Source organism: endosymbiont 'TC1' of Trimyema compressum (genome assembly GCF_001584725.1).
Taxonomy (GTDB): domain Bacteria; phylum Bacillota; class TC1; order TC1; family TC1; genus TC1.
In genome coordinates this window covers 1,378,897-1,434,134 of sequence record NZ_CP014606.1, presented here as the reverse complement: position 1 = coordinate 1,434,134, position 55,238 = coordinate 1,378,897, and the positions used below count along the sequence as shown (strand labels likewise).

At 32.7% G+C, this 55,238-nt stretch carries 65 protein-coding genes, 3 tRNA genes, 10 pseudogenes and 1 riboswitch (2 of these 79 only partly in view); of the genes and pseudogenes, 51 read left to right on the top strand and 27 right to left on the bottom strand.

The genetic code is table 11. The features are described 5' to 3' along the window. From AZF37_RS08960 to AZF37_RS08935, 6 genes and pseudogenes are all read left to right on the top strand, one after another. Positions 1–198: pseudogene (locus tag AZF37_RS08960) on the top strand (ABC transporter ATP-binding protein); it begins 507 nt to the left of the window's first position. 42 nt (positions 199–240) lie between these two features. Next, positions 241–753, top strand: coding sequence for a hypothetical protein (locus AZF37_RS08955; RefSeq protein ID WP_088370475.1), 513 nt, complete (start codon positions 241–243; stop codon positions 751–753). A 1-nt stretch (position 754) separates the two neighbouring features. Then, positions 755–1,114: an ABC transporter permease family protein gene (locus AZF37_RS08950; RefSeq protein ID WP_162474044.1), complete on the top strand. Its 360-nt coding sequence runs from the start codon at positions 755–757 to the stop codon at positions 1,112–1,114. Next, complete coding sequence (locus tag AZF37_RS10755) at positions 1,045–1,476, top strand: FtsX-like permease family protein (protein WP_162474089.1); 432 nt, start codon at positions 1,045–1,047, stop codon at positions 1,474–1,476. Before AZF37_RS08950 ends, AZF37_RS10755 begins: the two co-directional genes overlap by 70 nt. Continuing rightward, positions 1,455–1,841 (top strand): hypothetical protein, encoded by a 387-nt coding sequence (locus tag AZF37_RS08940; protein ID WP_172793110.1) that lies wholly within the window; start codon positions 1,455–1,457, stop codon positions 1,839–1,841. The genes AZF37_RS10755 and AZF37_RS08940 overlap by 22 nt, the downstream gene beginning before the upstream one ends. Before the next feature lie 35 nt (positions 1,842–1,876). Further along, on the top strand, positions 1,877–2,377 hold the full coding sequence (locus AZF37_RS08935) for an FtsX-like permease family protein (protein ID WP_088370471.1): 501 nt from the start codon (positions 1,877–1,879) through the stop codon (positions 2,375–2,377). Between the two features lie 137 nt (positions 2,378–2,514). On the opposite strand, the gene AZF37_RS13515 is transcribed toward AZF37_RS08935, so the two are convergent. The 7 genes and pseudogenes from AZF37_RS13515 to AZF37_RS12925 form a co-directional block, all read right to left on the bottom strand. Continuing rightward, complete coding sequence (locus AZF37_RS13515) at positions 2,515–2,583, bottom strand: hypothetical protein (protein ID WP_425425470.1); 69 nt, start codon at positions 2,581–2,583, stop codon at positions 2,515–2,517. A gap of 29 nt (positions 2,584–2,612) precedes the next feature. Continuing rightward, a complete protein-coding gene (locus AZF37_RS08925; RefSeq protein WP_088370470.1) occupies positions 2,613–3,086 on the bottom strand; it encodes a hypothetical protein in 474 nt (157 codons plus the stop codon). A gap of 51 nt (positions 3,087–3,137) precedes the next feature. Continuing rightward, positions 3,138–3,272: pseudogene (locus AZF37_RS13510) on the bottom strand (HTH domain-containing protein); the annotation flags it as partial. A gap of 412 nt (positions 3,273–3,684) precedes the next feature. Continuing rightward, complete coding sequence (locus AZF37_RS08915) at positions 3,685–4,077, bottom strand: PH domain-containing protein (RefSeq protein WP_088370469.1); 393 nt, start codon at positions 4,075–4,077, stop codon at positions 3,685–3,687. A gap of 92 nt (positions 4,078–4,169) precedes the next feature. Then, positions 4,170–4,245, bottom strand: a tRNA-Met gene (locus tag AZF37_RS08910). A gap of 184 nt (positions 4,246–4,429) precedes the next feature. After that, positions 4,430–4,804: a hypothetical protein gene (locus AZF37_RS08905; protein WP_088370468.1), complete on the bottom strand. Its 375-nt coding sequence runs from the start codon at positions 4,802–4,804 to the stop codon at positions 4,430–4,432. Between the two features lie 150 nt (positions 4,805–4,954). Further along, complete coding sequence (locus tag AZF37_RS12925; RefSeq protein ID WP_088370467.1) at positions 4,955–5,506, bottom strand: cysteine-rich small domain-containing protein; 552 nt, start codon at positions 5,504–5,506, stop codon at positions 4,955–4,957. A 220-nt stretch (positions 5,507–5,726) separates the two neighbouring features. On the opposite strand from AZF37_RS12925, the gene AZF37_RS08895 reads away from it, so the two are divergent. The 16 genes and pseudogenes from AZF37_RS08895 to AZF37_RS08825 all read left to right on the top strand — a co-directional run bounded on the left by AZF37_RS08895 (position 5,727) and on the right by AZF37_RS08825 (position 19,520). Next, positions 5,727–5,888, top strand: coding sequence for a hypothetical protein (locus AZF37_RS08895; protein ID WP_162474043.1), 162 nt, complete (start codon positions 5,727–5,729; stop codon positions 5,886–5,888). 25 nt (positions 5,889–5,913) lie between these two features. Next, complete coding sequence (locus tag AZF37_RS08890; protein WP_088370465.1) at positions 5,914–6,267, top strand: hypothetical protein; 354 nt, start codon at positions 5,914–5,916, stop codon at positions 6,265–6,267. Next, entirely contained in the window at positions 6,264–6,674 is a 411-nt protein-coding gene (locus AZF37_RS08885; RefSeq protein ID WP_088370464.1) for a leucine-rich repeat domain-containing protein, read from the top strand. Before AZF37_RS08890 ends, AZF37_RS08885 begins: the two co-directional genes overlap by 4 nt. 553 nt (positions 6,675–7,227) lie before the next feature. Next, the gene (locus tag AZF37_RS12920) at positions 7,228–7,380 is read left to right on the top strand and encodes a tocopherol cyclase family protein (protein ID WP_342668655.1); all 153 of its coding nucleotides are present in this window, start codon (positions 7,228–7,230) and stop codon (positions 7,378–7,380) included. Then, positions 7,359–7,499, top strand: coding sequence for a hypothetical protein (locus tag AZF37_RS11930; RefSeq protein ID WP_245611953.1), 141 nt, complete (start codon positions 7,359–7,361; stop codon positions 7,497–7,499). Before AZF37_RS12920 ends, AZF37_RS11930 begins: the two co-directional genes overlap by 22 nt. A gap of 434 nt (positions 7,500–7,933) precedes the next feature. After that, a pseudogene (gene purE / locus AZF37_RS08875) lies at positions 7,934–8,430 on the top strand (5-(carboxyamino)imidazole ribonucleotide mutase). After that, positions 8,430–8,771, top strand: coding sequence for a hypothetical protein (locus AZF37_RS08870; RefSeq protein WP_088370463.1), 342 nt, complete (start codon positions 8,430–8,432; stop codon positions 8,769–8,771). Before purE ends, AZF37_RS08870 begins: the two are co-directional and overlap by 1 nt. After that, positions 8,726–9,076 carry an ATP-grasp domain-containing protein gene (locus tag AZF37_RS08865; protein WP_088370462.1) on the top strand — a complete coding sequence of 117 codons (351 nt, stop codon included), beginning with the start codon at positions 8,726–8,728 and terminating at the stop codon, positions 9,074–9,076. The genes AZF37_RS08870 and AZF37_RS08865 overlap by 46 nt, the downstream gene beginning before the upstream one ends. 70 nt (positions 9,077–9,146) lie before the next feature. Then, positions 9,147–9,539 carry an ATP-grasp domain-containing protein gene (locus AZF37_RS08860; RefSeq protein ID WP_088370461.1) on the top strand — a complete coding sequence of 131 codons (393 nt, stop codon included), beginning with the start codon at positions 9,147–9,149 and terminating at the stop codon, positions 9,537–9,539. 10 nt (positions 9,540–9,549) lie between these two features. Then, positions 9,550–10,842, top strand: a complete 1,293-nt coding sequence (purB, locus tag AZF37_RS08855; RefSeq protein ID WP_088370460.1) for an adenylosuccinate lyase — start codon at positions 9,550–9,552, stop codon at positions 10,840–10,842. A gap of 6 nt (positions 10,843–10,848) precedes the next feature. Next, a riboswitch (purine riboswitch) is annotated at positions 10,849–10,950 on the top strand. A 79-nt stretch (positions 10,951–11,029) separates the two neighbouring features. After that, positions 11,030–14,731, top strand: a pseudogene (locus AZF37_RS13505) (phosphoribosylformylglycinamidine synthase). A gap of 25 nt (positions 14,732–14,756) precedes the next feature. Beyond that, a pseudogene (locus tag AZF37_RS08845) lies at positions 14,757–15,165 on the top strand (phosphoribosylaminoimidazolesuccinocarboxamide synthase); the annotation flags it as partial. 80 nt (positions 15,166–15,245) lie between these two features. Continuing rightward, positions 15,246–16,395 (top strand): annotated as a pseudogene (locus AZF37_RS08840) (IS3 family transposase). Between the two features lie 79 nt (positions 16,396–16,474). Further along, positions 16,475–17,128: an RHS repeat domain-containing protein gene (locus tag AZF37_RS08835; RefSeq protein ID WP_088370459.1), complete on the top strand. Its 654-nt coding sequence runs from the start codon at positions 16,475–16,477 to the stop codon at positions 17,126–17,128. Between the two features lie 350 nt (positions 17,129–17,478). Next, positions 17,479–18,909 (top strand): RHS repeat domain-containing protein, encoded by a 1,431-nt coding sequence (locus tag AZF37_RS08830; protein ID WP_088370458.1) that lies wholly within the window; start codon positions 17,479–17,481, stop codon positions 18,907–18,909. Positions 18,910–19,232: 323 nt separating this feature from the next. Next, positions 19,233–19,520, top strand: coding sequence for a hypothetical protein (locus AZF37_RS08825; protein WP_162474041.1), 288 nt, complete (start codon positions 19,233–19,235; stop codon positions 19,518–19,520). An 882-nt stretch (positions 19,521–20,402) separates the two neighbouring features. Here AZF37_RS08825 and AZF37_RS08820 read toward each other — a convergent pair. The 8 genes from AZF37_RS08820 to rpsF form a co-directional block, all read right to left on the bottom strand. Further along, positions 20,403–20,478: transfer RNA gene (locus AZF37_RS08820), tRNA-Phe, on the bottom strand. Positions 20,479–20,486: 8 nt separating this feature from the next. After that, positions 20,487–20,562: transfer RNA gene (locus AZF37_RS08815), tRNA-Lys, on the bottom strand. Positions 20,563–20,706: 144 nt separating this feature from the next. Next, a complete protein-coding gene (locus tag AZF37_RS08810; RefSeq protein WP_088370456.1) occupies positions 20,707–21,999 on the bottom strand; it encodes an adenylosuccinate synthase in 1,293 nt (430 codons plus the stop codon). A gap of 30 nt (positions 22,000–22,029) precedes the next feature. After that, positions 22,030–23,358 carry a replicative DNA helicase gene (gene dnaB / locus AZF37_RS08805; RefSeq protein WP_088370455.1) on the bottom strand — a complete coding sequence of 443 codons (1,329 nt, stop codon included), beginning with the start codon at positions 23,356–23,358 and terminating at the stop codon, positions 22,030–22,032. Positions 23,359–23,370: 12 nt separating this feature from the next. Then, a complete protein-coding gene (gene rplI / locus AZF37_RS08800) occupies positions 23,371–23,817 on the bottom strand; it encodes a 50S ribosomal protein L9 (RefSeq protein WP_342668654.1) in 447 nt (148 codons plus the stop codon). Continuing rightward, positions 23,798–24,736: a DUF2232 domain-containing protein gene (locus AZF37_RS08795; protein WP_088370453.1), complete on the bottom strand. Its 939-nt coding sequence runs from the start codon at positions 24,734–24,736 to the stop codon at positions 23,798–23,800. Before AZF37_RS08795 ends, rplI begins: the two co-directional genes overlap by 20 nt. 49 nt (positions 24,737–24,785) lie before the next feature. Next, positions 24,786–25,013, bottom strand: coding sequence for a 30S ribosomal protein S18 (gene rpsR, locus AZF37_RS08790; RefSeq protein WP_088370452.1), 228 nt, complete (start codon positions 25,011–25,013; stop codon positions 24,786–24,788). A gap of 43 nt (positions 25,014–25,056) precedes the next feature. Then, a complete protein-coding gene (gene rpsF / locus AZF37_RS08785; RefSeq protein WP_088370451.1) occupies positions 25,057–25,515 on the bottom strand; it encodes a 30S ribosomal protein S6 in 459 nt (152 codons plus the stop codon). 256 nt (positions 25,516–25,771) lie between these two features. Between rpsF and AZF37_RS08780 the strand changes: the two genes are divergently transcribed. The 3 genes from AZF37_RS08780 to AZF37_RS08775 are packed head-to-tail and all read left to right on the top strand — an operon-like array spanning position 25,772 to position 26,464. After that, complete coding sequence (locus AZF37_RS08780; RefSeq protein ID WP_088370450.1) at positions 25,772–26,038, top strand: GntR family transcriptional regulator; 267 nt, start codon at positions 25,772–25,774, stop codon at positions 26,036–26,038. Beyond that, on the top strand, positions 26,019–26,189 hold the full coding sequence (locus tag AZF37_RS10750) for a hypothetical protein (protein ID WP_162474040.1): 171 nt from the start codon (positions 26,019–26,021) through the stop codon (positions 26,187–26,189). Before AZF37_RS08780 ends, AZF37_RS10750 begins: the two co-directional genes overlap by 20 nt. A gap of 2 nt (positions 26,190–26,191) precedes the next feature. After that, entirely contained in the window at positions 26,192–26,464 is a 273-nt protein-coding gene (locus tag AZF37_RS08775) for a hypothetical protein (protein WP_245612103.1), read from the top strand. 8 nt (positions 26,465–26,472) lie between these two features. On the opposite strand, the gene AZF37_RS08770 is transcribed toward AZF37_RS08775, so the two are convergent. The 3 genes from AZF37_RS08770 to AZF37_RS12530 form a co-directional block, all read right to left on the bottom strand. Then, positions 26,473–27,042, bottom strand: coding sequence for a flavodoxin family protein (locus tag AZF37_RS08770; protein ID WP_088370448.1), 570 nt, complete (start codon positions 27,040–27,042; stop codon positions 26,473–26,475). Between the two features lie 177 nt (positions 27,043–27,219). Further along, positions 27,220–28,059: an amidohydrolase family protein gene (locus AZF37_RS08765; RefSeq protein ID WP_088370447.1), complete on the bottom strand. Its 840-nt coding sequence runs from the start codon at positions 28,057–28,059 to the stop codon at positions 27,220–27,222. A 5-nt stretch (positions 28,060–28,064) separates the two neighbouring features. Next, positions 28,065–28,373: an amidohydrolase family protein gene (locus tag AZF37_RS12530; RefSeq protein WP_088370446.1), complete on the bottom strand. Its 309-nt coding sequence runs from the start codon at positions 28,371–28,373 to the stop codon at positions 28,065–28,067. A gap of 262 nt (positions 28,374–28,635) precedes the next feature. Between AZF37_RS12530 and AZF37_RS08755 the strand changes: the two genes are divergently transcribed. The 3 genes from AZF37_RS08755 (at position 28,636) to AZF37_RS08745 (ending at position 31,247) form a co-directional block, all read left to right on the top strand. Then, on the top strand, positions 28,636–29,208 hold the full coding sequence (locus AZF37_RS08755) for a xanthine phosphoribosyltransferase (RefSeq protein ID WP_088370445.1): 573 nt from the start codon (positions 28,636–28,638) through the stop codon (positions 29,206–29,208). Between the two features lie 17 nt (positions 29,209–29,225). Then, positions 29,226–30,623 (top strand): NAD(P)/FAD-dependent oxidoreductase, encoded by a 1,398-nt coding sequence (locus AZF37_RS08750; RefSeq protein WP_088370444.1) that lies wholly within the window; start codon positions 29,226–29,228, stop codon positions 30,621–30,623. Positions 30,624–30,956: 333 nt separating this feature from the next. Then, positions 30,957–31,247, top strand: coding sequence for a hypothetical protein (locus AZF37_RS08745; RefSeq protein WP_088370443.1), 291 nt, complete (start codon positions 30,957–30,959; stop codon positions 31,245–31,247). Between the two features lie 3 nt (positions 31,248–31,250). Here AZF37_RS08745 and AZF37_RS08740 read toward each other — a convergent pair whose 3' ends face one another. Further along, entirely contained in the window at positions 31,251–31,490 is a 240-nt protein-coding gene (locus tag AZF37_RS08740; RefSeq protein ID WP_088370442.1) for a hypothetical protein, read from the bottom strand. Positions 31,491–32,160: 670 nt separating this feature from the next. On the opposite strand from AZF37_RS08740, the gene AZF37_RS08735 reads away from it, so the two are divergent. Both AZF37_RS08735 and AZF37_RS08730 read left to right on the top strand, forming a co-directional pair. Beyond that, positions 32,161–32,370 (top strand): internalin N-terminal domain-containing protein, encoded by a 210-nt coding sequence (locus AZF37_RS08735; RefSeq protein WP_088370441.1) that lies wholly within the window; start codon positions 32,161–32,163, stop codon positions 32,368–32,370. 34 nt (positions 32,371–32,404) lie between these two features. Continuing rightward, positions 32,405–33,067: a leucine-rich repeat domain-containing protein gene (locus tag AZF37_RS08730; RefSeq protein ID WP_088370440.1), complete on the top strand. Its 663-nt coding sequence runs from the start codon at positions 32,405–32,407 to the stop codon at positions 33,065–33,067. Between the two features lie 61 nt (positions 33,068–33,128). Here the strand turns inward: AZF37_RS08730 and AZF37_RS08725 are convergent. From AZF37_RS08725 to AZF37_RS08715, 3 genes and pseudogenes are all read right to left on the bottom strand, one after another. Next, positions 33,129–33,860: pseudogene (locus AZF37_RS08725) on the bottom strand (ABC transporter permease). After that, positions 33,848–34,593, bottom strand: a pseudogene (locus AZF37_RS08720) (ABC transporter ATP-binding protein). Before AZF37_RS08720 ends, AZF37_RS08725 begins: the two co-directional pseudogenes overlap by 13 nt. Before the next feature lie 26 nt (positions 34,594–34,619). Beyond that, positions 34,620–34,823 (bottom strand): AbrB/MazE/SpoVT family DNA-binding domain-containing protein, encoded by a 204-nt coding sequence (locus AZF37_RS08715; protein WP_245611951.1) that lies wholly within the window; start codon positions 34,821–34,823, stop codon positions 34,620–34,622. 256 nt (positions 34,824–35,079) lie between these two features. Between AZF37_RS08715 and argC the strand changes: the two genes are divergently transcribed. The 13 genes and pseudogenes from argC (at position 35,080) to AZF37_RS08655 (ending at position 47,126) form a co-directional block, all read left to right on the top strand. Continuing rightward, a complete protein-coding gene (gene argC, locus AZF37_RS08710; RefSeq protein ID WP_245611950.1) occupies positions 35,080–36,135 on the top strand; it encodes an N-acetyl-gamma-glutamyl-phosphate reductase in 1,056 nt (351 codons plus the stop codon). A 22-nt stretch (positions 36,136–36,157) separates the two neighbouring features. Beyond that, entirely contained in the window at positions 36,158–37,384 is a 1,227-nt protein-coding gene (gene argJ, locus AZF37_RS08705; protein WP_088370439.1) for a bifunctional ornithine acetyltransferase/N-acetylglutamate synthase, read from the top strand. Between the two features lie 8 nt (positions 37,385–37,392). Further along, positions 37,393–38,295: an acetylglutamate kinase gene (gene argB, locus AZF37_RS08700; RefSeq protein ID WP_088370438.1), complete on the top strand. Its 903-nt coding sequence runs from the start codon at positions 37,393–37,395 to the stop codon at positions 38,293–38,295. A gap of 11 nt (positions 38,296–38,306) precedes the next feature. Further along, the gene (locus AZF37_RS08695; RefSeq protein ID WP_088370437.1) at positions 38,307–39,470 is read left to right on the top strand and encodes an aspartate aminotransferase family protein; all 1,164 of its coding nucleotides are present in this window, start codon (positions 38,307–38,309) and stop codon (positions 39,468–39,470) included. Beyond that, positions 39,471–40,421, top strand: coding sequence for an ornithine carbamoyltransferase (gene argF, locus AZF37_RS10990; protein ID WP_216634014.1), 951 nt, complete (start codon positions 39,471–39,473; stop codon positions 40,419–40,421). Positions 40,422–40,442: 21 nt separating this feature from the next. Further along, the gene (locus AZF37_RS10985) at positions 40,443–41,639 is read left to right on the top strand and encodes an argininosuccinate synthase (RefSeq protein WP_216634013.1); all 1,197 of its coding nucleotides are present in this window, start codon (positions 40,443–40,445) and stop codon (positions 41,637–41,639) included. A gap of 20 nt (positions 41,640–41,659) precedes the next feature. Next, the gene (locus tag AZF37_RS08685) at positions 41,660–42,535 is read left to right on the top strand and encodes a pyridoxamine kinase (protein WP_088370436.1); all 876 of its coding nucleotides are present in this window, start codon (positions 41,660–41,662) and stop codon (positions 42,533–42,535) included. A 9-nt stretch (positions 42,536–42,544) separates the two neighbouring features. After that, positions 42,545–43,465: pseudogene (locus tag AZF37_RS13495) on the top strand (substrate-binding domain-containing protein). Positions 43,466–43,618: 153 nt separating this feature from the next. Continuing rightward, positions 43,619–44,113 (top strand): nitrous oxide-stimulated promoter family protein, encoded by a 495-nt coding sequence (locus AZF37_RS13490; RefSeq protein WP_425425469.1) that lies wholly within the window; start codon positions 43,619–43,621, stop codon positions 44,111–44,113. After that, entirely contained in the window at positions 44,079–44,513 is a 435-nt protein-coding gene (gene rplM, locus AZF37_RS08670) for a 50S ribosomal protein L13 (RefSeq protein ID WP_088370434.1), read from the top strand. Before AZF37_RS13490 ends, rplM begins: the two co-directional genes overlap by 35 nt. A 14-nt stretch (positions 44,514–44,527) precedes the next feature. Then, positions 44,528–44,920 carry a 30S ribosomal protein S9 gene (rpsI, locus tag AZF37_RS08665; protein ID WP_088370692.1) on the top strand — a complete coding sequence of 131 codons (393 nt, stop codon included), beginning with the start codon at positions 44,528–44,530 and terminating at the stop codon, positions 44,918–44,920. A 60-nt stretch (positions 44,921–44,980) separates the two neighbouring features. Then, positions 44,981–45,640: a CPBP family intramembrane glutamic endopeptidase gene (locus AZF37_RS08660; RefSeq protein WP_088370433.1), complete on the top strand. Its 660-nt coding sequence runs from the start codon at positions 44,981–44,983 to the stop codon at positions 45,638–45,640. Between the two features lie 181 nt (positions 45,641–45,821). Beyond that, complete coding sequence (locus AZF37_RS08655; RefSeq protein ID WP_088370432.1) at positions 45,822–47,126, top strand: nucleobase:cation symporter-2 family protein; 1,305 nt, start codon at positions 45,822–45,824, stop codon at positions 47,124–47,126. Positions 47,127–47,178: 52 nt separating this feature from the next. Here the strand turns inward: AZF37_RS08655 and AZF37_RS08650 are convergent, their stop codons facing one another. The 4 genes and pseudogenes from AZF37_RS08650 to fba all read right to left on the bottom strand — a co-directional run bounded on the left by AZF37_RS08650 (position 47,179) and on the right by fba (position 49,342). Continuing rightward, positions 47,179–47,691, bottom strand: a complete 513-nt coding sequence (locus AZF37_RS08650) for an NUDIX hydrolase (RefSeq protein ID WP_088370431.1) — start codon at positions 47,689–47,691, stop codon at positions 47,179–47,181. Then, positions 47,691–47,927: pseudogene (locus tag AZF37_RS08645) on the bottom strand (HAD family hydrolase); the annotation flags it as partial. The pseudogene AZF37_RS08645 and the gene AZF37_RS08650, both read right to left, overlap by 1 nt. 72 nt (positions 47,928–47,999) lie before the next feature. Then, on the bottom strand, positions 48,000–48,431 hold the full coding sequence (locus tag AZF37_RS08640; protein ID WP_088370429.1) for an HAD family hydrolase: 432 nt from the start codon (positions 48,429–48,431) through the stop codon (positions 48,000–48,002). Continuing rightward, positions 48,413–49,342 (bottom strand): class II fructose-1,6-bisphosphate aldolase, encoded by a 930-nt coding sequence (gene fba, locus AZF37_RS08635; protein WP_088370691.1) that lies wholly within the window; start codon positions 49,340–49,342, stop codon positions 48,413–48,415. Before fba ends, AZF37_RS08640 begins: the two co-directional genes overlap by 19 nt. A gap of 696 nt (positions 49,343–50,038) precedes the next feature. Here fba and AZF37_RS08630 point away from each other — a divergent pair. From AZF37_RS08630 to AZF37_RS08600, 8 genes are all read left to right on the top strand, one after another. Beyond that, positions 50,039–51,775: a hypothetical protein gene (locus AZF37_RS08630; RefSeq protein ID WP_088370428.1), complete on the top strand. Its 1,737-nt coding sequence runs from the start codon at positions 50,039–50,041 to the stop codon at positions 51,773–51,775. A 7-nt stretch (positions 51,776–51,782) separates the two neighbouring features. Further along, positions 51,783–52,754 carry a molybdopterin-binding protein gene (locus AZF37_RS08625; RefSeq protein WP_162474038.1) on the top strand — a complete coding sequence of 324 codons (972 nt, stop codon included), beginning with the start codon at positions 51,783–51,785 and terminating at the stop codon, positions 52,752–52,754. A gap of 135 nt (positions 52,755–52,889) precedes the next feature. Then, positions 52,890–53,072 (top strand): hypothetical protein, encoded by a 183-nt coding sequence (locus AZF37_RS08620; RefSeq protein WP_088370426.1) that lies wholly within the window; start codon positions 52,890–52,892, stop codon positions 53,070–53,072. A 43-nt stretch (positions 53,073–53,115) separates the two neighbouring features. Continuing rightward, complete coding sequence (locus AZF37_RS08615; RefSeq protein WP_162474037.1) at positions 53,116–53,445, top strand: hypothetical protein; 330 nt, start codon at positions 53,116–53,118, stop codon at positions 53,443–53,445. Beyond that, the gene (locus tag AZF37_RS13485; RefSeq protein ID WP_088370424.1) at positions 53,406–53,549 is read left to right on the top strand and encodes a Fic family protein; all 144 of its coding nucleotides are present in this window, start codon (positions 53,406–53,408) and stop codon (positions 53,547–53,549) included. The genes AZF37_RS08615 and AZF37_RS13485 overlap by 40 nt, the downstream gene beginning before the upstream one ends. Before the next feature lie 231 nt (positions 53,550–53,780). Continuing rightward, positions 53,781–54,134 (top strand): DUF134 domain-containing protein, encoded by a 354-nt coding sequence (locus AZF37_RS08605; protein WP_088370423.1) that lies wholly within the window; start codon positions 53,781–53,783, stop codon positions 54,132–54,134. Between the two features lie 20 nt (positions 54,135–54,154). Beyond that, the gene (locus tag AZF37_RS12525) at positions 54,155–54,277 is read left to right on the top strand and encodes a NifB/NifX family molybdenum-iron cluster-binding protein (RefSeq protein ID WP_281178866.1); all 123 of its coding nucleotides are present in this window, start codon (positions 54,155–54,157) and stop codon (positions 54,275–54,277) included. Next, positions 54,237–54,461: a NifB/NifX family molybdenum-iron cluster-binding protein gene (locus AZF37_RS08600; protein WP_162474036.1), complete on the top strand. Its 225-nt coding sequence runs from the start codon at positions 54,237–54,239 to the stop codon at positions 54,459–54,461. Before AZF37_RS12525 ends, AZF37_RS08600 begins: the two co-directional genes overlap by 41 nt. Before the next feature lie 291 nt (positions 54,462–54,752). On the opposite strand, the gene AZF37_RS08595 is transcribed toward AZF37_RS08600, so the two are convergent. Next, positions 54,753–55,238, bottom strand: the 3' portion of a protein-coding gene (locus AZF37_RS08595) for a hypothetical protein (RefSeq protein WP_088370421.1). The gene runs 255 nt beyond the window's last position; 486 of the gene's 741 nt are visible here — the last part of the coding sequence; its start codon lies off the right edge, out of view — the gene reads right to left on this strand; its stop codon occupies positions 54,753–54,755.

Sequence of the window (55,238 nt, the reverse complement as noted above, 5' to 3'; positions counted from 1 at the left end):
TTAGATAGTGAAACGGGTAAAACTGTATTGAAGACAATTTGGGAGATGAGTAAAAAAGGTGGACAAACTACTATTATTGTTACTCATAATGCTGCCATAACTGAAGCAGCTGATAGAGTCATTCATTTAAAAGATGGTAAAATTATTAAAAATGAAATTCAGAGTAATCCTTTATCTTTAGATGCGGTGAAGTGGTAATGCTATTAATAAAAAATGTTTAGAGATATTTGGAAGAACAAAATGCAGTTTTTGACTATATTTTTAATGATTACATTAAGTGTTTTAGTTTTTTCAGGTATTGATAGTGTTAGATTAGGATTGAAAAATAATAGTGACGTTCTTTATGAAGAAACTAATATTGGTAATTTATGGTTTATTGCTAAAGGCATTACTGAAGAACAGTCTAAAGCTATTAAGGATACTGAGGGTGTCCTTAGTGGAGAACGACGTTTTAGAAATAAAATTGCTCTTATGGATGACCAGCAACTAGAGTTAATCAGCCCAGAAGAAAATCTGGTTTCTAAGCCCTTTGTTTTAGACGGTTCAGTTTACAGTAATAAAGGAGAGGGTATTTGGTTAAATCGAGAATTTGCAAAGGCTAATGATTATGTTGTAGGTGACTTTATTAAAATTGCCAATCAGAAAGTAGAAATTAAAGGCATTATTCTAAGTAGCGAGAAAATAAATGGTTCCAGTGCAGATGCTTATGTAGTTGATCATAAAAAATGGCTATGGGTACCTTTTCTCCCCTGAGATGAGTAAAAGTTTGTTCGGTCAGTATATTGGCAATGAACTGGTTTTAATAGTGGAAGATGATGTAGATCAAAAAAACATTATTGAAAAAGCAGAATTAACTTTAGGCACTGCTTATTTAATGTCATTTTATTCAACTTCACAATTCAGCATTCATCAGGTTACAGAAAAAGTAAATCAATTGACTAAATTCACTTATATTTTCCCAACATTATTTTTTGTATTAGCTATTTTGACAATGTTGACAACAATGACTCGATTAGTCAATAATCAAAGAGTGCAGATAGGAACATTAATGTCACACTTGGCTATAGTGACTTTAAAATTAGGATTCATTATTTATTCTATGGTTTTTGGCTAGGTGTTTTTGGAGGGGTTTTAGGTATTGTTCTTGGTTACTTCATAATACCGCCTGTATTAATTCCTATTCTCAGCAGTGTATTTAGTCTCCAGTCATGGAGCCATTCCATAACTTCAGGTAGTTTTATTGCTGTGCTAGTGATTGTCTTAACTTGTTGTCTGGCTATTTTGTTTTCTGTTGGTAAGAAAATAAGGAGAATGCCAGCGCAAATATTGAAAGGGGATTTACTGAAGAAAAGCAAGCATAGTATTTTTGAGAAATTAAAGCCTCTTTGGAAAAACTATCTTTTGAAAATAAAAGTATTATTAGGAATGTTGGCAGAAATAAAATCAGGTCAATTATGGGCATTATTGGTGTCCTAGGCTGTATGATGTTAATTTTAGCTGGCCTTGGCATGAAGAATTCCATGAGTTATACTATTAATGGTACATATTCAGATTTTTATCAATATGAAAATAAAATTCTTTTAAATGAAGGTCCTAGAAGCAGTTTAGAGATTGAGGATCCTTATAGAGAGAAAATAGAAGAGGGTACACTGGAGATTAAAAATAAGGATGAGTCAAAAATTCTAAAGTATACTGTAGAAGAGCAAAGTCAGTATTTGTTACTTAAAGATGTGAAGGGTAATGCTCTTGAATTACCATCTGATGGATTTGTAATATCAGATGAAATTGCTTCTAAGCTAAACTTAAAAGTGGGGGGGATACACTGGACTATGCAAAGCTAGGAGATGAATGGCAACATGGAAAAGTAGGCGCTATTATGCGGGTGACTTTACCAAGTAATATAATTGTAAGTAAAGCTTATTGGGAAAAACAGGGTCATTCATTTAATGTTAATAGTTTGCTTTTAGGGATTGAAAGTAACAAGAATCAGTATACTACTTTAGACGATTTTAAAGAGCTTATTTCTAAGAATTCACAAATAGAGGCTATGAAGGATACTTTTGCTAGTGCTGATGCCGTTGTTTATATTCTTATTTTAGGGGCTATTGTATTAGGCACAACAGTAATTTATAATTTAGGACTTTTAAATTATTCTGAAATGATGAGGGATTATGCCACCTTAAAAGTACTGGGCTTTTATCCAGGAGAAATCCGTTTGCTATCCTTTAAAGAAAACAGTTTTCTTTATGTAATCGGTTGGCTTCTAGTTATTCCAGCTGGGCAAGGATTTTTAAAAATTTATATGGGTGTTTTATCAAATGATTCTATGATTTTTTTCCTAAACTTAAACCTTCAAGCTATCTTATTGCTTCAGTAATAACCTTAGTAACGGCTATAGGAGTTAACTTAATATTAAGTTTGAAAATAAATAAAATTGATATGGTAACTTCCCTAAAGTCAGGGGAATAAATAAGGAAGGAAAACTATTATGTTTTCCTTCCTTATTTATATATTTTATTTTTTAAGGGGCTGACAAGCAGGGCAATAATAGACATTACCACCTAAATAAGCTTTTCGCTCAATGATACCACCACAAACAGGACAAGGATTTTTTAGGGTTTTTTAGAAAGGATAGTTTGGTAACCGCCTGTTTCGCCAAATAGATCTTTCTCAGTATCCCTGCCACCTTCACCAGTCATTTCAAATAGTGTTTTCTTAATACTGAAAAATAGTGCTTGTATGTCCTTTTTACTTATAAACTTTAGCTTTGTTTGAGGATGGGTTCTAGCATTAAAAAGGATATCCTGTAAAACACCATTACCTAAACCGGGTATTCTTTGTTCAGTGACTAATAAAGCTTTTACACTGATGGTGTTTTTAGCTTCAGCTAAGATTTTATTAAAATAAGCTTCATTAAAAGCATCTGTTAAGGGATTGGGTTTTTCTTTTGCTACTAAATAGTAAAAATTAGTATTTTCATTTTCTTTAAAGAGGAGCATACAACCATACATTTGAATGGTACAGACTATTGCTGTGCCATCATCAAATTGAATATAGAGTTGGTGTTGTTCTTCTTCAGTTAACATGGCTTTATTTAGAATATAGTCCTGATCTAAAAATATGCCTCCATCTGCTCCTTGTTTAGTATAAATAGGGATGCCTGCATAGCTTAAGATATTAATATCCCTAATTATTGTTCGGATTGAAACTTCAAACTCTTCTGCTAAATATTTGGCGGTTGCTTTTTTATTATTTAGTAGAAAATAGGTTATTTTAAATAGTCTATCAATTTGCGTTTGGCACCTCCTTTTGTATAGTATAGCAGTTTTAAGTTAAGAGGGATACATTAGAAACAGTGAGTTAGCACTCGCTAATTAATAATAAATATGATATAACTATTATAAATATGGAATGATTTCATTTTATAATACAGTAATAAGGGGTGAATTGTTTATTTATGCTATTTGAAGTTATGAACTTAGCCCATTGGGCAGCTATAGCAATTTTTATTTTTACTTTAACATTATTATTAATAACTGGTTTTGCTTTAGGCAGACCATTCAATAAAATAAAATAAAATTGAATAACAGAAAAAAGAGGCTTTAGCCTCTTTTTTTATAGTTAATTTTACAAATTTTGATGCAGGGTTATCCTTATAGTATTGCTATAATATTTGCTTAAAATTTAGAGCATTGCTTTAATTGTCTTGTATAATTCAAAACCTGCTTCAGTTTCATTTTTATGAACTTTAATAGAAATAGGTGCAGAATAAGATGTATGTTCCGTTACAACGGTATTTCCATTTAGGCCGATTTTTATGTCGAAATCACGATCAAAGATTCCGGCAGTTTCCATGGATATATAGTGTAGTGCTTTGACAAGGAAAAACTTGTATTCTATTCTTTTTCCCGTTAATCCCTGAGCATCAATATTGTAAATTCCTCTTGTTGTAATAACAATTTCATCTCTCATAAACTTAAATACATTGATTAAGATTTCGTCATCACAAAATAAGCGTTCTACATCATATGCTGAAGTACTAGATATTGAAGCTTTTCCCATAAGTTTATCTAACATATTTTCTCCTATCTTTTTTATATTTTATTAAATGAGTTTGACTAAAATAAAAAAGAGCTTAAAAATCAACTGATTTCCAAGCTCTTTTAACATGGTTGCGGGAGCAGGATTTGAACCTGCGACCTTCGGGTTATGAGCCCGACGAGCTGCCAGCTGCTCCATCCCGCGATACCACATAATAATAACCTAAATAGGATACTTTGTCAATAACTTTCAGAAAAGTATTTGGAAATATATTAGTCACTAAAGCTTTTTATAGACAATAGGGGTTTAAATATAGTTGATCTTCTAAGTAAGTGAAGCAAAAAAACGAAAGATTCACCAACCTTTATTTCTCCAATATTATGTTCAGCTAAAAGGAATTAGAAAGAAATGCTTGAAATGACTTATGGTCTGAACCTTCATCAGTTTGTATTCCTTCGATATAGATTGCTTCTGGTGTACCACGCACTATTTTAACTTCACCTTTTATTTTATATACATGAAGAATGCCTTTTGAGACATCGTCATATATTTGATTTAGGCTAGGTTTTGTTCCTAGAATAGTTTCTTCAGCTAATGAAATCATTTCTTTCTCGAAAGGGCTATCTGCATATTCTTCGTATTTCATTTTATAGAGACCATTTTCATCCTTTTCCAAATATCGACCTTCAGAAATTGATTTAGCAGTATCAATACCAATAAAAATACAGACAATTAAAACGATGATTGAAATAATGATTCCCATTAAAATAAGTATATTCCCTCTAGACGTTTTCTTTTTTTGCTAACAATAGGAGACAGGTTATGAGTGTAAATAAACTGAGGACTGCTATAATCAGCAAAATTATAGCAGTTGTTATCCATGTAGAAACCATATTTTTCATCTCTTCTATTTTTAAGTATTTAAAGATAATTTTTTCATAATATAATCATAATTTTTTTCTGCATGAGGCAGAGTGCATTTGATACAATTTTTAACATCATTTTCCAGGAGCGAATAATTACCGCCACAATTTTCTAGACGATAGAGAGGGCAATAACAAAAAAGACAACTGAATTTATTTTCATTCTTTACTTTATGACAGGGAAAATACTTACATCCTTTATTTTGACAAAATTTATAGCTGTATTCCCATTCCTCAAAATAGATGTTTTCTGATATTAAATGAGCCACTTGTTCAAGAGCTTTTCTTTCATATTCAGTAAAGGCAATTTCTTTACCAATGGTCCACTCACCAATTTTTTTTACAAGAAAAGTTAGACTATCAACTTCCAGTTGTTTTTTTCTTTCAAATGAAACAGCCTTAATTATTTCATTTTGTCTTTTAAAAAAGAAATTTGATTCAACTAGATTTGGAAATTCTTTTGTTAATACTTTATTAATTCTAATAAGGGTTTCTAAATAGTGCTTTTTTTCTTCTAGTATTGTGAAAATTGTTTTTAGCATGAGAGTACCTCCCCTTCTTTAGCCTTATTCTATATTAATTTTCCAAATAGATAAATGGTTTTAGCTAAAATGATTGACATTAATTATGATTCAAGCATATAATATGATTAACTATAATAATTTAATGTATTAAATAATAGCTAATGGTGTGTGGAGTAATGGAGTTTAAAAGCTATGTTATGGCGTTTTGCTTTATAAAAGGTATGCTTTTATAGTTTATGTGGCAGTGACATTAATTGAAAATATTAATAAATTTGTAAACTATGAAGTGATTGCTGGTTATCGGTTTAGTGCTCATTTTGCTTATTTATTTAGTATTTTCTTTTGTAATGAAAAAATGGGCAGGTGGTACCCTTTGCATACTTTTGAAATAATGAAATGAGAAGTTTTAGCGAAGGATAGAAGATATGAAAAAAGTGGAAAATGCTTTTCTTAAGTTATATTATAATTTTGTTTATTTTTTTATTGGTTCTGTTTCTGTTCAGGGCGCGGAAGTTGGTAAAACATATTCTGAATTATTTGAGGATCAAAATTTAGGGAAAATTGTAGCAGCTATCAGCAACAAAGGTTTAGGAGATAATCCAACTGAAGAGGAGCTTAGTAAAATTACTAAGCTTGTTATTCTTGAGGGTAAAAGCAATAGTGATTTTCAGATTGTTTCTCTTAAAGGACTTGCTAATCTTAAAAATTTAAAACATTTAGAGATTACCAATAATTTAATTAAGGAGATACCAAGGGAAATAGGGAGTTTAAAAAAATGACTTTCTTAAATTTAAATTATAATGAAATTACTGTTTTACCAGACGAAATAGGTGATGTTCATCATTTAAATGAAATTCATTTAAATAATAATAAGATTAGTAAATTACCGGGAGGTATGGGTAATTTATTTAGTTTGCATTTATTAAAATTGAGTCATAATGCTATTGAGGATATTTCTGATGATTTTTTTAATATGCGTTATTTGAAGAAGTTTAATATTGATAATAAATTGGGAAATTTGAGTACGGCTGGATTTTTAAGGCTCCCTCACATTGAGGAGTTTATCTCCAATGATAATAGTATTGTAGTGGATATAAAGGCTTTTATACTAAATCATTTTAAAAACAATGCTTTGTATAAGAAAATTATGGATTGTATTTTTATGAATTGGCCAAAAAAAATATAAGGAATGGGATTGCCCATTCCTTTTTTATGTTTAAGAGTTTAGATAAATAATATAGTATATACAGTTATTAGGATATTGAAGGGTTGGGTATACAAATGAAGTTAACAACAGATATATTCTACCATGGTAATAAGAAGAAAAGGAGTTTTTTGAAGGTTGGTACTTGAAACACCAAGTTGGCAAGTATGTGTGTGCTTTTATTCCAGGCATTTCTATTGAAAAAGATGGTTCGCGAAAATCATTTATTCAGATAATAAATGATTATAACTCTCATGTTCTTTTTTTAAGCCAGAAGAGTTTAGTGCAAGAAAGGACTGTTTTCATGTTGACATAGGCAATAATGTTTTCAGTGAAAAAGGAATTGAAATTAATATTGATGATAAGGAAGAAGCGTTAAGGGTAAAAGGTAAAATAAATTATGGGTCTTTTAAGCCTCTGGAGAAGAGTTGCTATGCACCTAGTATTATGGGTCCTTTTTCCTATCTAAATTTTTTAGAATGCTATCATGGTGTGCTAAGCTTAGAACATGAATTAGAAGGCAATTTAGAATGGGATGGGAGAGAGACAGACTTTTCTGGTGGTAAAGGCTATATTGGAAAAAGATTGGGGAAGGTCTTTTCCCAGCGCTTATATTTGGATTCAGTGTAATGTGTTTCCTACGGAAAATGTGAGCTTCTTTTTGCATTGGCCAATATACCTTTATTAGGAGGTAGCTTTTTAGGCTTAATTTCTATTCTTTCAGTTAGGGAAAAAGAATATCATTTTTCAACTTATGATGGCGGTAAGGTAGAGTCTATTGTTCGCAAAAATGGAAAACTAACTTAACTATAGTAGTTAGGCAGAAAGAATATAATTTAAAGGTTGAGGTAAAAGGTGAGTAAGGAAAAGAGTTTCTGGTTCCAATAGAAGGTCATATGGAGGCTAGAATTCGAGAAAATGCTAGTGCTCTGCAGCAATTGTTACATTAAAGAAAAATAAAAAAGTTATCTTTAAAGGGGATGGCTATTTTGCTGGCTTTGAATCTGTTGGAGAAGTAATGGGATTTAGCTATTAAATAGAGGGCGTTCCAGTTGAAAAATGAAAGAAATCATGTTATCATTACCTAGTAGGTCGCTTTCTAGAACTTGTGAAGTTATTGAATGTGGAGGACAGACATGATTTGGAAAATGAAGCTTAAAAATAATAGGATAAAAATGAACCACTCGTAGAATCTTTTGCGGGTGGTTTTTATGTTATTTCAAAGTTAAAGGAGAGATGAAATGGTAAAAGTAGGGATTATCATGGGCAGCAAATCAGATTTAGAAACCATGAAAGAAGCAGCTCAAGTATTAGAATCATTTAAGGTGCCCTATGAAGTAAAAGTGGTATCAGCTCATCGCACCCCAGATTTAATGGTTGAATACAGTAAAAATGCTAAGAAAAGAGGACTTAAAGTTATTATTGTTGGCGCAGGTGGGGCTGCTCATTTACCTGGTATGGTAGAAAGCTATGACGACCTTGCCTGTTATTAGGGTACCTGTACAATCTAAAGCATTAAGTGGATTAGATTCCCTTTTATCGATAGCCCAAATGCCTGGCGGTGTTCCTGTAGCCACCGTTGGCTATTGGTAAAACTGGAGCAAAAAATGCAGGTTTATTAGCTGTTCAGATTTTAGGAACAACAGATGATACACTGGATTTTGCATTAGATGCCTATAGAGAAGTTATGAGAGAAACTATTTTAGCATCTGAGATTAGCAGTGGGGACTTAGAATAATGCAGGTTATTTTACCTGGTAGTAACATTGGAATTGTTGGTGGCGGACAGCTAGGGAAAATGATGACATTAGCGGCTAAAGCTATGGGTTACTCTGTTATTATCTTAGATGAACAAGAATCAGGACCGGCAATTGAAGTAGCAGATAGTCATATAGTAGCTTCCTTTAAAGACGAGACAGGTTATAAAGCATTAGAAAATAAAGTAGATGTTTTAACTTATGAGTTTGAAAATATTGATAATTTAGCTATTCTAAAGGATATGGATTATTTGTATATTCCCCAAGGTAATGAAACATTGAGAATAACTCAAGATCGCTTGGTGAAAAAAATGCTATTTTAAAAGCAGGTGGTAAAGTTGCCCCCTATAAACAGGTGAATAGTTTTTCCGACTTAGAAGAGGCTGTCAAAGAGATTGGTTTTCCCTGCGTTTTAAAAACACGACAAGATGGTTATGATGGTAAAGGACAAATTGTACTTAAAGGTAAGAGACAGCTTAAAAGCTGTGTTGCTCTTTTAAAAGTACCTTGCATATTAGAAGCATTTATCTCTTTTGATTATGAAGCCTCTGTTGTAGGAACTCGGGGTACAACAGGAGAAGTTAAGCTATTTCCAATAGGCTATAATATTCATAAAATAATATTTTAGCTGAAACAAAAGTGCCTGGACCTATTAGTACAAAGGCAAGGAAAGCTATTGAGAAAAAGCTTTAGAACTTATTAAAGCTTTAGGATTTTATGGTACTTTAGCTATTGAGTTTTTCATTAAAGGCAAAGAGATTTATATTAATGAAATGGCGCCTCGACCTCATAACTCAGGACACTATACAATAGAGGGTTGTTTTACCAGTCAGTTTGAACGGCATATTAGAGTCATTTGTGGATTGCCTTTAGGTATAACAGATTTAATTGCTGAAACCTATATGTATAATTTACTAGGACAGCATATGGATAAATGTTTAACTTGGCTTAAAGAAATGCCTGCAACAAGTCATGTTCATCTCTATGGTAAAAAAGAAAGTAGAGAAAATAGGAAGATGGGCCATGTTACTTTTGTTAAAAGTACTGAAGAAGATAGAAATATATTCAAAGAAAAGGTTCTTAAAAATTAGGAGGATATAAATGATTACTCGTTATAGTAGACCCGCAATGAGAAAAATTTGGGAGGATGATAACCGTTTTAAAGCTTGGTTAGAGGTAGAGATTCTAGCGACTGAAGCTTTTAGTGAGCTTGGCGATATTCCCAAAGAAGATGTAAAAAAAATTAGAGATAATGCAAGTTTTTCTATTGAGAGAATTTTAGAAATAGAGGCTGAGACTCGTCATGATGTAGTTGCTTTTACAAGAGCCGTTGGTGAGACCTTAGGATCAGAAAGAAAATGGATTCATTATGGTTTAACTTCTACAGATGTTGTTGATACAGCCTATGGTTATTTATTTAAGCAAGCCAATGATATTCTAGAACAAGATATTGAAAAATTAATGGCAGTTTTAAGAAAACAGGCTATTAAATATAAAGAAACCATTATGATGGGAAGAACCCATGGCATTCAAGCTGAGCCAACAACTTTTGGCTTAAAATTCCTATTATGGCTTGATGAAATGGAGCGTAATTTAGAGCGTTTTAAGTTAGGTCGAAAAGGTGTTGAAACAGGTAAAATGTCTGGTGCTGTTGGCACTTTTGCCAATATACCTCCTTTTGTGGAAGAATATGTCTGTGAAAAACTAGGTATTAGTCATGCGTTAGTGTCTACACAAGCTCTTTCAAGAGATAACCATAGTTTCTATATGGCTACTTTAGCTTCTATTGCTACAACTATTGATAAAATGGCAATTGAAGTCCGTCACTTACAGCGTTCAGAAGTAAGGGAGGCTGAGGAGTTTTTCTCCAAAGGTCAAAAGGGATCAAGTGCTATGCCTCATAAGAGAAACCCAATAGGTTCTGAAAATATGTGTGGCTGTGCAAGGGTAATTAGAGGCTACATGGTAACAGCTTATGAAAATGTGGCTTTGTGGCATGAAAGAGATATTTCTCATTCATCTGCTGAAAGAATTATTGTACCAGATAGTACTATGCTTCTTGACTATATGCTGAATCGCTTTACAAATATTTTAGATCAACTAATGGTTTATCCTGAGAATATGCTTAAGAATATTGATAGAACATTAGGCTTAACATTTTCACAACAAGTTATGTTAGCACTAGTTAATAAAGGCTGGACTAGAGAAAAAGCTTATGATACGGTTCAACCTCTGGCAATGAAAGCTTGGGAAAATAAAATTCCTTATAGACCGTTAGTTGAAGACTCTAAGGGAATTGGCGAGGTTTTAACTAAAGACGAAATTGCTGGATGTTTTAATCCTAAATATCATTTAAAAAATATTGATGCAATTTATAAGAGAAAAGGACTATAGGTAGTTATTTAAATTAAATAATAAGTATGTATATCATTGATAATAAGGTTTGATAGTTTCTAGCTGCTAACCGTAAACAAGCAGGCTACATAATTTAGTAGAGATACACCAGCATCTCTGTTAAGTTATGAGAGACTTTACTAAAGTCTCTTTTTATTTTAAGGAGGTATTATGACCACAAGGATTTATATTGAAAAAAGAGAGTTTTCAAACAGAAAGCCTTAGTCTTAAAAAATATTTCATAGAAACACTTAATATAAGTGGCTTGGAAAATATTCGTTTAATTCAAGTTTATGATGTTTTTAATATAGAAGCATCTATTTTAGAAAAAGCAGAAAAACTGTTTTTGCTGAGGAGATGACAGATAGGGTTCTCAAGGAATTGTCTTTAGAAGGATTAACCTACATAGCTAGAGAGCCATTACCAGGCCAGTTTGACCAAAGAGCAGATTCAGCTGTGAAGTCTATTCAATTAATAGGAGGTGGAAAAGAGCTTCAAGTTTTCTGGAGTGAGCTTTTAATATTAGAAGGTCAACTAGCTGAAACTGCTGTAGAAAAAATTAGAAAATATCATATTAATACTGTGGAATATAGAGTTAAAGATATGGAAGCCACTTTATTTTTAAATGAAATGAAAAAGGTTTCAAAAATACGGATTTTTGATTATTTTTGATTATTTTATTGAAATGAATTTACTAGAACTTAAAGATTTTCACGGGGAAATGGGTTTGGCTATGTCTCTTGATGAACTTGTCTTTATCCAAAACTATTTTAGAGAAACTGAAAAAGAAATCCAGCTGAAACAGAAATTAAAGTGTTGGATACATACTGGTCAGACCATTGTAGACACACGACCTTTGAAACTTATTTAGAGAATATAACTTTTAAAGGCAATGATTTTAAAAAGGAATTACAAGAAGCCTTTACTGACTATATCAACTTGAGAGTATCTTTAGGAAGAGGGGGGAAGCCTGTTACTTTAATGGACTTAGCAACTATTGTGGGTCGTTCTTTTTATCAAAATGGAAAATTAAGTGATCAGGAAATTAGTGAAGAAATAAATGCCTGTAGCATTCATATTGATGTTATTGTAGATGGAAAAAAAGAGCCTTGGCTTTTAATGTTTAAAAATGAGACACATAATCATCCGACTGAAATTGAGCCTATTGGAGGTGCGGCAACTTGTTTAGGTGGTGCTATTAGAGACCCATTATCAGGTCGTTCATATGTTTATCAAGGGATGCGGATTAGTGGCTCAGGAAATATTAAATAAAAGGTAGCTGATACTATAGAAGGAAAACTTCCCCAATCTACAATTTCAAAAGGGGCATCTTTAGGGTTTAGTTCTTATGGCAACCAGATTGGGATGGCTACAACTTTTGTGAAAGAAATTTATCATGAAGGCTATAAAGCAAAACATATGGAAGTAGGAGCTGTTGTAGGAGCTGTTCCTAGAGACTATGTGCGACGTGAAGAGCCTAAAGCAGGTGATGTTATCCTCTTGTTAGGTGGAAGAACAGGGCGAGATGGTATTGGTGGGGTGCTACAGGTTCATCAAAAAGCCATCAGAAAACATCACTAGAAACTGCTGGTAGCGAAGTTAAAAAGGGCAATCCACCAGAAGAAAGAAAAATACAAAGACTTTTTAGAAATGAGCATTGTACTCGTTTAATTAAAAAGTGTAATGATTTTGGTGCTGGTGGTGTTTGTGTTGCTATTGGTGAGCTAGCTGAAAGTATTGAAATAGATTTAGATAAAATACCTTTAAAATATGCAGGTTTAAATGGCACTGAAATTGCTATTTCAGAATCTCAGGAACGAATAGCTGTTGTCATTAGTAAAGAAGACCATGGCCTATTTACATTATTAGCAGCAGCAGAAAATTTAGAAGTAACTCATGTTGCAACTATTAAAGACCATGGTTACTTAAAGATGAGGTGGCAAAATAAAATAATTGTAAATATTAAACGTTCATTTTTAGATACTAATGGCGTTAGCCAAAAAAATGATGTTGAAGTTGTTTCCGGTGGTTTTCCTAATCCTTTTAAGGATAATAAGCAGAAGATAAATAAAGAAACATGGTTAAATGTAATATATAATATTAATTGTGCTAGTCAAAAAGGATTAGTAGAACAGTTTGATAGTTCCATTGGGGTTTCAACAGTATTAATGCCTTTTGGAGGGAAATATCAAGAAACTCCAGTAGAAGCTTCTGTCCAAAAATACCTGTTATAGATGGTGTTTCAGAAACAGCTAGTTTTTTAGCCTATGGTTTTAATCCTAAAATATTAGAATGGTCTCCTTTTACGGGAGCCCAGTATTCAATTATAGAAAGTATTAGTCGTTTAGTTGCCAGCGGTGCTACTTGGTCCAAAATTCGTTTTTCATTTCAAGAATATTTTGAAAAGCTTGGGACTGCAAGAGAAAAATGGGGTAAGCCTTTTGCAGCATTATTAGGTGCTGTTAGAGGACAATTAGCATTTGGTTTACCAGCTATTGGTGGCAAAGACAGTATGAGTGGTACTTTTCATAATATTCATGTGCCACCAACTTTAATTGCTTTTGGTGTATCTACAGGTTCTGTTAATAATGTTCTTTCGCCTGAATTTAAAAAAAGAGGGACAGTATGTATATTTCCTAAAAAATCAGCATAATTTGGGGTCTATAAATTATGAAGGCTTAATAAAGAATTTTAACTTGCTGGAAAGTCTTAATAGAAAGGGTATTGTTAAGAGTGCTATTTCTTTAAAAGAGGGAGGCTTAATAGAAGGTCTTTCCTTAATGACAATAGGTAATGGCATCGGGTTTGAAGGGGGGAGTCAATTTTCCTTATGACCTAATAGAATCATTTGACTATGGTTCTTTCATTAATGCTACAGAGGAACCGATTTCAGAAGGCATTTTTTTAGGAAAAACAAAAGGTTCGGAAATTGTTATTGGTAGTACGATTATCTCAATTGAGGCTGATTTAGAAGCTTATAAGTTGCCTTTAAAGGAAATTTATCCAGAAAAGACGGATTCTGAAAAAGGCTTGTTAGAATCTTTTGAAATGCTAAATAAGAAAGTCCGTTTTAGGAATTCTATGGCAGCAAAACCAAAAGTCTATATTCCAGTATTTCCAGGTACCAATTGCGAGTATGATACAGGAAAGGCTTTTAGAAAAGCTGGAGGAGAAACTATTATATTACCATTTTTAAATGGTTCAGAAACAATTATTGAAAAAAAGCCATTGAGGCTATGGTTAAAAGCCTTAATAATGCTCAAATATTGATGTTAAGCGGTGGTTTTTCATTAGGTGATGAACCGGAGGATGGCAGTGGTAAGTTTATTGTTAATGTATTATTAAATGAAACAGTTAAAACTTCAGTTAATGAATTTTTAGAGAGATGGCTTGATTTTAGGTATTTGCAATGGTTTCCAAGCATTGGTGAAATCAGGTTTATTACCATTTGGTCGTTTAGGTGATATTGGAGAAAATCATAGTACTTTGTTTAAAAACACTATTAATAGGCATATTTCTAAAATGGTTAATACTAAAATTACTTCTATACAATCTCCATGGTTGATGAATGTAGATTTAGGAGATATATACAATACCTGTCTCCCATGGTGAAGGTAGATTCATAGCATCAACTGAAACCATTGAGGTGCTGAAAGATAACAATCAAATTGTAACACAGTATGTAGATTTTGAAGGATGTCCAACAATGGATAGTGCTTTCAATCCTAATGGCTCCGATGGAAGCTATTGAAGTATGAGTCCTAATGGGAGGATTTTAGGGAAAATGGGTCATACAAGAGCGCTATGAAGAGGGCTTGTTTCAGAATATTATATTATAGGTTATAAAGAACAAGCATTATTTACAGGTGGCATAGACTATTTTAAATAAAGAAGGAGAATTGTAATTGTAATGGATAAAAAATTTTTTATATGAGGATAAAGCAAAAACAATTTATCAGAGTGACAAGTAAAATGAGGTTATTATTTATTATAAAGATGATGCTACTGCATTAAATGGGAAAATGAAGTCTACTATTGATAACAAAGGTATATATAACAATGAAATCACAGCTGCTATTTTTGAATATTTAAAAGAAAAAAGGTATTCCCGCTCACTATCTTAAACAGTTAAGTGATAGAGAACAACTTTGTAAAAAAGCAAGTATTTTACCATTGGAAGTTATTCTCAGAAATGTTGTTGCAGGCTCTATGGCAAAACGCTTAGGGTTAGAAGAAGGCTTAGTATTAGAAGAACCTGTTATGGAGCTTTGCTATAAGGAAGATGCTTTAGATGATCCTTTAATTAATGATGACCACGCTATTTTTGGACATATACTAAAAAAGTAGACAGGAAAAAGTGAAACATGTTTTAAATAAGTAGACACATAAGAAAGGATAAAATTATGAATAATTACAAGAAATACGATGAAGAATTTAAAAAAAGTATTGTTAATTTACACCAAAACGGTAAAACTCAATCCCAACTTTCTAAAGAATATGGTGTCTCCATGTCTGCTTTACACAAGTGGATTAAACTTTATTCTCAGGTTAGAATTGATGATGATACTATTCTAACCGCTAAGCAGATTAAGGATCTTCAAAAGCGTAATGCTCGACTCTAGGAGGAAAATATCATTTTAAAAAAAGCAATTGCCATATTCACGCCTCACTCAGACAAAGATTAATGGCTGTTCATACCCTTCGTTTTCAGCACGCTATCTCTTTTCTTTGTCATGTCCTTAAAGTGAACCGCAGCTCCTATTACAAATACTTTTCGGAAAAACTTTCTCCTAGAACTATTGAGAATTAAAAACTCCGTCAGCTTATTCTCGGAGATTTGTCATCTTACTAAGAGACGTATTGGCCCATCTAAGATTAAGGCTCTTCTTTCCTATGACTATGGCATCAACATCAGTATTGGTAGAGCGAGCCGCCTGATGACTGACATGAATCTTCCTAAAATGCCTACTATCAAACTTCGGTTTATTCATCCGAGGTCTATTCCCAATTTTGATTGCCCTAACTACCTAAATCAAAATTTTAATGTTCCTCAGCCCAATCAAGTCTGGGCTAGTGACATTACCTATATTAATTTAAATGCCTCTTTTGCTTATCTCTGTGTTATTATGGATTTATTTTCTCGTAAAATTATTGCTTGGAAGCTCTCTCTTAAAATTGATACTTCTCTTGTTAAGGATACTTTTATCAAAGCCTTTTATTCTCAAAAACCTTCTACTTCTCTTATTTTTCATTCTGACAGAGGTTCCTAATATACTTCTTTTATCTTTAGAAAGCTCCTTGATTCTTTTGGTATCATTCAATCTTTTTCTAAGCTTTCTCATCCTTGGGACAATGCTGTCGTTGAGTCCTTTTTAAATATATGAAAAAAGAAGAAATTCTTCGTAGGTCTTTTTCTTCCTTTGCTCAAATTAAGCTTTCCTGCTTTGAACACATTGAGGGCTTCTACAACCCCCTATACGTCCCCACTCTGCTAATAACATTCTTTCTCCTAATTCCAAAGAAGACTATTTTTTCACTTCTATTAAAACTTAATTTCACTTTTTCTATCTACTCTATTGACATTCTTCCAAAACCTATAGTACCAAAAGCAGATTATCATAAAGTTACTGTAATGGTACGTTATACAGATAATGGAGAGGCTGCATACTTTTCTGATATACAGCTGTATAAAGAAGAATTTGGACAGAGTTATACTTATGATGATAAGGGCAATGTTGTTAGTGTAAAAGATCAAAGTGAGAAAAATAGGAAATTTGATTATGATGCTAATAATAACCTTATAGGGATTACGCCACCAACTGGAGGGAAATTCACTTACGAATACTCTAAAGATGGGAAAAACAACTTAACTAAATCAACAAATGAAATGGGCGTGGAGTCTACATATGACTATACAAAGACAGGCAGACCATCAAAAATTATTAACAAAAAGGATGAATTGAAAAACAGCGAAGAAATTTCATATGAAAATAACGATAATTTTACTAAATCAATTCGTAATGCCAGTGGCTATGAGACAATTAATATATGGTATTTTAATAGTGGTTTATTAAAAGAAGTTAATGATAACACAGGAGGTAAGAGAACTTATGAGTATAATTCATTAAACCGAAGTAATGTGAAGTTAAAAACAAAAATAAATGAAACTAAAGAAAGCATTAAAGAGTCAATATATAATAAAGATAAGTTAAGTAGTATCATTCAAAATGGATATAAATATAATTTTAGCTATGATGATTGGGGCAACAAAAAACTGTTAGCGTAGAAGGCTAAAATCTTATTACATATAATTATGACTCTATTGAAGGGATTATTCAATCAAGTACGCTTTCAAATGGGGCTAAAGCTGAATTTAAGTATGATAATAAGAGTCGACTAACCCAACAATTAAATGATGATAAATTAACATTTGAGCTTAAGTATGATTCAATAGGAAATATAGTCAAAGAAATAGATTATAAAACAGAGGAGTTAAAATACTATGATTACTCTTTATCAAACCAAATTGGATCTATCGTAAATTCCGATGGAGACTTTTTAAAGTTTAAATATGATGATACAAATAATATAGTTGAGATTATAAGTAAACAAGGTAATTTTAATAATTTAAATAATATGCTTTATGATAAAGATAATAAACTTAAAGAAAGAACGCTTAAAGATATTGATAAAAATAAGGTGGTTTTTAAGGAGTCATTTACATATGATTCTTTAGAACGATTAAAAGAGGAAAATATTCTTAATGATGTTAAAAGTATTTTAAAATATTCATATAAATATGGAAAAAATGAGAAAACAGGAGATTCAATTAATCATATTAATAAAGTTAGAATAAATGATTCAGAATATAACTATATTTATGATTTAAAAGGTAATATCGCAGAAGTAAATTCTGAAGCAGGAAAAAACATATATAAATATGATTTAATGGGACAATTAATAAAGGAAGAAAATCTAGGAAGGAATTCAGTAGCTGAGTTTAAATATGATACAGGTGGTAATATATTAAATAAGAATATTGTTACGGAATCAGGAGAAAAGGATATAGTATACTTGTATGATGATATATGGAAGGATAAATTAGTTTCATATGATGGAAAAAAGATTGAATATGATCAAATAGGTAATCCTTTATCTTTCGATGGTGCTACTTTTACTTGGGAATCTGGAAGAAATCTAACAAAATATATTAAAGATGATTTATCAGTAGAATACAAGTATAATAAAGATGGTATTAGGTATAGTGAAAATGTGAACGGAATTGAGACTAGATATAGTTTAAATAGCAATAAAGAAGTTTCCGGAATGAACTTCAATGATAAAAATATAATTTTTGATAGGGATAGTAAGGGAAGACTAGTTAGTTTGAGAACAGAGGATGAAATATTTTATTACAAATTAAACTTATTTAGTGATGTTGAGGCTCTTTTAGATAGTGAAGGAAACGAAGTAATCAAATGCACATATGATTCTTGGGGTAAGATAATTAGTATTGAAGGTAGTGAAAAAGAAAAACTAGAAAAATTAAATCCATTTAAATACAGATCTTACTTCTTTGATAATGAAACGGGTTTTTATTATTTGCAAAGCAGGTATTACAATCCTGAAATTAATCGTTTTATTAATATGGATGATAGACTAATTGAAAATGGAAATGTTTATTCATACTGTAACAACAATCCAATCGTTATGGTTGATTATGATGGTCATCTTGGTCATTATATGTGTGGCTGGGCATATCCTACACGTCCAAGCGAAGTAGCATTAGTAGAGAGACGGTGGAAACAATATGTAAGTGCAGATGCAGTAAATAAATATGGAACTAAGCTGGTTAATATGTATAGAAATGATTTTAGTAAACCAAGAACTTATTATTTTTCTACTGGAAGCATAACTGTTAGAGGAGTTTTCACTGAGACTATTCCGCAGTATAAAATTGAAATATCGCCCATACCAATAACTTTAGGCGCCATTCTAAATGTTCCATTTAGTCCTATTATTGATTTAATTACAGGAGTAGGCTTAGGTGCTGCAATGAAAAATTGAGGTATTAAAAAATCCAGCATTATCAGGATTATATTTATTTATATCGTCAATTACTGCTTTTGAGCAAAGCTTAGTAAACACTCATTGTGATGAAATTGAAAAAATACTTAATAATGGAGCTACAGGTGTATTTGTATTAGAATTTGACTATAGGACGGATACTTTTATGCCAAATTCACGTGAAATTCATACATTTTAAAAATAATTGAAAGAAGGAGTTATTTATGAAAAAATACTGTTTTCTATATTTATGGATTTAAGAAGATATATTCTTGAAATCTACTTATTTTTCTTTATATTTTTGCTACTTCCGAGAGATAAAATTGATCTGTATTTATCTGGCTGTTTGGTGTTATTTGGATGTTTTATTTTTTTTAGATTATGCAATCATACTTGATTACTTAAGAAAAAAGCTTGTCACAGAAATAAAAAGTAAGTATATGATAATTATTGAGATGCTATTTTTTGTTTATTTGTGTCTGATGATAGCCATACTTGGATTAAATATTGAAAAGATTAATATTATAATTGGGCCTATGTTTGTTGGTTCTACTCTCATATTATCAGCGGCTGAATACAGAGAAAAAATTAAGAAAGGGAATGACTTATAATTGATATTAAAGTCAGTTTTGATTGGGGTATTATTGCGAAGGTGGCTTATACTCTGTTGAATACTATAAGTTAAATAAAAGTAATTAAATTTCTTTTGTGTAAACTAGCCTTTTAATTATTATGTAAAATCTGTCTTTTTTGACTTTCTAATGCCTGATGGAGTAGTATGCTGGGGCTTGAAATCATATATGAAGGTGCTTTGATTAATCAAGATTAATTTTTGATGATAGAAGAGCATTAAAAATATATGAAATATTCCTAGCTGAAATGGGTTTTGAAAATGATATATGTCAGAGTATGTTACTTCTATAAAAGAGAATATTCAATATTCCTTTCGTTTCAAAGAACAGGTAGGAATTATATTTGATTTACAGTTAGCAATTATTACCTGAATGGTGTTGAGCAAATAATTTACATACAAAAGAAATTAAGAACAAACAACATATCGAAAGCTGACTCCTTTTTTAACACCTTATCGGAATGGAGTGTCAATAGAAAAGTGGACACAATAGTTAAGATAATTAGGTGGACACCTCAAATTGAGAAGGGGTTAAGTATGCCAAACTTGAATGCATCCGCTTTTTATTATAGTGATCCTCAAGATATTCATGTGTATCTACGATTGCATGACTCTTGCTTTATTAGCATTACCTCTCCCTTGAATGATTTGTAAAATGATTCCATGTTAGGATGATTTAAGGAATTCTACTATATATTAAAAATAGTTTGTGTAATTTAATAAACCGTAGTTAGAAAAACTAATTTCTAGATATGGTTTTTTAGTTTATAACAGATACTGCATGAACATATTACTTAAGTATGCATTCATCGATTTGATTTTAAATAAAAAGCCTACAACACTAATGGTTATAGGCTTTCGTTGGTGCCCCCGGGCGGAATCGAACCACCGACACGAGGATTTTCAGTCCTCTGCTCTACCGACTGAGCTACAGGGGCGTTTATGTTGGTGATCCATCCGCGACTCGAACGCGGGACACCCTGATTAAAAGTCAGGTGCTCTGCCGACTGAGCTAATGGATCATTTACTAATAAACAAACAACGCAAGAGTAATTATACAAAAAATAAAAGGAGATGTCAATGATTTTTAGGAGAATATAGTAAAATAATTTAGAGAAAAAATAATGAAGGCACCATAGGTTATGGTGCCTTCTGGTAAGTGTATATTAAAATAGTTTTTCTAATTCAATTGCTTCATCTCTTTTTGGACCAACAGCTACAAGGGCTATTTTTACGGAAAGAAATTCTTCGATTCTTTTGAGATATTTTTTAGCATTTTCTGGTAACTCATTAAAGGTCTTAATGCCCTTAGTTGATGTTTGCCAACCTGGGAGTTCTTCATAGATTGGTTTTGCTTTTGAAAGTCTTTCGAGGTCAGGTGGGAATGTTGTTGTTTTAACACCGTCAATTTCATAAGCAGTACAAATCTTAATAGTTGGGAGTTGGTCTAAGACATCTAGTTTAGTAATAGTTAAATGAGTCATGCCATTAATGTTAGTAGCATAGTTCATAAGAACCCCATCAAACCAACCACAGCGACGAGGGCGACCTGTTGTAGTGCCTACCTCATTGCCTACGGCGCTTAAAAGTTTTCCCGTTGCATCAAAGAGTTCTGTTGGGAAAGGGCCTTCGCCAACACGGGTTAAATAGGCTTTTGTAATACCTAAAACACAGTTGATTTTTGTTGGACCTACACCTGTTCCTACAGGGGCATAACCTGCAGTAGGGTTGGAGCTGGTTACAAAAGGGTAGGTACCGTGATCAATATCTAGTAGCGTTCCTTGGGCACCTTCGAAAAGAACTTTTTTGTTATCTCTAAGAGCATCATTTAGAATGTAAGATACATCATCGATAAATGGTAGTAAATGCTCTCCATAGGCCATAAATTCATTGTAAATGGCTTCTAAATCAAGTAGTTCCTTTTGATTATATAGTTTTTCGAGAATTTCATTTTTTGCTTGAACATTTTGTGTTAATATTTTTCTAAAAGATACTTTGTTTTGAAGATCGCAGAAACGCAAGCCTGTTCTTGCAATTTTATCTACATAACAAGGACCAATCCCTCTTTTAGTAGTACCAATTTTCGCAGCGCCTCTTTTTTCTTCCTCTAGACCATCTAATATTTTATGATATGGCATAATCATATGAGCATGAAGACTGAGTTTTAAATTGTCGGGTGTTACATGGATACCTTTTTCTTTAAGATATTCCATTTCTTCCAAAAGAACACCTGGGTCAACAACAACTCCATTACCAATCATACATTTTGTTCCAGGGTAGATAATACCAGATGGAATTAAGTGAAGTTTATATTCTTCTTCACCAACAATAACAGTATGACCTGCATTGTTGCCTCCTTGGTAGCGAACAACGTATTCAGCCTCTTCAGCTAAATAGTCAGTGATTTTACCTTTGCCTTCATCTCCCCATTGGGAGCCTATTAAAACGACAGATGACATATCTTACCTCCTAAGTGTTTCCTTTGTATTTTAATTTTCAAGATCTACAAATTTTGTAAATTCATTTAAGAATACCAAAGTTGCTTTGCCTATTGGACCATGACGATGTTTAGCAACAATTATTTCTGCTGTTTTGTCATTAGCCAAATCCTCATCATCATTTTCATAATAGGATGGCCGATAGATAAAAAGAACGACGTCACTGTCTTGTTCAAGAGAACCAGATTCTCTTAAGTGACTAAGATTCGGTTTTTTATCTGGTGTTTGTTCAACCGCACGGCTGAGCTGAGACAAGGCTAAAACAGGGACATCAAGTTCCCTTGCTAATAACTTTAAGTTTCTTGAAATATCTGAAATTTCTTGTTGTCTATTTTCAGTTCTTTTACCACTGCCACTAGATTGCATTAACTGAATATAGTCAATAATAATAAGGCCTAAGCCATGCTCTGCTTTTAAACGTCTAGCTTTGCCTCTAATTTCCATGGCGTTAATACCAACTGTATCATCAATGAAAATAGGTGCATTAATCAGTTGAGCAGCAGCAGCAGAAAGGGCTTCAAATTCTTCTTGATTGACAGTTCCTTGACGAAGACGGGTTTGGTCCACCATACCCTGAGCGGATAAAAGACGGGTAACCAGTTGTTCTTTACTCATCTCAAGTGAAAAAATAGCAACTGGTGTATTGTCTCGGGTTGCTGCATTTTGAGCAATATTTAAACAAAAGGATGTTTTGCCCATACCAGGTCTAGCAGCACAGATAATCATATCACTTTTTTGAAAACCATGTAGCAATTCATCTAAAGCAATAAAGGTTGGGATACCTGTTGATTGGTGTCCTTGTTCCCTTAAAATTTCTAAACGATCAAAAGCCATATGGATGACTTCTCCAATATGACTGAAGCTAGTATTACTTTTTTTATTGGCAATATCTAAGATTGTCTGTTCAGAATAGTCGAGAATGTTTTCTACATCTTTTTCACCTTTGTAGACTTCTTCAGACATATTTTTAGCAGCAGAAAGAAGATGCCTTAACACTGCTTTTTCAGCAACAATTTTGGCATAGTATTCGCTGTGGGCTGCTGTAGGCACTTCTCCAGTTAAAGATAGAAGATAGGCCATACCCCCAACTTTATCTAAAAGATGCTTTGTGTCTAAGAAAGAGCTAACTGTAACAGCATCAAATGGTTCGTTTTTTCTATTTAATTCTAAAATTACCTCATATATTTTCTTGTGCTTTTCATTATAGAAGTCATCAACTGAAATAACTTCATAAACTTTATCAATAGATTCACGGTCCTGAAGCAGACAGCTTAACACTGCTTTTTCAGCTTGGGTATCATGGGGTGGGATTCTATCCACATTCTTTCACCTCTATTCAGTAACTACCACAGTAATTTCTACAGCTACATTCGGGTAGAGTTTAAGTTTAACAGGACAGGAACCTAATTGTTTGATAGGCTCTTTAAGATCTATTTTCTTTTTATCTAATGTAAGGGAAAGTTGTTCTTTTAAAGCATTGCTAATTTCTTTATTGGTAACAGCACCAAAAAGTCGACCATTAGCCCCTACTGTTGTAGTCATAGTTATTGATTTCCCTTTTAAATCTTCAGCTAATTGTATAGCTTCGGCTAATTCTTTAGCTTTGTTCTCAGCTATTTTTTCTTGCTGAACTGTGGTTTCTTTGATATTGCCATCTGTAGCGAATACGGCTAGTTTTTTAGGGATTAAAAAATTTCTAGCGTACCCATCTGATACATTAACAATTTCCCCTTTTTTACCAATGGATTTAACATCGGCGTTAAGTATGACTTTCATCATTAAAACCTCCTATAATATTTTTCTTTGTAAAACAGTTTATAAATCCTAGAAGCAGTAGCAGTAAAAGTGTTTGAGGAGCTAAAAACAAGAGTAGTCCAGCTAACACTAAAACCCAGAAAGACAAATTTTTAATACTATCTAAAAAGGCGGCTAGTCCTAGGATAAACAAGAGGACTCCATAGACAATCAATATATTAATGCCTATAAATGTAACCTCTAAGTTATTGAATAAAAGTCCGAAATTCAGGCTAAGTAAGCCTGTAATAAGGCCCCAAATTAAAATGTAATTGCCTTTCCATTTAGTGAAAGGAATGCGCTTTTCTTTAGGGGTGCCTAAATGCCATATAAAAGCAATGCCGACTATTTCAAAGGCTACTAAAATACCTATTAAGAGTTTACTCATATAAAATGCAAATGTCTCAATTTTATCAATTAAATTGCCTTCGCCTAAATACATTTTTAAGAACTCTGATTGTTCTGTAATGGTGTCTCTTAAAAGTTGTTGAGTTTGGAATAAAAAATAGCTTGGATGAAAGAGCCCTAAAATAACAGTTAAATAGAAGAGGACAGCCAGTAAGGTAGCTGCACCTAATATTACGCCTACAACTAACTCTTTGCCCATGGTGTTTTTTTTAGAAAATAAGCGACACCAAAGCATTCCTGTAGTAGCAACTACATAAGGAATTAATAGTAAAGTGCCTTGAAAGTCTTCAAATAAAAATGTTCTTATAATTAACATAGCAATTAAAGCGAAGACTGTAAAGAAGAAGCGAGACTTATCAGTTCCTTTTAAAAGAGGAATAGGCCAGAATATGCCAATAAAGGTAAGCCAAATCGGGGCGATTGATATCGTCCCTAATCCAAATAATATTAAACAGCTCCAAAAAACACTCTTTACATATGGACTTATAAACTTCATGGAAACCCCTAAATTCTAAAAAAAACAAAAAAGGAGCTATAAGCTCCTTTTAGTCATTTGTTGTGTAAGGTAATAGCGCAATTTGACGTGCTCTTTTAATAGCAATTGTCAAATCTCTTTGATGGCATGCGCAACAACCAGTAACTCTTCTTGGTAAAATTTTACCTCTTTCAGTTACATAACGTTTTAAACGATTTGCATCTTTATAATCAATCATAGTTTTATCAGCACAAAAAGAACAAACTTTTCTTCTTGGTCTTCTGCTTTCATGTTTCATAAGGATGCCTCCTTTCTTAATTTAGTATCGAATACTAAAAAGACTACTCAGCAGCTTCTGCTGTATTTACTTCAGATGCCACTTTTTCTTCAACTTTAGGTGCCGAAGGAGTTGCTGGTGCAGCTGGCGCTTCTCTTCTAGGACCTCTGTGATCTCTGTTGAATTCTCTTGGCTTTCTCGGTGGCTTCTTAGGTGCGTTTGCTAATTTTTCAATTTTCTTTTCATCAACAACGGTTACTAAGAATTTGATTACTTTTTCATCTAAGCGTAGTTGTCGCTCTAATTCAGCGACGAAATCAGGTTCGGATCTAAATGTGATTAAGCTATAGTAGCCATCCCATTTCTTGTTTACTTCGTAAGCAAGTTTTCTTCTGCCCCAGTTATTAACTTCAGATTCTTTAGCATTGTCTTTAGCTAGGTTTTCAAACTTAGTTGTAACCTCGCTAATCACATCATTGTCGAAAGTACCATCGATAACGTATAGACATTCGTATTTTTTCATGTGTTTCACCTCCCTTGGAATTTGCCTGCCTTCGCGACAAGCGGGACTGTATCATTATAGCATAAAGAATATAGACTGTCTATGAAAAGAATGGTTCATATTTAGGAAGGTATATAAGGTTGGAATTTGAAAAAATATTTTATATAGGGGAAAATAAATAAAAGATTTAGATAATGAAAGGAATATTATGAATATAAGGATATCAAAGAAGAATCTATCAACTCAAGTGAAAGAAATTTTATTAAAAAAATTATAGATGGACATTTTTTCAAAAGGAACACCATTACTAACAGAAGAACAATTGGGAAAGCAATTAGGGGTTAGCAGAGTTACTGTCCGAGATGCTATGATTAGTTTAGAGCAAGATGGATACTTAATGAGAGCAGCAGGTCGAGGGACTTTTGTTAATGAGGCAACTAGAAAGTTAAAAAGTAGAATTTCCAATTCTTATAATTTATCTAATCTAATCAATCTTAATGGTTTCAGTGTAACGGAGCAAATTCTTGAAGAAAAAGAAGATTAAGAGTGAATCCTTTATTAATAAAGGATTTGAGGAAGCTTCATTAAAGGATGTGTATGTTTTAAAATCTCTTTTATTAGGTGATAGTAAGCCAGCTATTTTTGTGAAAATTACTTTAGAGCTGATTATTTTACAGAATCTGTTTTTGATGTAAAAATAAACGAGATGCCTTTTTATGAGTTTTTGGAAGCTGAATATGATTTTGTTCAAGATCCTTATGATATTGTTTCTATTTTTCCGGTTGTTGTTGACTACTTAGGTGGCATTTTTGAGAAAGAAAATGGAGCTCCATTGTTGTTGATAGAATCGGTTATTTACAATAGGAAGGAAGTTCCATTAGTTTACAGTAGAGAGTATTATAATACGGAAATGATTCATTTTAAAGAAATTATAGTAGATAAACATTTAACCAATGTATTAAAAAAGTAGGCAATTGCCTACTTTTTTAATACCCATTTATAGCTATTAATTTTTTCAAGTAGTTCCAGATTGTTTTGAAAGTCAGAGTAATCTGAGGATTTAACATAAAAACTCTGATCAAAATTTGCATTAATATGATCAAAAACAATATGACTAATTCCATTGGGAATTAATTCCATATTAAGCCATTGAGCACCACAGGCCATACAAAGAATCCCTTTTTTTCTTTTGAGGATTGTATTAGGTTCTTCTTTTCTAATATTCAGAGCCGACCAATAGGTCTGCAGTCTACTAAAAACATTCATAATTGGTGCAGAAAATGTGCCAAAGTGCATAGGGGAAGCTAAGATAACATTGTCCGCTTCTTCAAGCCCACTGTATATTTTCCCCATATCATCATTTTTTATGGAGCATCCCTTTTCTTTGAAGCAATATCGACAGTCGACACAGGGCTTAATTGTCATTTTGTAAGTGTCAAAATAAGTAATATTATTTGTATCAACATCTATGAGTAACTTTTCTACAAGCTTTTTTGTAATACTGTTTTTATTTGGTGAACCTAGGAGAACTAGGGTTTTTTTAGACATTTAAACCAGTCCTTTCTTGTGTTTTTTGATTGACTTCCTCAACTTTTTTAATAATTTCAGTTTCATTAAAATGTAAAAATTTAATAATAATTTGTCCCCCTATAATTACATCTCTAATACTTTTGGTCTCAGTAGCATAAACTATGGCAGCAGCAGGATTGTTACAAGGTGCAGAAGCTAATAAATCAGCTTTTTGCCTACTTTAATGGAACCGATTTCATTTTCTTTTCCTAAAACTTTAGCGCCATCAATGGTAGCCATTTTAATAATTTCCCATTGATTCAAAACTTTTGGATTTTGATGAACACTTTTATGAATCAAAGAGGTGATTTTTAAGACTTCAAGCATATTTTGGCAGTCATTACTAGCTGCTCCATCTGTTGCAATTCCTACTACAACACCTTTTTCTTTCATAGTCACTACAGGTGAAAAGTTGTAGCCAATAATTAAATTTGAAATAGAATTGTGGGAAACCTTTACGTTATGTTTTGCTAAAATATCAATATCTTCTGAATTCATATCAACACAGTGAATGGCTATGAAATCTGGTCCTAGTAGTCCTAACTTTTCTAGATAGGGAATAGCTCTCATATTATGATTTGAAAGTGAGTAGGCATTATCTTCAGGAGATTCAACTAAGTGTAGTGTAATAGGGATACTGTATCTATTGGCGTATTCCCTACATTTTAATAGTCCTTCTTCTGATAAATCCCAGATTATACCAGGGGCAATTGCTAACGTTACTCTAGGAGTATTTTTAGTTAATGTAGCCAGTTCATCAATTGCATTGAAAAAATCAGTTTCTGTTTCATTATAATTACAAGCCAAATCAGCTGGGAATTGTGTTGAGTCACTATAGCCTCTTCTAAGGATTCCTCTTATACCTGTTTTTTTAAAAGCATCAATAACTGCTTTATCTAGATTTTCTTTAACTCCATGACAATACATATAGTCCAGTATTGTTATTACACCACTTCTTATGTTTTCAAGAAGACCAGCTGTTGCTCCAGTATAAATAGCATTTAATCCATAACTCTGATACCTTTCCTAACACCAGCATTTAACCATTTTAAAGGGGGGAGACCTTTACCAATTCCTTTAAACATATTTTGAAATAGGTGAGCATGGGTATTGACGAATCCAGGTAATACATATTGGCGGGATGCATCAATTGTTGTAGTGCTAATATATTCTTTTTCCGCTAATTTAGCTGGTTTAATAAAAATAATTTCATCTTTGTGAATCCCAATTGAGTGGTTTTGTAAAATCTCTCTGTCATTTTCCATTGTAATGAGATGACCATTTTTAATAATTAAGTCTATTTTAGTCATAAAAGAACCTCCTTGCAAATAAAATAAATTAAATATCATACAATATGATATTTAATTTATTTTATTCTAACTGCAGATGGAAAGAATGTCAATATACAAAATTTTGACTATTTTAGGGGTGCAGAAAATAAAGAAAGTAATTGTAATTTCTAATAGATAAAGAAAAACCCTATATTCTTTTAAGCTTAAGGCTATTTAATCTAGAAAGATGATGAGAAAAAAGGTATACTTAGAAGTGAATTAATAATTTTAGGAGGGGCTTATGGATTTACTGAGAGAAAGAATTTTAAAAGATGGCAAAGTAGCAGGCGATGGAATTTTAAAGGTGGATACTTTTTTAAACCATCAAATTGATGTGTTTTTGCTTGATGAAATAGGTAAAGAATTTTACAACTATTTTAAGGATAAACCTATTACTAAAGTTTTAACTGTTGAAGCGTCAGGCATTGCAATTGGAGCAGCCGCGGCAAAGCAGTTTAATGTGCCTTTAGTTTTTGCAAAAAAAACCATGTCTAAAAATATTGATGGGGAAGTGTACACTGCAACAGTAAAATCCTATACTAAAGGGTTAACTTATTTAATTTGTGTTGCTAAGAAGTTTTTAGGTGAAGAAGACAATGTGCTTTTAGTAGATGATTTTTTAGCAAATGGTAGTGCCCTACTCGGGTTGGCTGAAATTGTTAATCAATCTGGCGCTACACTTTCAGGTGCTGGTATCGTTATAGAAAAAAGTTTTCAACCGGGAATTGGAAGAGCAACAGAGGCAGGGATCGATGTATACAGCTTAGCTGAAATTACTTCAATTGCAGATGGCAAAGTAACATTTAAAGATTAAAATATTAAGGAGTCATGATGAAAAATAAGTATGATCTTATTATTGTAGGGGCTGGACCAGCCGGAATATTTACAGCTTTAGAATACAAAAAGTTAGCCCCAGAGAAGAAAATAATCTTGCTGGAAAAAGGTCGATCAATTAAAAAAAGAGTTTGTCCTAAAAGAAAAACTGGTGTCTGCGTGAACTGTAAACCATGTAATATTACTACAGGGTTTGCAGGGGCTGGTGCATATAGTGATGGCAAGTTATCTCTATCTCCAGAAGTTGGTGGTGAATTACCAGATTATATTGGATACAGTGAGACTAAGGAAATGATTGATTATGTAGATAAAAACTATTTGTCCTATGGTGCTGATAGCACTATTTACGGACTGGACAATCCTGAAAAAATTCAGGATATTCGCACAAAGGCTATTCGTAGTAATCTTAAGCTAATAGAATGTCCAATTAGACACTTAGGAACTGAAGAAGGCTATAATATTTATACAAAAATTCAAGATCATTTAGAATCATTAGGTGTTGAGTTATCCTTTAATAATCCTGTTCAAGACTTTATTTTAGATGAAGATGGTGCTGTTGTTGGTGTTAATGTAGACCGTCCATATTATGGTGAAAATATTGTAGTAGCTGTTGGTAGAGATGGTGCTGACTGGTTAGACAATATGTGTTATCAATATAAAATTGATAGAGAAGTTGGTATTGTAGATGTTGGGGTTCGTGTTGAATGTCGTGACGAAGTTATGAAAACTTTAAATGAAAGTATGTATGAATCAAAACTAATCTACTATACAAAAACATTTGATGATAAAGTTCGGGTATTCTGTTCAAACCCTTCTGGTGAAGTAGCTACAGAAATTTATGATGATAACTTAGCTGTTGTTAATGGTCATAGCTATAAAGGTGATGAATATAAGACTGCCAATACAAACTTTGCATTATTAGTTTCATTGAAGTTTACAGAACCATTTAGTGAGCCAATTGAATATGGAAAACACATTGCTCGTTTAGGTAATATGTTAGCAGGAAATAAAATATTGGTTCAACGTTTTGGCGATTTTAAAAGAGGTAGAAGAACAAATGAAAGTCGTCTAGGTAGAAATAATATTGAACCAACGCTTAAAGATGCAGTGCCAGGTGACTTATCTCTAGTTTTACCTTATAGAATTATGCTGGATATTAAAGAAATGATTGAAGCATTAGATCATATTTCAAAAGGTTTAGCCAGTGACGAGACACTTCTTTACGGTGTTGAAGTTAAATTTTATTCAAATAAAGTTAAAGTTAATAATGATTTTTTAAGTAACTTAAAAAATCTATATACTATTGGCGATGGGGCTGGTATTACTAGGGGCTTAATGCAAGCATCTTGTAATGGTGTTGTGCTTGCTAGAAAGCTATTAAATAAACCTTTATAGTGCTTGTAAAAAGATAAATATTTAAACTCACTTTATGGATAACATAAAGTGAGTTTTTTAGTTAAGAATGAATTGACATCAGCTTATCCTATGATATAATGACAATAACCTATTTGTTTCATGTCTTACACATATTGCGAAACAATGTTCCTAAATGTATGAAAAGACCTTGTTTAGTGCTTTGGATGCGGAAATTAGACCTTGAGTGTGGATGTAAAGGAGCTGTGAAAATTAAATCCAAAGGTTATTATTTCATAATGAGAAGCGGTTAAGTATCTTGAATTCATTAAGGCTTCTTAATATATAATCTAAATCACAAGAGGAGGATATCACATGAGGAAAATTGTATTAATAGCTGGTTTGTTTCTAATATCAATAGGTTTAGTAGCCTGTTATAGTCTTCATGGAACGGGGAAAGCTACTTCTTCAATAACAGGAACATTTGCCCCTAGAATTTCTTTGCTTTGTTTAGTTGATTGTCTTTTTACAACATTAATAAAAATATCTGGAAATCGCTTTGATAAAAAATTGAAAGCTACATTAAATAAATGGTATTGTAAAAGATTGGGTATAATTACCATAAAAAACAAACGACATATAAAGTGTCATTTGTTTTTTGAATAAATATTAATAGCTTCTTACAATAGAAAAGTAGTTCACTTTACAACTATTTAAGTCAATGTATGAGTAGAAGTTTTCAGCTAATTCACCAGCATTACTAGAATTTTCTTCAAAATTTTTAACATCAGCCATTGTTTCAAATTGTAAAAAGTCTGCCCAAGTATTTCCATCAACCATTTGTTTCCATGATATATAGCCTTTTTGCTTAGATATATACTCATTATTAAGTTTCTCTGCTGCTTGCAAGAAATCAGAAATAGAGGCTTCTTTTTTAAGTTAAATGAGCAATAAAAAACATCATTATCCATAATTTTGCAGCTCCTTTCTAATTATTGTAATATAATTATAGCAAGTGCAATATGACAGCTAGGTGTCATATTATATTAAGAAAATATTAAGAGAATTTTTTATGTTAAGGATTCGTATATGATAAAAGGATATATTTTATTTGCTATAAAAAACTATATATAATATTGGTAGGCTCGGGTAAGAGCAACTGGACAGAGGGTATTTCCCAATTATAGTAATCACACAATGACTTCTAATTAAAATAGTGTTGGATTTTCAAGGAACTTACTATACACTATCCTCTATTTTAAATGGAGTTAGTAGTAGTGCACCTGAAACTCAATTATTATCGGGAGGAGAAACAGGACAAAAATAGAACATCATGGAAGAGACAGGGATACATTTAAAGAATGGGATACAGAGAAGGGGGGCAGGAAATTGAAACATTAATGACAGACTATGAAAAGCTTATACTTAAAAAAGTGAAACTCAAGTGGCATTGTTTTAAAAAATGGCTTGCTTAAAATTTGCAATATAGTTTAGGATAGAGTTGTAAAAATCTAAAAATTATACTATTATTAGATTAGGCGCTGTTTCATTAAGAACGACTATTTAAGGAGGAGTAATAATGAAAATTCATTCGATTTTTCCAGATAAATGGTTTGCTAAATTAATAATGACAACATTAAAAAAGGAATCAATAGATTCAGAGGTGACAAAGGAAGACCTGTTGCCCATAGCAAAGCTTCAAGGGTCAAATCACTTCATTAAAGATATTACAGGTATTGGCTATTTAACTAATTTGGAATATGTAAAATTTAAGCTACAATCATATTAAAACATTTCCAGAGGAAGTAAGGCGACTACAGCATTTGAAAACATTGGATTTAGCTCATAATCATTTGAGTGAAATGCCAGAATACTTATTTACAATGAAGCATTTAGAAAATTTAGACTTATTTGATAACAAAATAAAAGAAGTTCCTGATGAAATAAAACAATTAAAGTATTTAAGAACACTAGTATTAGCATTTAACCATATTCATCAAGTTAGTGATTGTATTTCAAGCTTAGATGAATTAAGAGAATTGAATTTGACCCACAATCGCTTAAAAGAGATGCCTTTAGGATTCTATAAAATAAGTAATGTTAAGCGGGTATTATTAGCGAATAATGAATTAACTGAATTTGAGTCAGCTTTAGGGAGTTTAACTGAATTGAAGCGTCTATCAATTAGTAGAAACAAGCTAAAGACATTACCGGATAATATAGGAAATCTTAAAAAATTAGTTGAGTTCGATGCTGATGAGAATAAGCTGGAAATTTTACCTAATACTATTGGAGACTTAGAGTCATTAGAGGTTTTACATATGCGGTTAAATAAACTTACGGAATTACCTGACTCAATGGGTCAAATAAAGTCCCCGAGAGAGCTGGATGTGGATTACAATTATATAACGGAAAGTCCTGTTTGGCTAAAACAATTACCTCATTTGAAAAATTTATTAATTGATCATAATCCCCTTGATGATTAAAATGAAATTAAAGAGTCATTCATTTTTGAATGACTCTTTTTGTATGATTTATATAGTATAATTATTGTTTTTTCATTTTTCTTCTAAAAACGAGAACTGCAAATATAAAGGTAACAATACTATAGCCTAATACCCACCAAAGATGGGGGGAGATTAAATTGAAATCACCTTTTAAAGGCTCCTCGTGTTGCTTCTACAGCATGAACAAAAGGTAATAAGTAGGCAATATCTCTAAAAAGTCCGCCTACAAGATTTAAATCAAACCAAGCGCCACTTAACCAGGCTGTTAAATTTGTTAATAGGGCGCCACAGACGCCTCCAACTTGTTTATCATTAAAAAACTTCCTGCCAGTAAGCCAATAGCAATAAAAAGAAAAGCAGAAGGAAGGAGTATAATGATTGCCCATAAAATATTTATGGAAAATGTTAAGCCTAAAAATAAAGAGACTAAAAAGCAAATGGTGCTTTGCATAATTGCTATAGGGATTAATGGAAATGCATAGCCTCCAATAAAATCAGTTGAGTGTAAAGGTGAAGCAAATAAACGGGTTAAAAAAGAAGAACTTCTATCTTTAGCTATTAACATACCAGAAAATAATGAGATAAAAGAGAGACCAAAAACAGCTACTCCAGGAGCTAAGTTAACGATTTCAAATAAGTTTATTGGAATATTGCTTTGAATGGCTGATAAAAGTAAGAGTATTACAATAGGAAAACCAAGTCCAAAAGCTAAATTTATTGGGTCTCTTAAAATTTCTTTGCGATTTCTGCCTGCAAATATTAACAATCCCATTTGAGTACCTCCTGTCCAGTGGCTAAATTTATAAAAGCATCTTCAAAATTCTTAGTTCTGGTTTTTGTAATAAGCTCTTTGACAGTACCATTAGCCATTAATTTGCCTTTTAACATAATACCAAATGCGATCTGAAAGTGCTTCAGCTTCTTCTAGGTAATGAGAGTCGTTAAGATAATGGTAACATGGTCTTTTAAAGCACTAATGGTTTGCCATAGTTCTCTCCTTGCAACTACATCAAGTCCTAAAGTAGGCTCATCTAAGAAAAGTATTTGAGGTTTTGTAATGAGTGCCATAGCAATACTGAGACGTCTTTGCATTCCTCCAGAAAGTATTTTAGCTTTGTCTTTTGCAATAGCTTCTAATCCAAGTATTTTCATTATTTCCAATGTTTCTTTTTTGCAATCTCTTTTTTACTTCCATAAATACCTGCTATAAATATTAAATTTTCAGATACAGATAAATTAGGTGCAATAGCTGTTTCTTGTGGTGATACATTAATTTTTTGCTTGACTTCATGGGTTTGTGTAAGGATACTGTTGCCTAATAAGACTGCATCTCCTGCCGTTGGCTTTAACAAACAACAGAGCATTTTAATCGTAGTTGTTTTTTCGGCTGCATTCTGACATAGTAATGAAAAAAGCTCCCCTTTTTTAATGGACAGTGTCAATGAATCTACAACAGTTTTTTGTCCATAGGTTTTTGTTAGATTCTTAATTTCAATAGCATTCATTTTACTCAGCCTCTTCAGGATTGTTTTTAGCGCAAAAAAATTTCTTTTGCAAATGTTTCATAGGTTGCAAATTTTTGAATAGCAATACCTTGATTAATATCTGCTAGAAGTATTAGCGTTTCTCCTGTTTCAATATTAAACATGTCCCGGACTTCTTTAGGGATTACAATTTGTCCTTTTGAACCTACTTTAACTGAGCCCATAAATTTTCCATCTGGCGTTTTCATCATGGCAATAATCTCCTTTTCCTTTGTGTATGAATAGTAATACTTGTATAACTTGTTAGACTGATTATACTATAATGCTTTAGACATAGCAAGTAATCTAACTAAAAAATATAAATAGAAAAAATAATTAGAATTTATGCATTAATACATGAATAATATGCATATCTAAAGTTATAAAAGGAATATTATACTAAAATATTGACTTTATTATACATAAAGATGTATAATAAGGGGTATATAAAAATGGAGGAGATTAACTGTGAGTAAAAAGGTAAAAGTAAGTATTTATGGGGCAACTGGATATGCAGGAATGGGTTTGTATCAGGGTCTAAAATACAGAGATGACATTAAAATTGCCCATTTGATTTCTAAAAGCGCTGCAGGAAAATTGTATAGAGAAACAGTTGGGGCTTTTCAGGGTATTGCTGATGAGCGTCTTGAAGCTTTAGATGGGGAACAGGTTGTTAGAGATTCTGATGTTATTTTTACTGCTTTACCTCATGGTCAATCTATGGAATTAGCTTTGGAAGTTAAAAAACAAGGTAAGATGCTAGTGGATCTAGGTGCTGACTTTCGTTTAGAAGAACAAGCTCTTTATGAAAAGTGGTATCAAGTAGACCATGTTGCACCAGAATTGTTAGATGAAGCTGTTTATTCTATACCAGAACTTCATCGAGGAAAAATTACAAAAGATACTTGGCTAATTGCAAATCCTGGCTGTTACCCAACCAGTATACAGCTGCCTTTAGCGCCATTATTGGAAGCAGGCATCATAGAAGAAGACTCTATTATTGCTGATGCTAAATCAGGTGTAAGTGGAGCTGGTAGAGCGCCAAAACTATTAACCCATTTTTGTGAAGAAGATGAAAATTTATTAGCTTATGGTACGGGGAAACATAGACATAAGCCAGAAATGGAAAGTCATTTGACACCTTTTGGTCATAAACCAGTCAAAATTTTATTTTCACCTCATTTAGTGCCAATGACAAGAGGTATCTTTAGTACCATTTATTGTCAACTGAAAAATAAGGCATTTAAGGAAGACGAGATTAGAGATGTTTTAATTAAGCATTATCAAAATGAAGCTTTTGTTAAAATTTTAGATAAAGGTGTATTGCCTACAACAAAATGGGTTTTTGGCACTAATTTATGTCATATTAATGTTGTTTTAGATGAAGACGCTGGTGTCTTAGTTGTATTGTCAGTTATTGATAATTTAGGGAAGGGTGCTAGTGGACAGGCAATTCAAAATATGAATATTTTATTTGGCTTAGAGGAAACAAAGGGATTGTTAGCAGCCCCTGTTTTCCCTTAGATTTAAGAGAGGAAGATAGAGAATGGAAGAATTTGACAATCAGTATGGCATTGTATTTCCTAAAGGATTTAAATGCGGTAGCATTCATTCAGGTGTTAAAAGAAGAAAAAAAGATTTAATGTTAATTTATAGTGAATTACCTGCTGTTGCCAGTGGTGTATTCACCCAAAATAAAGTGAAAGCAGCCCCTGTTGTTTTAACTCAGAAAAAAATTGCTGGTGGTAGTATTAGAGGTATGGTTGTTAACAGTGGTAATGCCAATGCTTGTACAGGTAAAAAAGGCTATGGTGATGCTGAAACAATGTGTCAAGTTACAGCAGAGTCCTTGGGCTTAAAGGATGAAGAGGTATTGGTAGCTTCAACAGGTGTAATTGGTGTTCATTTACCAATGGAGATTATTGTTGAGGGGATTAAGAATTGTAGTGGGCTTTTAGGAGATAGTAAAGATCATGGTGAAGATGCTGCTGAAGCTATCTTAACGACAGATACATTTCCAAAATCTTTTGTGAGAGGTTTTGAATTTGAAGGTAAAAGCTGTTATCTGGGGGGGGTTTGTAAAGGTAGTGGGATGATTCACCCTAATATGGCTACAACGTTAGGTTTTGTAACTACTGATATTGCCATTGAAAAAGGGCTTTTAGATGAAATGCTAAAAGAAGCTATTGATAAAACGTTTAATTGTATTACTGTTGATGGGGATACAAGTACTAATGATATGGTTATTGTAATGGCTAATGGCGCCAGTGGTATTCGCAAAGTTGAATCAAAAGACGATGAACTTTATGATATTTTTAATGATAGATTAGTTAATATTTTAAATGAAATGGCTAAAAGTATTGCGAGAGATGGGGAAGGGGCTACTAAGTTTATTGAAGTGCGTATTGATGGTGCAAAAAATGAAGAAGATGCTATGAAAGCTGGTAAGTCTGTAGCTACCTCTAGTTTAGTTAAGACAGCTGCTTTTGGTGAAGATGCTAACTGGGGTAGAATTTTAAGTGCTGTTGGTAATGCTGGTATTGACTTTAAACCTGAAGAAACCAATATCTATATTGGCAGTAAACAAGGGGAGTTTTTAGTTTGTGAAATGGGTCAAGGACTATCCTTTGATGAAGATAAAGCTAGAAAAATTTTAAAAGAAAAGGATATTTACTATCTCGTGGAAATGGGAGAAGGCAAAGGAGATGCTATTGTTTATACATGTGACTTGTCATATGATTATGTGAAAATCAATGGCAGTTACAGAAGTTAGGAGATATTATGGATAATAAATATGAAACAGCCAAGAAAAAAGCTGCTATTTTAGTAGAGGCTCTGCCTTATATTCAGAGCTTTCATGGCAAAATTGTAGTAGTGAAGTATGGTGGCAATGCTATGATTAATGAGGAATTAAAACAAAGTGTGTTTCAAGATATTGTTTTAATGAAGCTTGTTGGCATGAATCCAGTAATTGTTCATGGTGGTGGGCCTGAAATTACATCTATGTTAGAACGTTTAGGTAAAGAAACCCGCTTCGTAAATGGCTTGCGTTATACAGATAAAGAGGTTATGGAAATTGCTGAAATGGTTTTAGTAGGAAAAATTAATAAGGAAATCGTTGCAGGCATAAACTATCATGGTGGCAATGCTTTTGGTATGTGTGGCAAAGATGGTGCCATGATTGTGGCTGAAAAGTATTTTCAAACTATTTATAGTGATACGGGTGAAGAAGAGAAAGTGGATATTGGCTTTGTTGGTCAAATTAAAACTATTGATAAAACAGTTTTAGTAGACGTAATTGAGCAAGGCTATATTCTAGTTATTGCACCTATTGCTATTGGCGAAGATCAGGAAACTTACAATATTAATGCAGATTTTATGGCTGGAGAGGTTGCGGCTGCATTAAGAGCGGATAAGTTTGTTTTATTAACAGATACTGAAGGTATATACTCAGAAAATAGCAATGGAGATAAGACTATTTTCAATAGTCTTCATGTTGATGATATTAAGCAATTAATTCAGGGCGGGGTCATTTCGGGAGGCATGATTCCTAAAGTTGAGTGTTGTATCAATGCTTTAGACAAAGGGGTTAGTAAGGTTCATATTATTGATGGACGTGTGCCTCATTCTATTTTATTAGAAGTATTTACTGATGAGGGTATTGGCACTATGATTGTGAAATAGGAGAATATATAATGAATTTAATGAATACATATAAACCTTTTCCAGAAAAAATGGTTAAAGGTGAAGGGAATTATTTAATTGATGAAAATGGTAAAATATATTTGGATTTTCTCAGTGGTATTGCAGTTAATGCCTTAGGCTATGGTTATAAACCTTTAGTGGAGGCCATGATAGATCAAGTGGAGCAATTAATTCACTGTTCAAATTATTTTCAAACAGAACCTCAATTAAAGTTAGCGGAGCTACTGGTAGAAAATACTTGTTTTGATAAAGTGTTTTTCTCAAATTCAGGAGCAGAAGCTAATGAAGGTGCTATTAAATTAGCTCGGAAATATAGTGAAGGCAAGTATGGTAAGGAGAAGAATAAGATTATAACTTTTAAAGAGTCTTTTCATGGCAGAACTTTAGCTACTGTAAGTGCAACAGGACAAGACAGTTTTCATACCAACTTCTCTCCATTACCAACAGGCTTTGAGTATGCTATATTAAATGATATTGAAAGTGTAAAAGCCTTAGTTAATGAAGATGTGTGCGCTATTTTAGTAGAACCTATTCAAGGAGAAGGTGGACTAAATAGTTGTACTGTAGGGTTTATGAAGGATTTAAACCAATTATGTAAAGAACAGAATCTGCTTTTGATTTTTGATGAAATACAGACTGGATTAGGTCGTACTGGTAGCCTGTTTGCTTATGAATGGCTTGGTGTCGAACCCGATATTCTTACCAGTGCAAAAGCACTAGGAGGGGGATTACCATTAGGTGCTATTTTAGCTAAAGCTGAAGTTGCTGAAACTTTTGTACCAGGTGATCACGGTTCTACTTTTGGTGGCAATCCAGTTGCTTGTAGAGGAGGAATTGTTGTCCTTGAAACATTGCTATCTGATGGATTTATGGATACAATAAAAAAGAGAAGTGTTTATCTATCATCTGGTCTATTTGCTTTACAGCAAAAACATGAATCTATTTTAGAATTAAAAGGCAGAGGTTTAATGGTTGGCTTTTCCTTAGTTGATGATGGCTCTGATTTAGTGGCAAAAGCCTATGAAAAAGGCATTATTATTAATCAAGCTAAAGGTAATACAATGCGTTTCTTACCGCCTTTGACAATTGAAGAGGAAGAAATAGATAAATTAATTTTCTTATTAGATGATTTGTTAGAGGAAAGGGGCAATTAAATGAGTTTACTAGAAATGACAGGTTCTTTAAAAGGCAGAGACTTTTTAAGCCTGAAAGACTACACAAGTGAAGAAATTGTTTTCCTTTTAGATTTTGCTGATTATTTGAAAGGTAAAGTAAAAAAAGGAGAACCTCATGAACTATTAAAAGGAAAAACATTAGGGCTAATTTTCCAAAAAAGCTCAACTAGAACTAGAGTATCTTTTGAAGTTGGCATGATCCAACTAGGTGGCTATCCCCTATTTTTATCAGCTACTGATTTGCAAATGGGTAGAGGAGAACCGATTCGCGATACGGCTCGGGTTTTAAGTCGTTATTTAGACGGCGTTATGATTCGTACCTACAGTCATGATGATGTTGAAGAATTAGCAACTTATGCTTCTATTCCAATTATTAATGGTTTGACTGATGCTTTACATCCTTGTCAAGTTTTAGCTGATTTACAAACAATTAGAGAACATAAGGGACATAATTTAAAGGGTGTGAAACTGGCTTATATAGGTGATGGTAATAATATGGCACATTCACTAATGATTGGTGGTGCTAAAATGGGTATGGAAATAGTAATTGCTTCTCCAGGTGGTTATGAACCAGAAGAAAACTGGGTTCAGGTTGCTAAAAGTATTGCCAAAGATACAGGTGGAAAAATTATTGTTACTCCAGATATTGATGTTGCCAGTAGTCAAGCAGATGTTCTTTATGCAGATGTTTGGGCAAGTATGGGACAGGAAGAAGAAATGTCTGAAAGAAAAAAACATTTAAGCCAATATCAGATTAATGAAGAACTTCTGAAAAAAGCTGCAAAAGATGTAATTGTGATGCATTGTTTGCCAGCTCATAGAGGAGAAGAAATTACAGAAGATGTAATTGAAGGAAAACACTCAGTTGTCTTTGATGAAGCAGAAGATAGACTACATGCTCAAAAAGCTATTTTAGCTAATTTATTATAGAAAGAACGGGGAGGAATTAAAATGAAAAAAGTAGTATTAGCCTATTCAGGCGGTTTAGATACTTCAATTATTATTGCATGGTTGAAAGAAACATATGGTTATGAAGTAATTTGTGTAGCAGGAGATGTTGGGCAAGGAGAAGAGCTTGAGCCATTAAGAGATAAAGCAATTGCTTCAGGAGCATCTAAGATTTATATTGAAAATCTAACACAAGACTATGTAGATAACTATATATTCCCTACATTAAAAGCAGGGGCAGTATATGAAACCAAATATTTATTAGGAACAGCTACTGCTCGTCCTTGTATTGCTAAGCGTTTAGTAGAAATTGCGAAAGCAGAAGGAGCAGAAGCTATTTGCCATGGTTGTACTGGAAAAGGAAATGACCAAGTTCGTTTTGAGTTAACGATAATGGCATTAGCACCAGAAATGAAGATTATTGCTCCTTGGAGGATTTGGGATATTAAATCTCGTGAAGAAGCTATTGACTATGCTGAAAAAAGAGGAATTCCACTACCAGTAACTAAGAAAAATCTATACAGTATGGATAGAAATATTTGGCACTTAAGTCATGAAGGTATGGACTTAGAAGATCCTTGGAATGAACATCAAAAAGAGCTTTATCATATTGTTACGGCTCCAGAAGATGCACCTGATAAAGCAGAATATGTAACTATTGATTTTGAAAAAGGTATGCCTGTAGCTATTGATGGCAAGAAAATGGGCAGTGTTGAATTATTAACACTACTAAATGAAATGGGTGCAAGAAATGGTGTTGGCATTGATGATTTAGTAGAAAACCGTCTTGTAGGTATTAAATCTAGAGGCGTTTACGAAAATCCAGGTGGTCGAATTCTTTACACCGCTCATAATGATTTAGAATATTTATGTTTAGATAGAGATACCTATCACTATAAACAATTAGTATCTCAACGCTATGCTGAGTTAGTTTATTATGGACAATGGTTTTCTCCGTTAAGAGAAGCTTTAGATGCTTTTGTTAATGATACTCAAAAAACAGTAACAGGTACTGTTAAAATTAAACTTTATAAAGGGAATTGTACTATAGCTGGTAGCAAATCTCCATATTCACTTTATGATACTAATATTGCTTCATTTACGATGGATGAAGAACTTTATGATCACAAAGATGCAGAAGGCTTTATTAATTGCTTTGGTTTACCATTGAAAACGAGAGCCTTAAAGCTTAAAAAATAGGAGCTGAAAGAAGGGTTGTAATGAATGGATTAATACCTCGAGTAGCAGCTATTCATGATTTGTCAGGGTTTGGCAGATGTTCTTTAACAACTGCCATTTCTATTTTATCAGTTATGGGAATACAAGTATGTCCTTTACCTACAGCGATATTAAGTAGCCATTCTGATGGGTTAGGGGATTTTTCCTTTTTAGATTTTACACCATATATGAAAGATTTTATTCGCCATTGGCAAGAGATGGCTTTAGAATTTTCTTGTATTTACACAGGCTTTTTAGGTTCTTATGAACAAATTGAGATTGTTTCTCAGTTTATGGATGATTTTAAGACTAAAAAGGAGCAGCTAATTGTAGTTGACCCTGTTATGGGAGATGAAGGAAAACTCTATGTCACCTATACAGAAGAAATGGGCAGAGCTATGCTTTCTTTAGTTAAAAAGGCAGATGTAATTACACCGAATATGACTGAAGCCTGTTTTTTACTACAAAAGCCTTATGAAAATAAAGTTTATTCTCATAAAGAGGCAAAAGGGTTACTAAAAGAGCTTGCTGAATTAGGTCCTCATAAAGTTGTTGTGACTGGTGTTTCTTTACCTGAAGATAGTCATGGAAATTTAGGGTATGATAATGAAGAAGACTTATTTTTTCATGCTCCGATTGACTATGTGCCTGAAATTTACCCTGGAACAGGAGATATGTATGCCAGTGTTTTAACTGGAAGCATTATTATGGGTGAAGGTTTAGATGTAGCTATGGATAAGGCGACAGCTTTTGTAGAAGAAGCTGCAAAAGGTACCTATCAGAATCAGAGTTTTAATAAAGAAGGGGTTGCTTTTGAAAAAATACTAGGACATTTCTTTGCGGAACCCCATAAAAAAAAGGTTCATATATTTGAATAATAAGGAAGGATGATGGTGACAGTGGGAGATAAAAATCAATCTTTAAAACCTCAAGAAGTTGCAGACAGCTTGCAAATTGCCAAAAATACAGTTTATGAATTAATTAAACGAGGTGAGCTGAAAGCTTATCGCGTTGGCAATAAATTCAGAGTAGAGCCAGAAGAGTTGGCACGCTATAAGAAAATATCTATTGATGGTATAGCTGAAACTGTTGAAGAGGAAAAAGTTATTCAGCAGGGTTTTGTAATTTGTGGTCAAGATGTAATTTTAGATAGTCTTTCCAGTCATCTTTCACGACGGTGGGGAGACTCAGGTGTTACGAGCTTATGGTAGGTAGCTATAATGGGTTGTATGCCCTTTACAATAACGAGGTAAGTTTTTTTAGCACTGCTTCATTTATGGGATGGCGATACAGGAGCCTACAATGAACCTTATGTTCTTCGATTGTTACCAGGGATACCAGCTGTTATCTTTCGTTTAGTCAAAAGGAAACAAGGATTTTATGTAAAAAAGGTAATCCTCACAATATACATTCAGTAAAAGATATTTTAGATAAACAGTTAAGAATTATCAATAGAGAAAAAGGTAGTGGTACTCGGGTACTGCTAGATGAGCATTTGAGAAAATTAGGTGTGTTAGGGATCACTATTGAAGGCTATGACAGAGAAAGAACATCTCATCTAGCTGTAGCCAGTGCTATTGCCATGGGAGATGGCGATTGTTGGTTTAGGTAATGAAAAAGCAGCTCTTCAGGTAGCTGAAATAGACTTTGTGCCTCTCCAAACAGAAGCTTATGATTTAATTATAAAAAAAGAAGATCTTTCAAAGCCATTATTCCAAAAAGCTATTGAGATTATTCAGTCTGATGCCTTTAAAAAGGAAATAGAAGGATTAGGTTGCTATGATGTTTCAGAAATGGGGGGGGAATAGCTACAACATAAAAGAAATAATAGGGATTTGCATCTATAATGATGCAAATCCTTTTTTATTGTTATAGCAATTGACTAGTTATAGCTTCTCATTTACAATTAAGAATAAGGTTAGCATATACTAACCTTGAGTTTGTAGGTAATTCTAAAATGAATAAGAAAGCACAAAAAGCAAATTGTAAATGAAATGATTACTTTATACTGCAAAAAGAATCATGAATCTGAGAGGGTGTGTCCTGAGTGTAAAGAGCTTATGGCGTATTCTGATGTTAGGGCAGAATGCTGTCCTAACATAGAAGAAGACGTGTTTTGTAGTAAATGTAGTACCCAATGCTATAGCAAAGATAAAAAACAAGTAATGGGTAAAGTAATGAGATATGCGGGACCAAGAATGTTATTTTATCACCCTCTATTATTGGTGAGGCATATTTTTCAAAGAAAACAACAACGGAAAAACATTGAAAGGAACCAATTACCTACTATTTTATTGACTTTAACTACTATCTTAGATATAATTAGTAGTGCATTTTGTAAAGATTTTGAAAGCAAGAGCCCCGCTTCTAAGGTTTTTATAGAAACAAGAATAACGAAAACAACAAATAAGGAGGATTCCTATGAAAACATATATGGCAAAACCAGATTCTATTAATAGAAAATGGTATGTTGTAGACGCTGATGGTAAAAGATCAGGTCGTCTAGCTAGTGAAATCGCTTCTGTATTAAGAGGAAAACATAAACCTGAGTTTACACCACACTTAGATACAGGAGATTACGTAATTGTAATTAATGCAGAAAAAGTTGCTTTAACAGGTAATAAAGAAAATCAAAAACTATATAGAAGACATACTGGTTATACTGGCAATTTAAAAACAATATGCTATAAAGATATGATGGAGAAACATCCTGAAAGAATTGTTGAAATAGCAGTTAAAGGCATGGTTGCTCATAATAAATTAGGTAGACAAGTATTGGCTAAACTTCATGTGTACGCAGGTAGTGAACATCCACACCAAGCACAGAAGCCTGAAGTTTTAGAAATTAAAGGATAGGAGGTTTAGTCATGGTGGAACAAGTACGTTATTACGGTACGGGCAGAAGAAAAAATGCTGTTGCTAGAGTATATTTAGTACCTGGAAATGGACAAATTACTATTAACAACAGAGAAGTTAAAGAGTATTTAAATCAAGATATTTTAGTAATGATTGTTAAACAACCATTGGTTGTAACAGAAACTTTAGATAAATACGATGTAATCGCTAAAACAAACGGAGGCGGTGTTTCTGGTCAAGCAGGGGCAATTCGTCACGGTATTTCCAGAGCGCTTATTGAGGCAGAGGCTACTTTAAGACCTGCTCTTAAAAGGGAAGGTTTCTTAACAAGAGACCCACGTATGAAAGAGAGAAAAAAATACGGTTTGAAAAAAGCCAGAAAAGCATCACAGTTCTCAAAACGTTAATCAATCTAAAAGGTGGAGTAAGCTCCACCTTTTTTTATAAGCAATTTAAGGGAGTGGGTTATGAAAAAGAAAAGCATAGTGGCATTACTGGTTTATATTGCCTCTTTTTTATTAGTGAATATAGTTATTATTGGATTAGTGCATTATTTGAAACTTGATGAAGTAAGTTATTTACAGTGGAATGTTTTTTTACAGGTTGTTAGTTCCTTTTTACTTTTTATATTCTATGCTTATTATTTTAGAACATCTTTAAAGAAGGAATGGCAGATTTTTGTTCAGAAAAAAACATACAAACGTCTTTTCTTGTGGCTAATTGTATTTTATGGTTGTTCTATATTGGCAAATGTGTTAACAATGGCTATTGGAGCAGGAGTTAGTCAAAATCAACAGGTTGCTGAAACACTTTTGACAACAGTACCCTTAATTATGGTTATTGATGTCATTATTTTTGGGCCTTTTGTGGAAGAAATTATTTTTAGATTTGTTATTTTTAAGTTAGCAGGATTTCGCTTGAGAAGTGTTTTTATTAGTGTGCTTGTATTTGGTTTAGCCCATGTTATTATGGGAGGCGATTATTTAAATGTCATTCCTTATTTGTTTATGGGTGGGATTTTTGCTTGGTCCTACTATCGCACGAAAACAATCTGGTTACCCATTATTTTACATATGATTACGAATGCTTTAGGGGTTATTTCAATTTTTATGTTAAAGGGTATTTAATAGACTAAAAGAGATGGTTTTTAGTAAAAATATTTTAATATAATGTAAGCGTATACAATTTGCATATATAATGGCACGTATTCAGGGCTGGATGCGTGCTTTTATTGTGTGAAATTTAATATGAAAGGGAGATGTGAAATGGATCGTAGTAGAGTCGATGAGAAAATTTCTATGAAGGAAAATGATACCTTTAGGATTACAACATGTTTTAGCAATGTATGCAGGTGCCATTGCTGTTCCCCTTGTAATTGGCAATGCCATTGGTTTATCCGGTACTGAAATTGCAATTATTGTTGCAGCAGATTTATTTATCTGTGGTATTGCCACTTTTATCCAGTCATTTGGTTTGACAAAATATGTTGGTATCCGTTTGCCCGTCACATTAGGTGTAGCCTTTATGAGTGTTGGACCATTAATTGGAATAGCCAAGCAAGGAGGGATTCAGACTATGTTTGGATCTGTAATCGCTGCAGGTATATTCATGTTGTTGATTGCCCCACTCTTTGGCAAACTAATTAAGCTTTTGCCTAAAGTATTAATTGGTGCTATTGCAATTATTGTAGGAATAACACTTGTTCCTGTAGGTTTTAACAATATTGTAAATGGACATGAAGGTGGAGCAGAGCCTATATCTGTTCTTTTAGCTGTTATTGTAGTTGCCGTTGTTGTTGTTTTTAACAAATACTTTAAAGGTTTTCTACAAACATTATCAATACTTTTTGCTATTATTATGGGTGCTATAGTAGCGGCTTTTATAGGCTTAGTCGATTTTACTCCTGTAGCAGATGCGGCATGGTTTAGTATTGTTCAACCATTTTATTTTGGTCTGCCAAAGTTTGAATTTTCAAGTATCATAACAATGATTATTGTAGCCTTAGTTATTATGATTGAATCTTCAGGCATATTTATAGCAGTATCTGAAATTTGTTCTACAAAAGTTGATACGAAAGATGTTGTAAAGGGATTAAGAGCAGAGGGGATTGCTACAACCCTAGGTGGTATTTTTAATGCTTTCCCATATACTACATTTGCTCATAATATGGGATTATTGACAATGACAAAAGTAACATCAAGATTTGTAGTCAGTACAGCAGGTATTATTTTTATTATTTTAGGGCTTTTACCTAAATTTGCAGCCCTAGCAACTATTATTCCCAAACCTGTATTTGGAGGAGACATGGTTGTGATGTTTTCAATGGTTATTGTATCGGGTATTAATATGCTTAAAGATGTTGACTTAAACGATAATAAGAATACCCTTATTTTAGCGGTTGCAGTTGGCTTAGGTGATGGTTCATCAATTGTTCCAGGATTTTATAATCAATTCCCAGACTGGTTTATACAAATTTTTGGACATTCTGGAATTGTAATTGGAGCCCTATCAGGTATGTTATTAAATATTATACTTAATTTTAAAACTTTATTCGGAAGAGATTGCAATAAAGAACAGCCCACTAAAGAAACAGAAACTATCCAAAAAGATTAGTATAAAAAAGGATTAAACATTATTGTTTAATCCTTTTTTGTTGATTTTCAGATTATTTATTTTTAATATAATAGTAAGCTAAAAGGGTTTTGATATCCAGGAGGTTGCCTTGAGCAATTTCTTCCTCTAAGTCTTTATGACTAAACCATTTAATAGCTGTTACATCTAAATCATCTGTTATCGTTTTATCTGTTCCAGTATAATTAATTTTTGTGTAATAGAGATGGATTTTACTATTTGAAATACCCATTTCTGGCATAAAAGAAATTAAAAAATCCAGTTGATTTTCAGCAACTTCTAAGTTAGCTTCTTCTGATAATTCTTCAATAACAATAGCTTTTTCATCTAAACCTGCTTTATCCATAACCCCAGCAGGGATTTCCCATGTTTCTCTTAAAAGAGCTGGGCGAAATTGTTTCACTAATAAAATCCGCTCCTCTTTATCTTCCGCTAAAGCAGCAACTGCATCTTTTTTGACAAGAATTTCATAGCGTCTTTTATTTAAGAGTCGCTCTTTTAAAGTGAGCCAGCCCTTATAAATTATTTTATCTTTTATCATTTCCATTATAAAGTCTCCCAAACTAAGGTACCATTATCTTGAATAATATTGTTAACACTTTTAATAACTAGGGTAGCTTCATTTTCAAGAATTTCTTTGGTGCCGGTTCCTGTTAATACCCCAATTGTAGGGCCAGCCTGACTATTTTTGCCAAAAGTAATGTCTGTCATTGTATTACCTACAACAGCTACTTCATTTGGTTGGAACTTAAATTTTTCACAGAATACATTAATATAGTCTGGCGCTGGTTTTTTGGATTAATAATGCCATTATCTGCACCAATATAGCCAAAATAAGGTGCTAAGCCTGTTTTTTCAAGGAATACAGTAGCATTTTCTAAGGAGTCTGCTGTTGAAAGACCAATGGCAATTTTTTAGTGTTTTTAAAAGGTCTTCAACATGTTCAATAGCATGAAAGGGAGCCTCTTTAGCAATGGTATTAAAATAGAAGGTGGAAACAGTAATAAAGTCGTCTCTATTTAACCAGCCTAATTCTTTAAGCATATCATTGGCTACATTGGCATTAGTACCAGCTAATAGTGAGCTATCCATATGAATCATATCTGGCAATAACCCTATATTTTCTGATAGAGGTTTTCGAGAAGACTCAGGGAGATGATAGTGGGCCATTATTTGATTAATTACTTTAATTGCAATAGGTCTCCAGGTTTTCTCAAAAATAAGCAGGATACCATCTTTATCAAATAAAATCTCTTTAATTTCCATTTTTAAGCCTTTCCATTGCATACTAAAACATGAACCAATTTATGTTTTACAACTTCCTTAATTGCTGCTCTTGCAGGGGATAAGTATTTTCTTGGGTCAAAGTTACTCGTATCTTTTGCCAATGCTTCACGAATTTCTGCAGTCATTGCAAGACGTAAGTCTGAGTCGATATTAATTTTGCATACTGACATTTGAGCTGCTTTTCTAAGCATTTCTTCAGGAACGCCTTTAGCATTACCTAAGGTACCACCATATTGATTGATTTTTTCCACATAAGCTGGAATAACAGAAGAAGCACCATGTAATACAATTGGGTAATTTGGTAGACGTTTACCAATTTCTTCTAAAATATCAAAACGGAGTTTTGCTTCTCCTTTGAATTTATAGGCACCATGGCTTGTTCCAATTGCAATAGCTAGGGAATCAACTCCTGTTCTTTCCACAAATTCTTCTACTTCATCGGGGTGAGTATAGGTAGCATCTTCATCTGTAACTTTAATATCATCTTCAATACCAGCAAGACGACCTAGCTCTCCCTCCACTGTAACATTTTTATCTTTAGCATACTCTACAACACGGCGTGTAAGGGCAATGTTTTCTTCAAATGAAAGGTGAGAACCATCAATCATTACAGATGTAAATCCACCATCAATGCAGGATTTACAGAGCTCAAAAGAATCACCGTGATCTAAGTGTAGCGCAATTGGTAAGTTTATTTCAATTAGTGCTGCTTCAACTAATTTTACTAAATAAGTGTGATTTGCATATTTTCTGGCACCTGCAGATACTTGTATGATAAGTGGTGCATTTTCTTCTTTTGCAGCTTCCGTAATACCTTGGATAATCTCCATATTATTTACATTGAAAGCACCGATAGCATAGCCGCCAGCATAAGCTTTTTTAAACATTTCTCTTGTATTAACTAAAGGCATATTAAACACTCCTTTTGTGATTTTATTCTGTCCTAATTGTATCAAATTTGCTGTTTTATAGCAAAGGGAAGGAACCATTATCTATACTAGATAATGGTTCCTTTGGAAAGTAAAATGAAATGTGTGAATTTTATTATAAACAAAACTTAATGTTTGTTATTGTTTAAGTTTCTTCTTGAGTATAAGTATACAAGAATACTATAGAGAGAGTAAGAAGTACAGTCGAGTTTAGAATGTATTTTAGCGTAATCATAAAAAAGAAGTCATTACTTGGTGAAGGTGATGACTTCTTAGAGGAAGTAAAATGAAAAGTGGTTATTTATATTAACAAATTATATTAACAAAATTTGAGGTAATTTTTTATTGAACTGCTTTTTTAAGAAATGGTTTCTTGAAAAACAGTGTGTATTTATATTTAAAGGGAATGTATCTATTGAATAGTATTTGTAAAAAAGCGATTAAAAAGGGTAATTCTTTTTTCATGATTATCATCTCCTTTCATTATTTGCTAAGTATTAGTATACAGTCCTAAAGTGGAGTTACAATGAAGTAGGGGAGAGGATGGAATGTTTCTTTAAAATAATGAAGATAAAGAGATTATTTAAATACAAGGAAAATGGTTGGATATCCATTTGATTTAAGTTATAATATAAAGAGTATTATAAAAATCAATCTTATAGTTATGGAGTGAAGCCAATGTTAGATAAAAAAAATGAAGCCTCTTTAGAAAAATATTCTTCAGCAGTCAGTCTTTCTGATATGGAGATATTTATTTTCCCAGAACTAATGTTTTCTTTAGTTTTGGCCAATATTATGTCGCCAGTTGTTTGGAAGTGGAAAGAGGATCCATGGCTTGCTGGTATTGAAAAAATGAATACCAACAAAAAATTGCAACGAATTAAGCAATATATTATGAATAATTATGATTTTAACTTAGATTTAGATACTTGGGGATTAACAACAAAAGATAAAGAATTAAATCGTTTTAAAGACTTTGTTGATTTAGATACCTTATCTCAAAGTAATGCTTTGTTTGGCTATGAAGGTGATAAGTACTATTTTGATATGGATATTAGAAAGCATTTTGGTCTTGATAAATACACTACAGATACGATTCCTTATTGGAAAACGGAGACTGTTGAGTCTATGGGCTCCTTCTATAGAAGAGATGGTTATACAAAAGGTGCTGGTGAGTGTGTCTCTTTTTCAACACTTTATCATGCAGCCTTATTTATTGTAGGTGGTTTTCCATTAGAAGACATCTTTATGATTGCAACCCCTTTACATTCTCAAAACTTCTTGACAATAGGCACAGGTGTAATTACTAATAATAGAAGAATTGTAACTTACAATATGTGGTTTAATGGTACTGAAATTTCTATGAAAGCCCGCCGAGCAATTGAAAATGAGCAAATTACTTTTATTTCTAATAATGAGGGTTATATTCATCGAATTTATGATGAAGCTACAATGCCAAAGGAGACCTATAAAAGGTTTTCTGAAAAGCTAGAAGCTTATTTAGAGAGTGGAGTAGATTATGGCGCTATTGCAAGTTTCTTAAGAAATGCTAGCTTTAGGCAAGTCTGTTTTCAATTTGAACATCAAAAAGGTGGAAAGACTCTTTATATTGAAGCTGAAAAAGTATTTCCTTATGAACATGGAAGCCCCTATTTAATAGGTTCAAATACCCAGGGAAAGCTTTTAGATGAAATTGATTCAATGGAATATTACACGGAGCCTATTGAGGGTCGTGTTAGCCTAAAGGAAGTGGGAAAACTATTTGGTAAAAGTCATTTTACTATTGAAGAGTTTATGCAGCAACCCGAATTGCTTGAGCAATTGACTGAAAATACTTGTAGCCGAATAACAGGTTTACTAAAGGAACTCTTACTATTTTGTAAAACAACACCTAAACTACCAAGTGCCGATAAACAATGGGTTCAAACAGAACCTGTTGTTTTAGCTGGTTTAGAAACTAGAGAAGCAGTTATTAATTACTTAAAAGCAAAAAGAAATAGTAATGAAATGGCAGCATTAGCATTTATGGCCTATAGGGATATAAATAATGGCGATGCCCTACCATTTATGAAAGCCGCTATTGAAAGAAATCCTGTTACAGTTGAGGAGACTAATATACTTGAAATCTCAGAAGTTTATGAGCTTTTAATTGGAATGGATGAGGACTCAATTTACAGTGAAGATAGGTTGGCTCAACCTGATGAAGTTTGGAATTTTAAAACAGGTGATGGCTTGGAAAAGGCAATTGCTCTTTTCGATGTAGCATTTAATAGAGGACTTGAGTCTTCTATAGCAAAAGAAAAAGAAGCTGAATTTGTATTTGTTAATGTAGCAGGAAAAGAGTATTCATTTAAAAGTCAGAAGAAAGTAAGATTGGTTAAAGAAGACTATATTGAACTATTGAATGAGAAGTAGGTGGCAAATGAAAATTTTTTCTGTAGAGGATGCTATTGGGGAAAAAATTAGTCATGAGTTAACAGGTATTACTCCTGGCAGTGACACCAAAACTATTTTTCCTAAAGGCCATATTATTACAATTGATGATGTTGAAACATTAAAAAATATGGGGAAATATGAAATCTTTATTTTAGATGAAAACTCTTCTTTGATTCATGAAAATGAAGGTGCTCACTCTCTGGGTATTAGAGGGATAGGATCTCATTTAGCAGTTGGTGAACCAAAAGAAGGTAAAGTTTTTGTAACAGCAAAAAAAGATGGTTTATTAATTATTGATATTGAACGTTTAAAAACTATTAATTTAATTGATGGCTTAATGGTTTCTGCTAAAAGAAATTATTCTGCTGTAAAAAAAGGGGATAAAATTGCAGTTTTTGGGGTAACACCACTAGAAATTGAAGAATCTATTATAGATGAAGGATTAGTATTGCTCAGTCAACCTTTAGTTAGTATTAAACCTTTTCATCAAATGAAAATTGGTTTAATTACTACAGGGACTGAAATATATTCTGGGAGAATTAAAGATGCCTTCTATCCCTATGTTGATAGTAAAGTAAAGCCTTATGGTTCTCATATTGCAGAACAATTGATTCTGCCAGATAATAAAGAAGAAGTTAAAGATGCTCTTGATTCTTTTTTAAAGAATAAATTTGATATTATTTTATTAACTGGGGGGATGTCTGTAGATGCTAACGATATAACAAAAGAAGTTATTCTTGAAAGAGATGATATGGAGGTTATAGCTTATGGCTCACCAGTTCTTCCAGGCGCAATGTTTATGGTTGCATACCGCCAAGATACGCCTGTTATTGGCTTGCCTGCTGGTTTATTAAGAGGTGGCCCTTCTGTATTTGATATAGTATTACCCCTTCTATTAGCAAAAGAAAAAATTACCAAAGACTATATTGCTTCATTAGCCCACGGAGGCTTATTATAAAAAACAAAACAGTTTCAAGTGTAAAATCTTGAAACTGTTTTGCTATATTGTCATAAATAATATGTTAACATAAGACAAAAACACTGAAAATATGGTATAATTAAGGTAGGAATATTTTAATTGTGGGGAGAATTTATGTTAGAATTATATGGTGTTAAAATGAGTAACCAAGAGGATTATGATGATTTTAAAGCAGTTATTTCAAGTGCTGCTTTAGAAGGCTTTGTACCGACAACAGAATCTGTACAAATACTAGTGGATTTTTACCACGATAAAATTTCTATTGCTACTTTGATTGAGATGAAAAATGCTTTATAGTTATAAAGAAGATAAGATATATTTTGATAATGAAAAGCAAGTTATGAAAAATAAATTAGGAATTGAAGATCAGAAGCTTCTTATAGAAGTTGAACATAAAATTGCAATGAGGCATATGTTGAACTTAAGGAGAAGGAAAGTACCTTTTGTAAATTCTTCGAGAAGGCTTTTTGAAATTCATGAACAAATTTTTAGTGACGTTTATGAATGGGCAGGTAAGGTTAGACGTGTGGACTTGTCAAAGGGAGAAACTAATTTTTTGCCTTCAAGTGCTATTAACAATGCATTGTATTCTATAGACAAAAAATTGATGAACTACAGAGTAATATCAAGATGGATAAGCCTGAATTTATTAAAAAGCTGGCTTCTTTAGTATTAGATCTTAATCATATTCATCCTTTTCGAGAAGGAAATGGAAGAGCCTTAAGAGAACTGATACGGGAAATTGCAACTAACCATGGCTATAGCTTAAGATAGATTCTATGGCTGATGCGTATATGGAGGCTACAGTTAACGATAATCAAAAATTAATGGAAAGAGTCCTTGAAGAAGAGCTTGAAGCAGAAAAGTAAGAGTAATTTCAATTTAAAACAGTGGCATTTCTTGGAGCATTGACATTTTCATTTCACATACTTATAATGAAAGGAGCAATGGAAATATGTCAATAACTAAAGAAGAAAGCTATTAACAATTAAAGGAAGTGTCTTTATGTCCAGACCTATTATAAGAAGAAATGTTTGTTGCATGCCTAAAGCAAGACGGTTTGGGCCTCTCGATATTTCTACAGATGAAAATTTAAGGCAAATAATTACTGTTGATGAATATGAAACAATTCGATTAATTGATTTAGAAGGACTAATGCAACAAGAGTGTGCCAATCAAATGGGTATAGCCCGTACAACTGTTCAGAGAATTTATAATGATGCTAGAAAAAAAATTGCCAATGCTTTAGTTAATGGTATCCCATTATTTATTGAGGGTGGACAATATAGCCTTTGCGGTGGCAAAAAGAAATCATGTCGCTGTGGCGGATGCGAAAAACACCGTTTAAATATGAAGTAAGATTAAGAGGAGGATTTAATATGATTATTGCAATTCCTGTTGATGATTCAAAGAAAGGTAAAATAGCTTCTACCTTTGGTCGCACAACCAATTTCTTATTATATGATACTAAAACCAGTAAGAGAGACGGTAGAAAATGTTAAGCGTTCATCAGAAGGAGATATTGGTGTTTTATCAGCAAAGTTAATTGTAGATAATAAAGCGAATGTGTTATTAACGCCATTATGCAGGGAAAATTCAAGGTCAATATTTAATAAAGCAAATATTAAAATTTTTAAAACAGTCAGTGATTCAGTTGAAGAAAATTTGAGAGCTTTTTTTGATTGATAGTTTACCTGTTTATGAGGAAGAGTAAGTTATATTAATGTTAAAAAAAGTCATGGTCTACCATGACTTTTTTAGGTATTTTGTTGACTTTTTTTAATATTTAACTACAATAGACACATAAAGGGCATATATCAATAAAAATGCTCGTAAAGGAGTTGCTGGTTTTCATGTTTCCAGCAACTCCTTTTTAGAAATCATGATCTAAATTTTTACCTATCCAATTCCATAAAGTTTTGGGAATAGAGTTTGTTTTGTTAATATGAAAAATTGGTACTTCTTTAAATTGCTTTTTTAGGATAGCTTTTTTAGAACGGTGAATTTAATAAACAGCAAGGCAGTATGATTGAGATTACCTAGATTATTTTTCAACCAGTCTATTTCATCTATATTATTATGAATTAGTAAGAGTCTTTTGCTATCTTCAAAAAAAGAAGATAGGGGAGGCTTTTTTGCATCGATAATATGGAGGTGCTTTTTTGTATAAATTGTAATTAGATTATTAATCTGAGGTATAATTTTAATGTTTTTCTTTTGGAATGATGTGGTTGTGGAAGAATAAAGATGAATTTTATATTGTTTTTTTGCATAATAATCAGCAATATATTTTGCTATGGATAGGCTACTGATTTCATTTGAAAGGGTGTGGAGAATAAGTTTGTTTTGTGGATAATAAAAGTTTACAATATTTTCTTTAATCATAAAGTAGGGTAATGTTTTTTCTTCCTTGTAAAGAGTCACTTTTTTAAAGGCTTCTTTTTGTTGGTTAGAAAAATGAGT

What these genes read in the sequence shown, in the direction of transcription:
- AZF37_RS08735 (WP_088370441.1), top strand. Translation starts at nt 32,161, where the DNA reads ATGAAAATTCATTCGATTTTTCCAGATAAATGGTTTGCTAAATTAATA.
- AZF37_RS08950 (WP_162474044.1), top strand. Translation starts at nt 755, where the DNA reads ATGAGTAAAAGTTTGTTCGGTCAGTATATTGGCAATGAACTGGTTTTA.
- AZF37_RS08640 (WP_088370429.1), bottom strand. Translation starts at nt 48,431, where the DNA reads ATGCAATGGAAAGGCTTAAAAATGGAAATTAAAGAGATTTTATTTGAT.
- AZF37_RS08925 (WP_088370470.1), bottom strand. Translation starts at nt 3,086, where the DNA reads ATGTTAACTGAAGAAGAACAACACCAACTCTATATTCAATTTGATGAT.
- AZF37_RS08660 (WP_088370433.1), top strand. Translation starts at nt 44,981, where the DNA reads ATGAAAAAGAAAAGCATAGTGGCATTACTGGTTTATATTGCCTCTTTT.
- AZF37_RS08685 (WP_088370436.1), top strand. Translation starts at nt 41,660, where the DNA reads ATGAATGGATTAATACCTCGAGTAGCAGCTATTCATGATTTGTCAGGG.
- AZF37_RS08940 (WP_172793110.1), top strand. Translation starts at nt 1,455, where the DNA reads ATGGGCATTATTGGTGTCCTAGGCTGTATGATGTTAATTTTAGCTGGC.
- AZF37_RS13485 (WP_088370424.1), top strand. Translation starts at nt 53,406, where the DNA reads ATGGATAAGCCTGAATTTATTAAAAAGCTGGCTTCTTTAGTATTAGAT.
- purB (WP_088370460.1), top strand. Translation starts at nt 9,550, where the DNA reads ATGATTACTCGTTATAGTAGACCCGCAATGAGAAAAATTTGGGAGGAT.
- AZF37_RS08955 (WP_088370475.1), top strand. Translation starts at nt 241, where the DNA reads ATGCAGTTTTTGACTATATTTTTAATGATTACATTAAGTGTTTTAGTT.
- AZF37_RS12530 (WP_088370446.1), bottom strand. Translation starts at nt 28,373, where the DNA reads ATGACTAAAATAGACTTAATTATTAAAAATGGTCATCTCATTACAATG.
- AZF37_RS12920 (WP_342668655.1), top strand. Translation starts at nt 7,228, where the DNA reads ATGGGAGAGAGACAGACTTTTCTGGTGGTAAAGGCTATATTGGAAAAA.
- AZF37_RS08600 (WP_162474036.1), top strand. Translation starts at nt 54,237, where the DNA reads ATGATACTAAAACCAGTAAGAGAGACGGTAGAAAATGTTAAGCGTTCA.
- argF (WP_216634014.1), top strand. Translation starts at nt 39,471, where the DNA reads ATGAGTTTACTAGAAATGACAGGTTCTTTAAAAGGCAGAGACTTTTTA.
- AZF37_RS08885 (WP_088370464.1), top strand. Translation starts at nt 6,264, where the DNA reads ATGACTTTCTTAAATTTAAATTATAATGAAATTACTGTTTTACCAGAC.
- AZF37_RS08750 (WP_088370444.1), top strand. Translation starts at nt 29,226, where the DNA reads ATGAAAAATAAGTATGATCTTATTATTGTAGGGGCTGGACCAGCCGGA.
- AZF37_RS08915 (WP_088370469.1), bottom strand. Translation starts at nt 4,077, where the DNA reads ATGTTAGATAAACTTATGGGAAAAGCTTCAATATCTAGTACTTCAGCA.
- AZF37_RS08795 (WP_088370453.1), bottom strand. Translation starts at nt 24,736, where the DNA reads ATGAAGTTTATAAGTCCATATGTAAAGAGTGTTTTTTGGAGCTGTTTA.
- AZF37_RS08630 (WP_088370428.1), top strand. Translation starts at nt 50,039, where the DNA reads ATGTTAGATAAAAAAAATGAAGCCTCTTTAGAAAAATATTCTTCAGCA.
- AZF37_RS08835 (WP_088370459.1), top strand. Translation starts at nt 16,475, where the DNA reads ATGGTACGTTATACAGATAATGGAGAGGCTGCATACTTTTCTGATATA.
- fba (WP_088370691.1), bottom strand. Translation starts at nt 49,342, where the DNA reads ATGCCTTTAGTTAATACAAGAGAAATGTTTAAAAAAGCTTATGCTGGC.
- AZF37_RS08615 (WP_162474037.1), top strand. Translation starts at nt 53,116, where the DNA reads ATGAAAAATAAATTAGGAATTGAAGATCAGAAGCTTCTTATAGAAGTT.
- AZF37_RS08810 (WP_088370456.1), bottom strand. Translation starts at nt 21,999, where the DNA reads ATGTCATCTGTCGTTTTAATAGGCTCCCAATGGGGAGATGAAGGCAAA.
- argJ (WP_088370439.1), top strand. Translation starts at nt 36,158, where the DNA reads ATGGAAGAATTTGACAATCAGTATGGCATTGTATTTCCTAAAGGATTT.
- AZF37_RS12925 (WP_088370467.1), bottom strand. Translation starts at nt 5,506, where the DNA reads ATGCTAAAAACAATTTTCACAATACTAGAAGAAAAAAAGCACTATTTA.
- AZF37_RS08890 (WP_088370465.1), top strand. Translation starts at nt 5,914, where the DNA reads ATGAAAAAAGTGGAAAATGCTTTTCTTAAGTTATATTATAATTTTGTT.
- AZF37_RS08625 (WP_162474038.1), top strand. Translation starts at nt 51,783, where the DNA reads ATGAAAATTTTTTCTGTAGAGGATGCTATTGGGGAAAAAATTAGTCAT.
- AZF37_RS08620 (WP_088370426.1), top strand. Translation starts at nt 52,890, where the DNA reads ATGTTAGAATTATATGGTGTTAAAATGAGTAACCAAGAGGATTATGAT.
- AZF37_RS08780 (WP_088370450.1), top strand. Translation starts at nt 25,772, where the DNA reads ATGGACATTTTTTCAAAAGGAACACCATTACTAACAGAAGAACAATTG.
- AZF37_RS08695 (WP_088370437.1), top strand. Translation starts at nt 38,307, where the DNA reads ATGAATTTAATGAATACATATAAACCTTTTCCAGAAAAAATGGTTAAA.
- argB (WP_088370438.1), top strand. Translation starts at nt 37,393, where the DNA reads ATGGATAATAAATATGAAACAGCCAAGAAAAAAGCTGCTATTTTAGTA.
- AZF37_RS08935 (WP_088370471.1), top strand. Translation starts at nt 1,877, where the DNA reads ATGCGGGTGACTTTACCAAGTAATATAATTGTAAGTAAAGCTTATTGG.
- rplM (WP_088370434.1), top strand. Translation starts at nt 44,079, where the DNA reads ATGAAAACATATATGGCAAAACCAGATTCTATTAATAGAAAATGGTAT.
- AZF37_RS08655 (WP_088370432.1), top strand. Translation starts at nt 45,822, where the DNA reads ATGATACCTTTAGGATTACAACATGTTTTAGCAATGTATGCAGGTGCC.
- AZF37_RS08870 (WP_088370463.1), top strand. Translation starts at nt 8,430, where the DNA reads ATGCAGGTTATTTTACCTGGTAGTAACATTGGAATTGTTGGTGGCGGA.
- AZF37_RS08715 (WP_245611951.1), bottom strand. Translation starts at nt 34,823, where the DNA reads ATGATGAAAACGCCAGATGGAAAATTTATGGGCTCAGTTAAAGTAGGT.
- AZF37_RS08605 (WP_088370423.1), top strand. Translation starts at nt 53,781, where the DNA reads ATGTCCAGACCTATTATAAGAAGAAATGTTTGTTGCATGCCTAAAGCA.
- AZF37_RS08905 (WP_088370468.1), bottom strand. Translation starts at nt 4,804, where the DNA reads ATGGGAATCATTATTTCAATCATCGTTTTAATTGTCTGTATTTTTATT.
- AZF37_RS12525 (WP_281178866.1), top strand. Translation starts at nt 54,155, where the DNA reads ATGATTATTGCAATTCCTGTTGATGATTCAAAGAAAGGTAAAATAGCT.
- rpsF (WP_088370451.1), bottom strand. Translation starts at nt 25,515, where the DNA reads ATGAAAAAATACGAATGTCTATACGTTATCGATGGTACTTTCGACAAT.
- AZF37_RS08745 (WP_088370443.1), top strand. Translation starts at nt 30,957, where the DNA reads ATGAGGAAAATTGTATTAATAGCTGGTTTGTTTCTAATATCAATAGGT.
- AZF37_RS08755 (WP_088370445.1), top strand. Translation starts at nt 28,636, where the DNA reads ATGGATTTACTGAGAGAAAGAATTTTAAAAGATGGCAAAGTAGCAGGC.
- AZF37_RS08830 (WP_088370458.1), top strand. Translation starts at nt 17,479, where the DNA reads ATGCTTTATGATAAAGATAATAAACTTAAAGAAAGAACGCTTAAAGAT.
- rplI (WP_342668654.1), bottom strand. Translation starts at nt 23,817, where the DNA reads ATGATGAAAGTCATACTTAACGCCGATGTTAAATCCATTGGTAAAAAA.
- AZF37_RS10985 (WP_216634013.1), top strand. Translation starts at nt 40,443, where the DNA reads ATGAAAAAAGTAGTATTAGCCTATTCAGGCGGTTTAGATACTTCAATT.
- AZF37_RS08650 (WP_088370431.1), bottom strand. Translation starts at nt 47,691, where the DNA reads ATGGAAATGATAAAAGATAAAATAATTTATAAGGGCTGGCTCACTTTA.
- AZF37_RS08770 (WP_088370448.1), bottom strand. Translation starts at nt 27,042, where the DNA reads ATGTCTAAAAAAACCCTAGTTCTCCTAGGTTCACCAAATAAAAACAGT.
- rpsR (WP_088370452.1), bottom strand. Translation starts at nt 25,013, where the DNA reads ATGAAACATGAAAGCAGAAGACCAAGAAGAAAAGTTTGTTCTTTTTGT.